The organism is Chromohalobacter beijerinckii, assembly GCF_023061185.1.
Taxonomy (GTDB): domain Bacteria; phylum Pseudomonadota; class Gammaproteobacteria; order Pseudomonadales; family Halomonadaceae; genus Chromohalobacter; species Chromohalobacter beijerinckii.
Map to the genome: position 1 here is coordinate 115344 of NZ_JAKGAK010000001.1, position 57671 is coordinate 173014.

Annotated in this window: 47 protein-coding genes, 6 tRNA genes and 1 riboswitch (2 of these 54 cut by a window edge); of the genes, 27 read left to right on the forward strand and 26 right to left on the reverse strand. The window is 61.3% G+C overall.

All coding sequences use genetic code 11. The annotated features are described in order from the left end of the window. The 9 genes from L1075_RS00500 to L1075_RS00540 form a co-directional block, all read right to left on the reverse strand. Positions 1–129, reverse strand: the 5' end (the start) of a protein-coding gene (locus L1075_RS00500; RefSeq protein ID WP_040243742.1) for a D-alanyl-D-alanine carboxypeptidase family protein. It extends 1074 nt beyond the left edge of the window; 129 of the gene's 1203 nt are visible here — the first part of the coding sequence; it begins with the start codon at positions 127–129; its stop codon lies off the left edge, out of view. Positions 130–153: 24 nt separating this feature from the next. Next, the gene (locus L1075_RS00505; protein ID WP_040243743.1) at positions 154–1071 is read right to left on the reverse strand and encodes a septal ring lytic transglycosylase RlpA family protein; all 918 of its coding nucleotides are present in this window, start codon (positions 1069–1071) and stop codon (positions 154–156) included. Further along, positions 1068–2099, reverse strand: a complete 1032-nt coding sequence (gene mltB / locus L1075_RS00510; RefSeq protein WP_246939109.1) for a lytic murein transglycosylase B — start codon at positions 2097–2099, stop codon at positions 1068–1070. The genes L1075_RS00505 and mltB overlap by 4 nt, the downstream gene beginning before the upstream one ends. A gap of 58 nt (positions 2100–2157) precedes the next feature. After that, positions 2158–3255, reverse strand: coding sequence for a rod shape-determining protein RodA (gene rodA / locus L1075_RS00515; RefSeq protein WP_246939493.1), 1098 nt, complete (start codon positions 3253–3255; stop codon positions 2158–2160). Between the two features lie 34 nt (positions 3256–3289). After that, entirely contained in the window at positions 3290–5191 is a 1902-nt protein-coding gene (gene mrdA / locus L1075_RS00520) for a penicillin-binding protein 2 (protein ID WP_246939112.1), read from the reverse strand. A 63-nt stretch (positions 5192–5254) separates the two neighbouring features. Continuing rightward, a complete protein-coding gene (gene rlmH, locus L1075_RS00525) occupies positions 5255–5722 on the reverse strand; it encodes a 23S rRNA (pseudouridine(1915)-N(3))-methyltransferase RlmH (RefSeq protein WP_246939114.1) in 468 nt (155 codons plus the stop codon). Next, positions 5719–6090 (reverse strand): ribosome silencing factor, encoded by a 372-nt coding sequence (gene rsfS / locus L1075_RS00530; RefSeq protein ID WP_246939117.1) that lies wholly within the window; start codon positions 6088–6090, stop codon positions 5719–5721. Before rsfS ends, rlmH begins: the two co-directional genes overlap by 4 nt. A 141-nt stretch (positions 6091–6231) precedes the next feature. Continuing rightward, positions 6232–6888, reverse strand: coding sequence for a nicotinate-nucleotide adenylyltransferase (gene nadD, locus L1075_RS00535; protein ID WP_246939120.1), 657 nt, complete (start codon positions 6886–6888; stop codon positions 6232–6234). Continuing rightward, positions 6875–8161 (reverse strand): glutamate-5-semialdehyde dehydrogenase, encoded by a 1287-nt coding sequence (locus tag L1075_RS00540; protein ID WP_246939123.1) that lies wholly within the window; start codon positions 8159–8161, stop codon positions 6875–6877. Before L1075_RS00540 ends, nadD begins: the two co-directional genes overlap by 14 nt. Before the next feature lie 126 nt (positions 8162–8287). On the opposite strand from L1075_RS00540, the gene L1075_RS00545 reads away from it, so the two are divergent. Genes L1075_RS00545 through L1075_RS00555 form a run of 3 tightly spaced genes read left to right on the forward strand, consistent with a single transcriptional unit; the run spans position 8288 to position 11491 of the window. After that, positions 8288–9157 (forward strand): hypothetical protein, encoded by an 870-nt coding sequence (locus L1075_RS00545; RefSeq protein WP_246939126.1) that lies wholly within the window; start codon positions 8288–8290, stop codon positions 9155–9157. Continuing rightward, positions 9150–10085: a GGDEF domain-containing protein gene (locus L1075_RS00550; protein ID WP_246939128.1), complete on the forward strand. Its 936-nt coding sequence runs from the start codon at positions 9150–9152 to the stop codon at positions 10083–10085. Before L1075_RS00545 ends, L1075_RS00550 begins: the two co-directional genes overlap by 8 nt. A gap of 2 nt (positions 10086–10087) precedes the next feature. Next, positions 10088–11491 carry a bifunctional DedA family/phosphatase PAP2 family protein gene (locus tag L1075_RS00555; RefSeq protein WP_343310787.1) on the forward strand — a complete coding sequence of 468 codons (1404 nt, stop codon included), beginning with the start codon at positions 10088–10090 and terminating at the stop codon, positions 11489–11491. A gap of 25 nt (positions 11492–11516) precedes the next feature. Here L1075_RS00555 and L1075_RS00560 read toward each other — a convergent pair whose 3' ends face one another. The 3 genes from L1075_RS00560 to mpl are packed head-to-tail and all read right to left on the reverse strand — an operon-like array spanning position 11517 to position 14123. Further along, positions 11517–12140 (reverse strand): LysE family translocator, encoded by a 624-nt coding sequence (locus tag L1075_RS00560; RefSeq protein WP_179861100.1) that lies wholly within the window; start codon positions 12138–12140, stop codon positions 11517–11519. Next, complete coding sequence (locus L1075_RS00565; RefSeq protein WP_040243751.1) at positions 12137–12763, reverse strand: flavin prenyltransferase UbiX; 627 nt, start codon at positions 12761–12763, stop codon at positions 12137–12139. The genes L1075_RS00560 and L1075_RS00565 overlap by 4 nt, the downstream gene beginning before the upstream one ends. Beyond that, positions 12753–14123, reverse strand: coding sequence for a UDP-N-acetylmuramate:L-alanyl-gamma-D-glutamyl-meso-diaminopimelate ligase (mpl, locus tag L1075_RS00570; RefSeq protein ID WP_246939134.1), 1371 nt, complete (start codon positions 14121–14123; stop codon positions 12753–12755). Before mpl ends, L1075_RS00565 begins: the two co-directional genes overlap by 11 nt. 142 nt (positions 14124–14265) lie before the next feature. On the opposite strand from mpl, the gene L1075_RS00575 reads away from it, so the two are divergent. Then, entirely contained in the window at positions 14266–15525 is a 1260-nt protein-coding gene (locus L1075_RS00575) for a 6-phosphofructokinase (protein ID WP_075368631.1), read from the forward strand. 134 nt (positions 15526–15659) lie between these two features. Here L1075_RS00575 and L1075_RS00580 read toward each other — a convergent pair whose 3' ends face one another. The 5 genes from L1075_RS00580 to hemA all read right to left on the reverse strand — a co-directional run bounded on the left by L1075_RS00580 (position 15660) and on the right by hemA (position 20338). Beyond that, positions 15660–16415: a HesA/MoeB/ThiF family protein gene (locus L1075_RS00580; RefSeq protein ID WP_246894862.1), complete on the reverse strand. Its 756-nt coding sequence runs from the start codon at positions 16413–16415 to the stop codon at positions 15660–15662. 56 nt (positions 16416–16471) lie between these two features. Further along, positions 16472–16969 (reverse strand): Lrp/AsnC ligand binding domain-containing protein, encoded by a 498-nt coding sequence (locus L1075_RS00585; protein ID WP_040243754.1) that lies wholly within the window; start codon positions 16967–16969, stop codon positions 16472–16474. A gap of 155 nt (positions 16970–17124) precedes the next feature. Next, a complete protein-coding gene (gene prmC / locus L1075_RS00590) occupies positions 17125–17982 on the reverse strand; it encodes a peptide chain release factor N(5)-glutamine methyltransferase (protein ID WP_246939136.1) in 858 nt (285 codons plus the stop codon). Beyond that, positions 17982–19067: a peptide chain release factor 1 gene (gene prfA / locus L1075_RS00595; protein ID WP_246894848.1), complete on the reverse strand. Its 1086-nt coding sequence runs from the start codon at positions 19065–19067 to the stop codon at positions 17982–17984. The genes prmC and prfA overlap by 1 nt, the downstream gene beginning before the upstream one ends. Next, a complete protein-coding gene (hemA, locus tag L1075_RS00600) occupies positions 19064–20338 on the reverse strand; it encodes a glutamyl-tRNA reductase (RefSeq protein ID WP_246894847.1) in 1275 nt (424 codons plus the stop codon). Before hemA ends, prfA begins: the two co-directional genes overlap by 4 nt. Before the next feature lie 257 nt (positions 20339–20595). Between hemA and L1075_RS00605 the strand changes: the two genes are divergently transcribed. The 9 genes from L1075_RS00605 to L1075_RS00645 all read left to right on the forward strand — a co-directional run bounded on the left by L1075_RS00605 (position 20596) and on the right by L1075_RS00645 (position 27814). Beyond that, positions 20596–22374 carry a tetratricopeptide repeat protein gene (locus tag L1075_RS00605; protein WP_082021358.1) on the forward strand — a complete coding sequence of 593 codons (1779 nt, stop codon included), beginning with the start codon at positions 20596–20598 and terminating at the stop codon, positions 22372–22374. Continuing rightward, positions 22371–23015 (forward strand): lipoprotein insertase outer membrane protein LolB, encoded by a 645-nt coding sequence (gene lolB / locus L1075_RS00610; RefSeq protein WP_040243760.1) that lies wholly within the window; start codon positions 22371–22373, stop codon positions 23013–23015. The genes L1075_RS00605 and lolB overlap by 4 nt, the downstream gene beginning before the upstream one ends. Continuing rightward, positions 23012–23896, forward strand: a complete 885-nt coding sequence (ispE, locus tag L1075_RS00615; protein ID WP_040243762.1) for a 4-(cytidine 5'-diphospho)-2-C-methyl-D-erythritol kinase — start codon at positions 23012–23014, stop codon at positions 23894–23896. Before lolB ends, ispE begins: the two co-directional genes overlap by 4 nt. Before the next feature lie 75 nt (positions 23897–23971). Next, positions 23972–24046 (forward strand) — tRNA-Gln (locus L1075_RS00620). A gap of 63 nt (positions 24047–24109) precedes the next feature. Continuing rightward, positions 24110–25051: a ribose-phosphate pyrophosphokinase gene (locus L1075_RS00625; protein ID WP_175575845.1), complete on the forward strand. Its 942-nt coding sequence runs from the start codon at positions 24110–24112 to the stop codon at positions 25049–25051. 117 nt (positions 25052–25168) lie between these two features. Beyond that, complete coding sequence (locus L1075_RS00630; protein ID WP_040243765.1) at positions 25169–25825, forward strand: 50S ribosomal protein L25/general stress protein Ctc; 657 nt, start codon at positions 25169–25171, stop codon at positions 25823–25825. A gap of 20 nt (positions 25826–25845) precedes the next feature. Further along, a complete protein-coding gene (gene pth / locus L1075_RS00635; RefSeq protein WP_040243766.1) occupies positions 25846–26430 on the forward strand; it encodes an aminoacyl-tRNA hydrolase in 585 nt (194 codons plus the stop codon). 130 nt (positions 26431–26560) lie between these two features. Then, positions 26561–27652 (forward strand): redox-regulated ATPase YchF, encoded by a 1092-nt coding sequence (ychF, locus tag L1075_RS00640; RefSeq protein WP_040243768.1) that lies wholly within the window; start codon positions 26561–26563, stop codon positions 27650–27652. An 85-nt stretch (positions 27653–27737) separates the two neighbouring features. Further along, positions 27738–27814 (forward strand) — tRNA-Met (locus L1075_RS00645). Positions 27815–27875: 61 nt separating this feature from the next. Here L1075_RS00645 and L1075_RS00650 read toward each other — a convergent pair. Then, positions 27876–29174, reverse strand: coding sequence for a M18 family aminopeptidase (locus L1075_RS00650; protein WP_246894843.1), 1299 nt, complete (start codon positions 29172–29174; stop codon positions 27876–27878). 131 nt (positions 29175–29305) lie between these two features. Between L1075_RS00650 and L1075_RS00655 the strand changes: the two genes are divergently transcribed. Together L1075_RS00655 and ligB are read left to right on the forward strand one after the other, a co-directional pair. After that, positions 29306–31372 carry a carboxy terminal-processing peptidase gene (locus tag L1075_RS00655; protein ID WP_246939138.1) on the forward strand — a complete coding sequence of 689 codons (2067 nt, stop codon included), beginning with the start codon at positions 29306–29308 and terminating at the stop codon, positions 31370–31372. 222 nt (positions 31373–31594) lie between these two features. After that, positions 31595–33292: an NAD-dependent DNA ligase LigB gene (gene ligB / locus L1075_RS00660; RefSeq protein ID WP_246939140.1), complete on the forward strand. Its 1698-nt coding sequence runs from the start codon at positions 31595–31597 to the stop codon at positions 33290–33292. Between the two features lie 19 nt (positions 33293–33311). On the opposite strand, the gene L1075_RS00665 is transcribed toward ligB, so the two are convergent. The 5 genes from L1075_RS00665 to L1075_RS00685 form a co-directional block, all read right to left on the reverse strand. Then, a tRNA-Asn gene (locus L1075_RS00665) sits at positions 33312–33387 on the reverse strand. Between the two features lie 28 nt (positions 33388–33415). Then, a tRNA-Asn gene (locus tag L1075_RS00670) sits at positions 33416–33491 on the reverse strand. Between the two features lie 21 nt (positions 33492–33512). Next, positions 33513–33588: transfer RNA gene (locus tag L1075_RS00675), tRNA-Asn, on the reverse strand. 344 nt (positions 33589–33932) lie between these two features. Next, positions 33933–34009, reverse strand: a tRNA-Met gene (locus tag L1075_RS00680). A 93-nt stretch (positions 34010–34102) separates the two neighbouring features. Next, entirely contained in the window at positions 34103–35053 is a 951-nt protein-coding gene (locus L1075_RS00685; protein WP_040243772.1) for a choline ABC transporter substrate-binding protein, read from the reverse strand. A 229-nt stretch (positions 35054–35282) separates the two neighbouring features. Between L1075_RS00685 and betI the strand changes: the two genes are divergently transcribed. The 7 genes from betI to L1075_RS00720 all read left to right on the forward strand — a co-directional run bounded on the left by betI (position 35283) and on the right by L1075_RS00720 (position 49497). Further along, a complete protein-coding gene (gene betI / locus L1075_RS00690; RefSeq protein ID WP_246894840.1) occupies positions 35283–35894 on the forward strand; it encodes a transcriptional regulator BetI in 612 nt (203 codons plus the stop codon). Between the two features lie 54 nt (positions 35895–35948). Then, positions 35949–37418, forward strand: coding sequence for a betaine-aldehyde dehydrogenase (gene betB / locus L1075_RS00695; protein WP_246939142.1), 1470 nt, complete (start codon positions 35949–35951; stop codon positions 37416–37418). Positions 37419–37502: 84 nt separating this feature from the next. Continuing rightward, positions 37503–39185 (forward strand): choline dehydrogenase, encoded by a 1683-nt coding sequence (betA, locus tag L1075_RS00700; protein ID WP_246939144.1) that lies wholly within the window; start codon positions 37503–37505, stop codon positions 39183–39185. A gap of 258 nt (positions 39186–39443) precedes the next feature. Then, entirely contained in the window at positions 39444–40652 is a 1209-nt protein-coding gene (locus L1075_RS00705) for an efflux RND transporter periplasmic adaptor subunit (protein WP_246939145.1), read from the forward strand. Then, positions 40649–43771 carry an efflux RND transporter permease subunit gene (locus L1075_RS00710; RefSeq protein WP_246939148.1) on the forward strand — a complete coding sequence of 1041 codons (3123 nt, stop codon included), beginning with the start codon at positions 40649–40651 and terminating at the stop codon, positions 43769–43771. Before L1075_RS00705 ends, L1075_RS00710 begins: the two co-directional genes overlap by 4 nt. After that, on the forward strand, positions 43768–46872 hold the full coding sequence (locus L1075_RS00715; RefSeq protein WP_246939151.1) for an efflux RND transporter permease subunit: 3105 nt from the start codon (positions 43768–43770) through the stop codon (positions 46870–46872). The genes L1075_RS00710 and L1075_RS00715 overlap by 4 nt, the downstream gene beginning before the upstream one ends. Before the next feature lie 174 nt (positions 46873–47046). Next, positions 47047–49497 carry an acyl-CoA dehydrogenase gene (locus tag L1075_RS00720; protein ID WP_246939154.1) on the forward strand — a complete coding sequence of 817 codons (2451 nt, stop codon included), beginning with the start codon at positions 47047–47049 and terminating at the stop codon, positions 49495–49497. Positions 49498–49540: 43 nt separating this feature from the next. On the opposite strand, the gene L1075_RS00725 is transcribed toward L1075_RS00720, so the two are convergent. The 3 genes from L1075_RS00725 to L1075_RS00735 all read right to left on the reverse strand — a co-directional run bounded on the left by L1075_RS00725 (position 49541) and on the right by L1075_RS00735 (position 51626). Next, positions 49541–49933: a septal ring lytic transglycosylase RlpA family protein gene (locus tag L1075_RS00725; protein WP_052445086.1), complete on the reverse strand. Its 393-nt coding sequence runs from the start codon at positions 49931–49933 to the stop codon at positions 49541–49543. After that, a complete protein-coding gene (locus L1075_RS00730; protein ID WP_040243783.1) occupies positions 49933–50910 on the reverse strand; it encodes an NADPH:quinone reductase in 978 nt (325 codons plus the stop codon). The genes L1075_RS00725 and L1075_RS00730 overlap by 1 nt, the downstream gene beginning before the upstream one ends. Positions 50911–51053: 143 nt before the next feature. Continuing rightward, the gene (locus tag L1075_RS00735; RefSeq protein WP_040243784.1) at positions 51054–51626 is read right to left on the reverse strand and encodes a hypothetical protein; all 573 of its coding nucleotides are present in this window, start codon (positions 51624–51626) and stop codon (positions 51054–51056) included. 313 nt (positions 51627–51939) lie between these two features. Between L1075_RS00735 and L1075_RS00740 the strand changes: the two genes are divergently transcribed. The 5 genes from L1075_RS00740 to L1075_RS00760 form a co-directional block, all read left to right on the forward strand. Continuing rightward, a complete protein-coding gene (locus tag L1075_RS00740) occupies positions 51940–52692 on the forward strand; it encodes a glycerophosphodiester phosphodiesterase family protein (RefSeq protein WP_246939496.1) in 753 nt (250 codons plus the stop codon). A gap of 142 nt (positions 52693–52834) precedes the next feature. Further along, positions 52835–53653: a motility protein A gene (locus L1075_RS00745; protein WP_040243786.1), complete on the forward strand. Its 819-nt coding sequence runs from the start codon at positions 52835–52837 to the stop codon at positions 53651–53653. Then, positions 53650–54492 (forward strand): OmpA/MotB family protein, encoded by an 843-nt coding sequence (locus L1075_RS00750; protein WP_040243788.1) that lies wholly within the window; start codon positions 53650–53652, stop codon positions 54490–54492. The genes L1075_RS00745 and L1075_RS00750 overlap by 4 nt, the downstream gene beginning before the upstream one ends. A 207-nt stretch (positions 54493–54699) precedes the next feature. After that, the gene (locus tag L1075_RS00755) at positions 54700–55944 is read left to right on the forward strand and encodes a NupC/NupG family nucleoside CNT transporter (protein WP_246894835.1); all 1245 of its coding nucleotides are present in this window, start codon (positions 54700–54702) and stop codon (positions 55942–55944) included. A 77-nt stretch (positions 55945–56021) separates the two neighbouring features. Continuing rightward, positions 56022–56239: riboswitch (cobalamin riboswitch) on the forward strand. Positions 56240–56360: 121 nt separating this feature from the next. Further along, a protein-coding gene (locus L1075_RS00760) for a TonB-dependent receptor domain-containing protein (protein ID WP_246894834.1) crosses the window boundary here: on the forward strand, positions 56361–57671 show its 5' portion. 534 nt of this gene lie beyond the right edge of the window; the window shows 1311 of its 1845 coding nt (coding positions 1–1311); its start codon is at positions 56361–56363; the stop codon falls past the right edge of the window.

A 57671-nucleotide genomic window follows, 5' to 3' on the forward strand; every position in this document is an offset into this window, starting at 1 on the left:
TACCATCGACGACGGCACTGGCGAGGGCTTGGGGGGATCCTCGGCTTGCGCCACAGGGGTGAGACCACCGACACCTAGCGTGACCAATAAAACAATGCGTAACAATGACGATCGGGCGAACACTCTCATGACAACTTTTCTCGCTAAGCGGGGTTACTCGGTAGCGGAAACGACAAACGACTGGTCAAAACCCGCCGCTTGTAATTCCGCTTTGATGGAATCGAGATGCGACGCATCATGCACAGGCCCTACCTGAACACGATACACGGACGCCTCTTCCCTTACGCGTACCGGACGCGATACTTGTCCTTGCAAGCGCTTTTCCAGCGCCTTGGCTCTGGCCGCAGAACTCAGTGCCGCGACCTGAACATATTGCCCCGTGCCACTCTGACGCTCGGTGGCACGATCTTGCTGGGGCGACTCGGCGGTCGATGCTGCATCCACTGCCCCCTGCACTGATTCTCGAGCCGGTACGCCCGAGGACGCCTTGGCTACCTTCCCTTGGGATGCTGACTCGGTGGAACGCTTATGCTGCTCGGCCCATTGCTCGGGGTCAATGGCTTCCACGCGCACATGCCCTGTACCGTGCCCTAAGATGTCCAAGCGTGCCGCAGCAGCATACGACAGATCGATCAGCCGATCGCCATGAAACGGGCCACGATCGTTGACGCGCACGATGACACTGCGCCGATTGTCGAGATTGGTCACACGGACATAGGTCGGCAGCGGCAGCGTGCGATGCGCCGCCGACATCTTGTACATGTCGTAGGGCTCACCACTGGCAGTGTCATAGCCCTGGAACTTGGTGCCATACCAGGACGCATCGCCTTCTTCCACATAGCCGCTGGGGTCGGACAGTACATGATAGGTCTCGCCCCACACCTCATACGTGGAGCGATTGCCGCTCTTGGAAAGCGGCTCGTTTTTTGGCACCGCGTCGGGGACATCCGACACATCGGGCGGTGCGTCCGGATAAGCATCGTTTTTTTGCGTGTAACGACCGCCGCCATCACTGGCACACCCTGCCACCAACAGCATTAATACACACACAAGTACGCCGCCGACTCTCATGCATCATCCTTGTCGAGCGATGCCTGGATACCTGCTGCGAGCTCGGTGACGGCCATCGCATATAGGTAACTGTGGTTATAACGCGTGATCACATAAAAATTCTCATGCCCCAGCGCATAGCGGTAATCTCCCGACTCGAGTGCCAGAGACAACGGGATGACACGCGAGGCGTCGAGCTCACCGCGCGGCTGTATACCGGCATCGGCAAGAGTTGCCAATCTCACGTAAGGCTTGCGCGTGCGGTTGAAGTCGATCGCTTGCGGCGGCGTCTCGGGACCATCGGCAGGCGTCACGACCGGCGCCCCACGACGCCACCCATGTTCGGCGAAGTAATTGCCCACGCTACCGATCGCATCCACGGGGTCATCCCACAGGTCGCGCCGCCCATCGTCATTGAAATCGACGGCATAGGCGCGGTAACTGGTCGGGATGAATTGCGGGTAGCCCATGGCGCCAGCATAGGAGCCTTTGGGTGCCTCCGGCGAAATTCCTTGATCCAGCGTGATCTCGAGAAACGCAGCCAGCTCGCCACGGAAGAACTCGCCCCGAGAGGGGTGACGAAAGGCCAGCGTGGCAAGCGAGTCGAGTACGCGATGCTGCCCCTTGTGCTGACCGTAACGTGTCTCCACACCGATGATCGCAGCAATATAGGCAGGCGGCACACCATATTCGCGTTCGGCACGCGCGAGAGCATCACGGTGCTCGCGAATGAACGCTACGCCTTCTTGAATACGCTTGGGCTGCACGAAGATGTCGCGGTATTCGTGCCAACTCAAGCGACGCTCGGCCGCCCCCTGCATGGCGTCCAGCACTCCCTGGCGAAACTGGGCATGGCGCAATGCCTGGGTCACGTCATCGCGAGAAAGGCCGTTCCCCGATACGTCATCGACCCACGCGCGGATATCAGCATGCGAGGCAGGGTCGAACTCCTCGGCTGCATGCGCCGAGGAAAACAGGGCCAACCCGCACAGTAACAATGCCGTCTTGGAGAATCCTTGCCAATGGGACCGCGCACTATTCCACTTCATCAGGCTCTGACTCCTTGGCCCTCGGTTGTCGTCACTTCCATTTTGCGTCGCGCTCTGCCTAACGCGGCAACAACCGTCGGTGGGTATGAACGGACATGAGGATACCGAAACCGATCAGCAAGGTCACGCTGGACGTGCCGCCATAACTGACCAGAGGCAGCGGCACACCGACGACGGGCAAAATGCCGCTGACCATGCCGATATTGACGAACACATAGATGAAGAATGTCAGCACGATGCTGCCCCCGACCAGACGCCCATAGGTGTCCTGGGCGGTATTGGCGAGAAACAACCCGCGCCCCACGATGAGCACGTAGAGGGCCAGGAATACCAGCATCCCGATCAGTCCCCATTCCTCTCCCAGTACGGCGCCGATGAAGTCGGTATGGCGCTCAGGGAGAAATTCCAGCTGAGATTGAGTTCCTAAGCCCCATCCCTTGCCGGAGATGCCACCGCTGCCGATGGCCGTTTTTGACTGGATAATGTTCCAGCCCGCCCCCAACGGGTCGCTTTCGGGGTTGAGAAAGGTCAATACGCGTTGGCGTTGGTACTCATGCATATTGAACCAGAGCAAGGGCAAGGCGGATGCAAGGAGCACCGCCAGCAAGCCGATTACCCGCCATGACAAGCCCGCGAGGAAGATGACGAACACTGCCGCGCAAGCTACCAGCAATGACGTCCCCAGATCGGGCTGGCGCATGATTATCATCACTGGCACGCCGATGATCAAGGCACAAACCAGCAGGTCGCGCATGCTCGGTGGCAGCGGTCTCTTGTAGAGATACGCCGCTACCATCATGGGCACCGCCAACTTCATCAACTCCGAGGGCTGAAAGCGAACCACTCCGGGGATCTCGAGCCAGCGCTGTGCCCCCATGCCGATATCGCCCAGAATCTCCACGGCGAGAAGCATCGCTACGCCCAGGAAGTAAGCCAGCGGCGTCCAGCGATACAAGGTACCCGGAGAAAACTGGGCGATCACGAACATGGCCAGCAAGGCCACACCAAAACGCGACGCCTGCCCCAACGTGACGGCGAGACTCATGCCACTGGCGCTGTACAAAACGACCAGCCCCGCCCCCATCAGGCTCAGCAGTAGCAAAAGCAGCCAAGGGTCGAGATGAAGGCGTGACCAGAGGGAGCGCTTGCGCCCCATGCCATCTGCCGGTGCCCGACTGAAGCGACGCCATTCAAGTCCCTTCAACTTCGACGTCCTCCTTGATGAGTTCTTCGGCTTGATGGGTGTTCTCGTCATCGGGCAGGAGCCATTCGTCTGCCAGGGCGCGCGCCAGACCCGCAGCATGCGAACTGCCGCCCCCGGCGTTTTCGACGATCACGGCGATGGCTATCTGCGGGTCGTCCACTGGCGCGAACGCCGTGAACAACGCGTGATCACGCAAACGCTCCTTGAGCTCGTCGGCATCGTATTTCTGATTTTGCCCCAGGGAAAACACCTGTGCCGTGCCCGACTTGCCCGCCATTTCATACTTCAGTCCCTTACCGATATGACGCGCCGTCCCTTCGCGGCCGCTGACGACTTTCTGCATACCGTTGAAGACATCGTCCCACCAGACATCCTTGTCGAGCTTCACATCGCTCTTGGTATTCTTGAAAGGCGGTTCGATCGGCGTCTCACCGACGCGCTTGGCCAAATGTGGACGCACCCAGTCTCCTCGGTTGGCCAGCGTTGCCTCGGCCGTTGCGAGTTGCAACGGCGTGACCATCCAGTAGCCTTGCCCGATACCCGCCGAGAGCGTTTCCCCGGGATACCACGCCTGTCCATATTTCTCGCGTTTCCACTCACGGGAAGGCACGGTCCCCGATGAAGCACCTTGCACATCCAGCGAGGTGACCTCCCCAAATCCGAACTTGTACATGAAGTTGGATAAGGCATCGATGCCAAGACGATGCGCCATGGTGTAGAAGTAGGTATTGTTGGAAACGGCAAGGGCGCGTTCCAGATCGACACGCCCGTGCCCCCAGCGCAGCCAGTTACGGTAGTGGCGCGAATCGTTGGGCAGCTTGTAATACCCCGGGTCATAGATGACTTCTTGCGGCGTCACGACATCATTTTGAAGCGCGGCCAAGGCTTCGAAAGGCTTGATGGTCGAACCAATCGGATAATGACCACGCACGGCCCGGTTGAAAAGCGGCAGGTCCAGATCCTCCTGCAGCGACTGATAATCCTTGTAGGAAATCCCGGTCACGAACTCGTTGGAATCGAATCCTGGGGCGGAGACCATCGCTAGAATGTCACCGGTCTGGGGTTGGATCGCGACGATGGAGCCGCGCCGCCCATCCAGCAAATCGTAAGCCATCTGCTGAAGCCGCGTGTCGATGGTCAGCGTCAAGTCCTTGCCCGGTTCGGGTGGTATACGCTCGAGCTCGCGTAGCACACGACCTCGGGCGTTGGTTTCCACCTTACGTAGACCAGCCTCCCCGTGCAGCGCTTCTTCGTACTGCTTCTCGATGCCGGTCTTGCCGATATAATGCGTGCCCGCATAGTTGCCGCTATCAAGCGAGGCCAGTTCTTGCTCGTTGATTCGCCCGACATAGCCCAGCACATGCGCCATGATCCTGGGAGAGGGATAGTGACGCAGCCACTGTGCTTCGACTTCGACCCCTGGAAGCCGGTAACGATTGACGGCTAACCGCGCGATTTGCCGTTCGTTGAGATCGCTCATCAACAACGCCGGCTGATAGGGTCTTTGACGTTGCCGCGACCGTTTTCGAAATGCTTCGACCTGCGTCTCGTCCAGCCCCAGGATATCGACCAACCGGTCGAGAGTGGCATCAATATCCTGAACCCGCTCGCGTACGATGGTCAGGTTATAGGTTGGGCGGTTTTCAGCGACCAATTGACCTTGTCGGTCGTAGATGAGCCCACGCGTCGGCGGCAACGGTTCGACGCGCACACGGTTCTTCTCGGAACGCGTGGTGAAGACATCATGCTCAACGACCTGAATATAGAAAAGACGAGCGCCCAACCCCCCGGCCATCAATAATACGAGTAATGCCGCCAGTAGCGAGCGAGCCCGAAACACACGGACTTCTCGAGCGGTATCCTTGATTGGGTCGCGTCGTTTACGCATGGGTCCCCGTTAACAGGCGGGAAGGTGGAAGGTAGCCGCTGAGCAGGCATCGAGCCCCGTCGCTCATCGGTGATAGGGATGACCAGCCAACAAGGTCCAGGCGCGATACAACTGCTCGGCCAACAGAATACGCACCAGTGGATGAGGCAACGTCAATGCCGAGAGCGACCAACGTTGCTCGGCCCGCGCCAACAGACGTGAGTCGAGCCCGTCCGGCCCGCCCACTAGGCACGCCACGTCGCGACCGTCCTGGCGCCATTGCTCGGCGTTGGCAGCCAATCGTTCGGTACTCCAACTTCGACCCTCGACATCCAATGCGATGACACGCTCCTGATCGCGAAGCTTCGCCAGCATGGCATCGCCTTCGCCCTGAATTGCTCGGGCCACATCGGCGTTCTTGCCCCGCTTGCCGGGTGCAATCTCGACGATGTCCACGCTGAAATCACGCGGCAATCGCTTGAGGTATTCATCAACGCCCTGCGTGACCCAGCCGGGCATACGAGTCCCCACGGCGAGAACGCGCAGCTTCATCCACGCACCTCGCCAAGCGCCCCCTCAACGGATACCCCATCGCTGGGCAGATCCGACCACAAGCGCTCAAGGTCATATAGCTGACGGGTCTCGGGCAGCATGACGTGGACCACGAGATCGCCCAAGTCGACCAGGACCCAATCGTTCCCCTGCTGCCCTTCGATACCCAAGGGGCGGCATCCCGCTTCCTTGACTTTCTCCACCACGCTCTCGGCCAGGGCGCCGATGTGTCGACTCGATGTCCCGCTAGCGACGATCATGGTGTCGGTGACGCTGGTCAGCGAGGCGACGTCGAGTTCGGCAACATCACGTGCCTTGAGTTCCTCGAGCGTGCCCATTACCAGCGTTTTGAGTGCTTCAGTCTGCATAGCTCCTCGTTCATATGTCATACCCCTTCGGGCAAGGCCCGCATTCTACCGCGCTGACACCAAACCGCCAGGGGCAAGGTTAAAAAGGCCTTGGGGTAGCACCGCCACTCACCAGGCCCCTTTCATTGATTGATGACGACATCATCGATAAAGACGACGCGCCAGGAGATAGCGTTCCACGGCATCGGGCAACAAATAACGCACGCTTTCACCGCGCTGCAATCGCTCTCGAATTACCGTGGCCGAAATCGCCATGCGCGTGGGCAGGCTCAAGTGCAGCAAGCCCCCCGCAGGCGACTGCATCAGCGTATCGGCACTCTCCACTTCACGGCCTTCGATCAACGCCTCGAGCGCCGCCGGAAGCGGCTGTTGGTGATCAGGACGATCGATGACGACGATATGCGCGAGCTCGAACAGACGCGCCGGCTCATGCCATTCGGCCAAGTGCAGATAGGCGTCATACCCCAGCGCCATGACCAGGCGCGCCTGCGGGCCCAGCTCTTCTCGCAAGGACGCCAGGGTCGCGGTGGAATAGGAAGGCCCCTCGCGGCGGATCTCGCGATCATCCACGTAAAGCCCCGGTGTGTCAGCGATGCCCAGCGCCAACATGGTCGCGCGCTGTTCAGCATCGACGCCTGGGGTAGCTCGATGCGGTGGCACCCGCGCCGGGACCATGTGGACACGGTCGAGCGCCAGCGCCTCGCGCAACTCGAGCGCGCTACGCAGATGCCCTACGTGCACGGGATCGAAAGTACCGCCCAGCATCGCGACGCGCGGCGGGATCTCAGCTGCGCACATGGCCGTCGCCATACACGATGTACTTCTCGCTGGTGAGACCTTCCAGACCGACGGGGCCGCGCGCATGCAGCTTATCGGTGGAAATGCCGATCTCCGCCCCTAACCCATATTCAAAGCCATCGGCGAAACGCGTCGAGGCATTGACCATGACCGAGCTGGAGTCGACTTCAGTCAGAAAGCGCCGCGCGTCGGTGAGGTTCTCGGTGACGATGGCATCGGTATGGTGCGAGCCATAGGTATTGATGTGCGTGATCGCATCTTCCAGTGTATCGACCACGCGAATGGCCACGATCGGCGCCAGGTATTCGCTATGCCAATCTTCTTCAGTTACGGCGACGGCATCCGCCACCCAGGCCCGCGTCCGTTCACACCCACGCATCTCAACCCCCTTGCGGCGATAGATATCGGCCAACTCGGGAAGTACCCGGGGCGCCGCCTCGGCGTGTACCAGTAGCGTTTCCATGGCATTGCAGGGCGAATAACGCTGGGTCTTGGCGTTGTCGGCAATGGCCACCGCCTTGGTCGGGTCGGCAGCCTGGTCGACATACACATGGCAGATGCCATCGAGATGCTTGATCACCGGCACACGCGCATCTCTCGAGATGCGCTCGATCAGTCCCTTGCCGCCGCGCGGCACGATGACATCGACGAACTCCGGCATGGCGATCAATGCGCCGACCGCCGCACGGTCGGTCGTCGCCACGACTTGCACGCAGGCCTCATCGAGCTCAGCGGCCCTGAGCCCCTGGCGGATACAGTCCGCAATGGCCTGGTTGGAATGGATCGCCTCGGAGCCGCCGCGCAAGATAGTGGCATTGCCTGACTTCAAGCACAGGCTGGCGGCGTCCACGGTCACGTTGGGGCGCGATTCGTAGACGATGCCCACCACGCCCAGTGCGACACGCATCTTGCCCACCTGAAGCCCTGAAGGCAGATAGCGCATGTCACGAATCTCGCCGACCGGGTCGGACAAGGAGGCCACTTGACGCAAGCCTTCGATCATCATGTCGATACGCGCTGGCGTCAGCGCCAGGCGATCCAGCAGCGCCTCGGCAAGGCCATTGTCGCGTCCCGCCTCGAGATCGAGGCGATTGGCGGCTTCCAATGCATCGCGCGCCTCATCCAGGGCACTTGCCATGGCGAGTAGCGCACGGTTCTTTTGCGCGGTGGTGGCACGCGCCAGAACACGTGACGCACCACGTGCCCGTTCACCCATCGCATGCATGTAAGCATCGACGTCGGCGATCTCGGACTCGGAAATTTCAAGGGTCATGCGGGCAATTTTCTCCTGGGTATCCGCCGGGAAGCATATGATAAACGGTGCTTTCCGAAGCATGACGGTAGAGACACAACGGCTATACTGCCGGCACCGTTGGGAAAGGAATCACTATACGGCACCATGCAGAGCAAATACAAAACACCTCTAACCGGACTTTTCCTGCTGGGCGCGGGACTGGTGACCATCACCGCCTGGCAGGAAGACGACCCGATCACGCAAGGCTTGCTCATCGCCGCCATTATCGTGTTGACGACGCTTGCGTGGCGTCACTTATCGCGCCGCGCCTGGACATTGGCGATCCCATTGTGTGCCTTGCTTTTGCTGGTGCTACTTTGGCATGCGCCCATGACGTACGCCATCAGCGTATGGCTGTGGCCGATCATGCTGCTCGCACCGCAACCCCGGCCCATGCGCTACGCCCTCCTGGTGGCCGCCGCACTCGGCTGGTGGCACGTGCAAGTGCCCCTCGGCATGGCGCAAGCCGCCTTGAGCGGCGCGTTATTGGCCGCACTCATGGCATTGGGATTTGCCAAAGCCACCGAGCACAGCCGGCTACGTCAAGAGCTGGAACGTCGCCATCGCCTCACGCCGGAAGACTCGATCTGGTCACTCAATCGCCTACGTGAGGATCTGAGCGTTGAATGGTCGCGACGCCAGCGCGAAAACGTCTACGCCGAGCTGATAGTGGTGCGCCCGTATCAACGCGGCCACAATGCTCGATGGCGTCTCAGGGAGCGCCTGGCCGCCCTTATCCACGCCTTCGAGGGATGTTATCGCGTGGATGCACAGACCTTTGCGGTACTGCTGATTTCAAAGGACGAGCAACACGCCTCCTTACGTCGTGACGCGATCTCGACCGAGCTTCAGGAGCACTGCCGTATACGCATCGCGCCCGTTGCCCCCGATCTCGACCCCATTACGCTGGGCCATGAACTCTCGGTGCAAAACAGCGGCCTGCATTGCCGACAGGAGACAACCGACCATGCCTGAGCGTTTTTCGTTGTCACGCCTGCACGCAATGGCATATGCCTGCGGGGCGCTCGTGCTCGCCAGCCTCGCGGCCTGGCACTATCTGATGGGCCATTACCCGCGCATCCTGCCGATCACCTTCCTGACCATCATGGTGGCTGCCGCCGCCCTGATGGCAAAAAACGCTTACGCTCGTCGACTACCCGCCTACCTGGTGTTGATCAGCGGCTACCTGGCGATTGCCGTGGAAGCGCCTTACCTCGAGGCGTCCGGCGCACTTTGGATGGGGGTCCCCCCGATACTCGCAACGTTGCTATTACCGCCTGGTGCCGCACTCCTCCTCAACGTGTTGCTCGCGCCCATGTGGTTGCTCCTGATCAACTCTGTGCTTTCGACTCCCGCGGGCGGTCTGCAGTACTTCACACTCGTCATCATCTCGATACTGCCTCTCGGGTGGTACATGCAACAGTCCCGCCTGCTCAAGACCACCGACCAGCTCGATACGCAAAGCGGCATGCTATCGCACGACGCCCTCAGCGAACGACTTATCGCCGAGGTCGCTCGCGCCCGCGTATTGAACCAATCGCTGAGTGCGCTAGTCATTCATTTACCTCAACTCGACATGGCCAATGAGCAGTTCGGCCAAGCGGCACAAGACACGCTATTGACGACCTTCTGTCAGGTGGTACAACGCAACTCTCGACGTGGCGATGCACTGGGCCGGCATCGCCATAGCGTCTTTTGGCTGCTGCTTGCGGACGCGGGGGGAGCCGGCGCTCTCATCGTCCGTGAGCGCTTGACGCATGCGCTCAGAGAAACCCCGCTCCCCGAAACCGGTGCCATCGAGGCCCAGGCTCGTATTTGTCACCTGGCAGGTGACGAGTGCGCCGAACGTTTCGAGCAACGGCTGATCAAGCGTGGATTCAACTTGCTGGAGCCCGATACTTGAACGTGACCGAGTGGCTGTACCAATTCTCTCCCTCGCCGACATTACTGGTCTTGATCGTGCTGTTGGTGGCACTGCTCGAGTCGCTCGCCGTGGTTGGCCTGCTGGTGCCCGGCATCGTGATACTGACCGCCGCCGCGTCACTGGCCGGGCATCAGCACCTCCCTTTACCGCTTTTGTTGGCGGCGGCCTTTGCGGGAGCGACACTCGGTGATGGCCTAAGCTTCTGGCTGGGCTATTCTCAGCGCGAACGCGTGCATCGAATGTGGCCATTCACCCGCCACCCCGAATGGCTAGCGCGCGGCGTCAATTTCTTCAAGCGCTATGGCGATTTTTCCATCCTCATCGGTCGCTTCGTGGGGCCGGTACGTCCCATCGTGCCGATGGTCGCTGGCATGCTGCACATGCCGACATGGCGCTTTGCCGCCGTCAATATCGCTTCCGCCTTGCTTTGGGCCCCCGCCTACCTATTGCCCGGTTATCTACTCGGCCATTCATGGGACAAACTCCTCGCCTTGCCTGCAAGCAGCGAACGATGGCTCGTTACCCTGGGGCTCGTGCTGATAACGCTGGGATTAGGGTTTTCCTGGTTTCGTCACCATCTCGGGCGCGGCGGCTGGGTTTACATGCGCCTGGCCCGCTTTTCCCGCGCGACGCCGCGCCGGCGACGCCTATGGCTCGCCCTGGGCGCCGCTCACCCACGCAACGAAATACCGCTAGCGTCGCTCGCCCTTCTCGTGGTCAGCCTAGTCGCTTTGTGCGGTTGGACGCTTTGGGTGCTCGATCATCCCGCACCTTCGTTGCCAATGGACCGGCAGATCCAAGCATTGTTGGCACCTCTTGCGGGCAGTTGGCTAGGCGAGTTCAGCACCTTCATGGCCCTGAGCGGTGATATCCTGGGCATCATTGCACTGACCCTGCCATGGCTGGTGTGGCTACTGTTTTCGCGACGTATCGCAGCCTTTCTGCATATCAGCAGTGCGTTGGTGGGTGTCGGGTTCGCCAACTTGGTTTTCAAGCATCTCGCCGGGCGCGCTCGTCCCGATACGCCGGACTACCTCATGGGCTCGTTTTCCTATCCCAGCGCCCACACCTCGACGAGTATCGTGCTGATTGGCTTGGCGGCAGCGTTCACGGCCGAGGCACTGCCCGCGAAACGCCGGATGTGGGTATATTGGGGGGCAACACTAGTGTGTCTGCCAATGGCCCTGTCACGCCTTGTCCTTGGTGTGCATTGGGCCAGCGACCTGATCGGCGGCGCACTCCTCGGCCTAGTGGTGTGCGCCATTACACGCCTCAGCTATCAGCGCTTCGTACACGTGCCACTCACACCATGCCCATGGCCACCGTTGGTCGTCGCTTCCTTGCTGCTGCTAGCGGCACGCATTGCCTGGCTACCCTACGTCTAGGTCGAGCATCCGCGACAGGCAACGTTCAGCCCAACGCCAACCAGACGCCTACGCCCACCATCAAGCTGCCCGCCACCCGATTCAGCAAGCGCACATTGCCGTCGCGACGCAGGAAGCGACTGGCGGTGCGGCCACCGCCGGCATAAATCAGCAAGCAAGTCAGCTCCAAAGTGAGGATCACCCCCACCAAGACCGCCAACTGCGGCGCCATCGGCCGGCTAGCGTCCAGGAAGGGCGGTAGCAGTGCGATAAAGAACGCCCAGCCCTTGGGGTTGGCGACGGCCGTGACAAAGCCCTGAATCACCAACTGCAACGATGAGACGCTAGGTGCCGCATCGTTGGCGTCAGGGATCGCCATGCGACCCTTGGAACGCCACATCATCACGCCGAGATAGATCAGGTAGGCGCCCCCGAGCCACTTGAAGGCCGCGAATACCTCGGGATAACGCAGCATCAGCGTCGCCACGCCGATCACCGCCGAAACCGCCACTAGACCGACACCCACCAACTCGCCGAGCATCATCCACATGGCGCGGCGCACGCCTATTGTCATGCCCAGCGTCATGGAAAGCGTCATACACATGCCCGGCGTCAACGAGACCATGAAAAATGTCGGTACGAAGACCGACAGCACCGATAGGTTGATCATGTCGACTCCCCCCAGCGCGGCATCAGCGTGTGGGCGATGTTCAACTGGTTGAGGATCCGGGCCACGATGAAGTCGATCATGTCATCGAGTGTCTGCGGGCGGTGATAGAATCCCGGCGCTGCGGGAAGTATCACCGCGCCCATGCGCGTAAGCGCCAGCATGTGCTCGAGATGAATGGCCGAAAACGGCGTCTCGCGGGGCACGAGGATGAGCTGGCGACGCTCCTTGAGCGCCACATCGGCGGCACGCTCGATCAGGTTGTTGCTCGCGCCGGTGGCGACCGCCGATAGCGTTCCCGTCGAACAGGGACAGATCACCATGGCACTGGGCGCACCCGACCCAGAGGCCACGGGCGCCATCCAGTCCTCGCGGCCGAAGCAGCGAATCTGCCCCGGCGCGGCACCACTTCGCTCTCTCAACGCTTCACTCAGACGCTCGGGATTCGACGGCAAACTCACGTCGGTCTCGGTGGCGATCACCATCTGCGCAGCCTTGGAGATCAGCACCAGCACCTGATGGCGCGCCGCCACCAGGCAATCGATGAGACGTAGCCCGTACTGCGCCCCGGATGCCCCCGTCAACGCCACGGTGACAGGCGCTTCGAACATTGCTTCATCCGCCATGCCGCACCTCCAGAGCCGCGAGCAATTTCTCGTGGATGCCCTCGAAGGCACCGTTCGACATCACCACGATACGGTCACCCGAACGCGCCTCGGCCACGATGGCCTCGATCAGGGCCGACATATCGTCGCTTACCGTCGCCGGCACCGGACAGGCCGCTGCCAATGCGTCCAGCGACCATGTCACCTCCAGCGGCTGGTACCACCACACGCGGTCCGCCGCCGCTACGCTTTCCGGCAAGCGCTCGCGCATACTGCCCAGGCGCATCGTATTGGAGCGCGGTTCGATCACCGCCAGCAGCCGCCCCGCGTCGGTCGCCGCCCCCAGCCCCTCGAGCGTGGCGGCGATGGCCGTGGGATGGTGGGCGAAATCGTCGATGACCTGAATACCATCGACCTCACCGCGCACTTCCTGACGCCGCCGAGGCGATTCGAAACGCGATAACGCTGCTGCGCCCTCTTCCAGCGCTACTCCGCAGACCGACGCCGCGGCCAGGGCCGCCACCGCGTTGGCGACGTTGTGCTCCCCGCTCAGCGCCCAGTCGACGTGCGCGACACGCTCGCCATGGCTCACCGCAAAGCGACGGCCATCGGCGCTTTCCAGCCGCCACTGCCATTGCGCATCGTCGGTGGCGCCGAAACGCACGACGGGGCTCCAGCAACCTTGCGCCAGCACCCGCTCGAGCGCTGGCTCTCCAGCCGCCACGACCAACTGTCCATTGCCGGGGACGGTGCGCACCAGATGATGAAACTGACGTTCGATGGCGGCCAGATCGGGGAAGATATCCGCGTGATCGAACTCGAGATTACCCAGCACCGCGACATCGGGGCGGTAGTGGACGAACTTGGAACGCTTGTCGAAGAAAGCCGTGTCGTATTCATCCGCCTCGACCACGAACGGCGCGCCGGCCTCTCCTAGACGCGAGGACACGCCCAGGTTGCGGGGCACGCCGCCGATCAAGAACCCAGGGGCGTGGCCGCTCGCTTCCAGGATCCACGTCAATAAACTGGCAGTCGTAGTCTTGCCATGAGTCCCCGCCACCGCCACCACTTGTCGCCCCGGCAGGACATGCTCAGCGAGCCATTGCGGTCCCGAGACGTAGGGCAATTTGGCATTGAGCACGGCCTCCACCTCAGGATTGCCGCGCGACAACGCGTTGCCAATGATCACGAGGTCGGGGCGCGGCATCAGATTGTCGGCGTCATACCCTTCGCAAAGGGCGATGCCAGCCTCTTCGAGCTGAGTGCTCATCGGCGGATAGACATTGGCATCCGAGCCGCTAACATGATGTCCGAGCGCCTTGGCCAACCGCGCCAGACTCCCCATGAACGTACCGCAAACCCCTAAAATATGGACGTGCATCTGAGCCTCCTGCCGTGATGCGGCGAGCCTAGCATGGCGCCGCGCGGCCCACCAGCCGAGCGCCGCGGCATAGGCATCGACCGTCGATGTCGGCTATCATTCGCTCATTCATGCGCCCAGACCCAGGAGCACCATAAGTCCCATGGCCCAGCACAATGCCTTTTACGCCCAGTCCGGTGGCGTCACCGCCGTCATCAACGCCAGCGCCTGCGGCGTCATCGAGACCTGTCGTCGCCATTCGGACAAGATCGGCAAGGTCTACGCCGGCCACAACGGCATCATCGGCGCCTTGACCGAGGACCTGATCGACGTTTCCCAGGAAAGCGACGAGGCGATTGCCGCACTGCGCCACACCCCAGGCGGCGCGTTTGGTTCCTGCCGCTACAAGCTCAAGGACATCGAGACGCATCGTGCGCAATACGAGCGCCTCATCGAGGTGTTCAAGGCGCATGACATCCGCTATTTCTTCTATAACGGCGGCGGCGACAGCGCCGACACTTGCCTAAAGGTGTCGCAGCTCTCGGAAAAGATGGGCTACCCGCTGACCGCGATTCACGTTCCCAAGACCGTCGACAACGACCTGCCGATCACCGACAACTCGCCCGGCTTCGGTAGCGTGGCCAAGTACATCGCCACCTCGACCCGCGAAGCGGCGCTGGATATCGCCTCCATGTGCGCCACTTCCACCAAGGTATTCGTGCTCGAAGTGATGGGCCGTCATGCGGGCTGGATCGCCGCCGCCGGCGCCTTGGCGGGCAACGGCGAAGGCGAGCCTCCTCACTTGGTCATCTTCCCCGAACTTCCCTTCCAGCGCGCCCAGGTCATGCAGCGCGTCGACGAGGCCGTCAAGAAGTACGGCTATTGCGTCATCGTGGTCTCCGAGGGCGCCCGTTACGAAGATGGCACCTTCCTCGCCGACGCCGGCAATACCGACGCCTTCGGCCACCGCCAGCTGGGCGGCGTGGCGCCGACGCTTGCCGGTATGATCAAGCAGGATCTGGGCTACAAGTACCACTGGGCGGTCGCCGACTACCTGCAACGCGCAGCGCGCCACCTGGCCTCCAAGACCGATGTCGAACAAGCCTATGCCGTGGGCCAGAAGGCCGTCGAGCTAGCCTTGGAAGGCAAGAACGCCATGATGCCGACCATCAAACGCGTCAGCGAAACGCCTTACGAATGGCGTATCGAGGCAGCGCCGCTGGCGGAAGTGGCCAACAAGGAAAAATTCATGCCCCGCGAGTACATTCGCGAGGACGGCTTCGGCATCACGGAGGCGGGGCGTCGTTATCTCTCGCCGCTGATCCAGGGCGAAGACTTCCCACCATTCGAAAACGGACTGCCCAAGGTAGCCAAGCTCGATAAAATCAAAGTCGCCCGCAAACTGCCCACCTTCGAGCTCTGACGCGTTTTATCGATCGACGACACACCACGCCCCAGCTTAATGAGCTGGGGCGTTTGTATGAGCTCGGTAATTCACACTCGCTCAAGACACAGCCTATTCGGCAAACAATCACCATAGTGGCGTGCCCCCCAACATCAGGCGGGATTAGACGCGCTGCAGACAGGGCACGCCGGATCGCGACCGACATTGAAGCGCCGCCACTCGCCACTCAGCGCATCGAAAGTCGCCAGCCCACGATGAGGATGCCCGATACCGGCGAGCAACTTGAGTGCCTCGAGCGCCTGAAAAGTACCGATGACCCCTACCAGTGGCGCGATCACCCCGTTTTCAGCACAGCGCAGCGCATCGTCGTCGCTGTCCTCGCCATACACGCAGGCGTAACAGGGTGAGTTGGCATCACGCGTATCAAAGACAGCCAATTGCCCCGAGAAGCGAATGGCCGCCCCCGAGACCAGCGGTGTCTGCGCCGCAACGCAAGCACGATTGATGGCATAGCGGCTGGAAAAACGATCCGTACAGTCGAGCACGACATCCGCCGCCGCTACCGCACTCTCGAGCCCTTCTCCCCCGAGACGCGAGGCGATGACCTCTACCTCGCAGCCGGTATTAAGGCGCCGCGCCGCCGCCGCCGCCGATTCCGCTTTAGCGTGTCCTACGTCACTCTCGCCATGCGCGATCTGGCGCTGCAGGTTGGAAAGCTCGACCACATCGTCATCCGCGATCGACAACCGCCCCACCCCCGCAGCGGCCAGATACAGCGCCGCCGGCGAGCCCAATCCACCGGCACCAATGATCAGCGCATGGCCTTCGAGCAAACGCTGCTGTCCGTCCACATCGAGCTGTTCGAGCATGATCTGGCGGCTATAGCGCAGTAACGCGGTATCGTCCATTTCCTTCATGTGAGTCCATCGCCTCCAAGTGGAGAGCGCCTCCCGGCATGCGCCCGTCAGGTATCGAGCTGCTCGGTGTCAGGCACATGCAACGAGACATCCTCTTTGACCTCTTCCATGACCACGTAACTCTTGGACTCCTTGACCCCGGGCAGCGTCAATACGACATCGCCGAGCAACTGACGATAAGCGGACATCTCCGGAATCCGGCACTTGAGGATGTAATCGAACTGCCCTGATACCAGATGACATTCCTGAATCTGCGGTAGCTTGGCCACGGCCCGGCGAAATTCGTCGAACACCGCCGGCGACTGTGTCTCCAGGCTGATCTCGACGAACACTAGCAAGTTGGCCTTGAGCGCCTTGGGGTCGAGCAACGCCTTGTAACCGCGGATGATACCGGCCTTCTCAAGGCGTTTGACGCGCTCCAGGCACGGCGTGGTAGATAAGCCAACCTGGGACGCCAGGTCGACATAGGAAATACGCGCGTTGTCCTGCAGGCAACGCAAGATATTGAGATCGATACGATCCAACGAACGGGTCTTGGCTTTCATTATATTGTTGTTCCGAGACAATGAATGACAGGAGGCATTGCCACCCGAGCCCTATGACAGGTGATGTTTCCCTAGAGAGCTCATCGATGCGAGACGTATTACTACCACAATCATCGCCCGCGCCTCCAGGCAACCGACGTTGCTATTTACCGCGGTCAATGTTGACCATCCTCCATCGCAGGCGCACGCCCCAGCGTGAGGCGTTCACGCGCGCCGAGATCCACGATGCTGACGACATCGGTGTACCCAGCTTGCGTGAGTGCCTCACGAACCTGCGCTGCCTGCTCCCAGCCATGCTCCAGCCCTAACCAGCCATCTGCCACGAGGTGTGCACGCGCAGTCCTCGCGAGATGGTACAAATCGGCCAGCCCGGCATCGCCCGCCACCAGCGCCGAACGCGGTTCGAAGCGCACATCGCCCTGCGCGAGATGTGGGTCATCCTCGGCGATATAAGGCGGATTGGCCGCGATCACGTCGAACGTCTCATTGCCGAGAGCAGAGAACCAGTCGCTGACCCAAAAGGTGACGTTGCTCAGCGCTAGGCGCGTCGCATTAGCCGTCGCCAAGTGCACGGCGCTGGGCACCTTGTCGACCCCGATGACATGCCACTCCGGCCGCTCCGAGGCCAGCGCAAGGGCAATGGCGCCCGTCCCCGTGCCCAGGTCGAGCGCTTTTCCTGGTCCATGCGGCATCTTCGCCAACAGTGCCTCGACCAGGCACTCGGTATCGGGCCGTGGGATCAGGGTCGCCTCATCGACACGCAGTGGTAGCCCCCAGAACTCGCGTTCGCCGATGAGATACGCCACGGGATGGCCCAGCGCCCGTGCCGCCACCAGCGCCTCGAAACGCGCCCGGGGCACACCTGCGAGTTCGCGATCACCCCAAGCATATAGCCAGGCGCGTGTCACCGAGGCCGCGTGCATCATCAGCACTTCGGCATCCAGGCGCGGTGAGGCACTGCCCGCCTGCTGCAACCGCCGTGATGCACGCGCCAGCAAGGTATCGTAGGTCATCAAGCCGTCTGCAGCGCCGAGAGCTGCTCGGCCTGGTATTCATGAATCAAGGGATTGATCACTTCATCAAGCTCGCCCGCCATCACGTCGCCCAGCTTATAGAGGGTCAAATTGATACGATGATCGGTGATCCGTCCCTGGGGGAAATTGTAGGTTCGGATACGCTCGCTACGATCGCCCGAGCCGACCAGCGAACGACGCGTATCGGCCTGCTCCTGGCGCTGCGCATCCACGGCGGACTGCTTGAGACGCGCGGCCAGAAACGCCATTGCCTTGGCGCGATTCTTGTGCTGACTACGCTCTTCCTGGCACTCCACCACCACGCCGGTCGGCAAGTGCGTGATGCGAATCGCCGAATCCGTGGTATTGACGTGCTGCCCGCCGGCGCCACTGGAGCGGAACGTATCCACACGCAGATCGTTGCTGTTGATCTCTACATCGCCAACGGCGGACGCCTCGGGCATCACCGCCACGGTACACGCCGAGGTATGGATACGCCCCTGGGATTCCGTTGCAGGCACCCGCTGCACGCGATGCGCACCGGACTCGAACTTAAGCCGCGCGTAGACGTTGTCGCCACGTATCCGAGCGATCATTTCCTTGTAGCCGCCTTTCTCGCCATGGCTGACATTGATCACCTCGATTCGCCAGCCCTGGCGTTCTGCATAACGCGAATACATGCGGAACAAGTCGCCAGCGAATAGCGCCGCCTCGTCGCCGCCGGTACCGGCACGAACCTCGAGAAACACGTTGCTGCCATCATCGGGATCCTTGGGCACCAGGAGCTGCTTGACCTCTGCATCCAATTCTTCGAGCCGCGCCTGCGACAGGCGCGACTCTTCCTCCGCCAGCTCGCGCATCTCGGGGTCGCTGTCCTCGCGCATCTGCTCGGCCGCCTCGATATCGCCCTCGGTCCGCCGATAAACCCGCCAGGTTTCGATCAACGGCTCAAGCTCGGCATATTCGCGTGAGTAATCGCGAAAGCGGGCCTGATCGGCAATCACGTCGGGCTCGGCCAGCAAGGCGGCGAGTTCTTCGAAGCGTTCCTGAAAGGCATCGAGACGTGTGCGCAGAGTCGCTTTCATGCAGGGTCCTGTGTCGATGCGGCCGGGTCGATCAGCAATGTATCGGCCGCCTGGAGGATATCGTGCCGCTCCTCGCCCGATGCTTCGCGTAAGCGTAGCGTCGGGCCGTGCAGCAATTTATTAGTCAGTTGACGCGACAGCCGCTGCAGGACTTTTTCGGGGTCCTCGCCGCGGGCGAGTTGCGCCAGCGCTTGGCGCTCGGCTTCTTCACGCAGCGCCTCGCCCTGCTCACGGTAGCGGCGAATCAAGTCGCCGGCGCCACGCACGCGGCGTTCATGCTGCCAATGCTGGATGCCATGCTCGATCAGAGACTCGGCCTGGGCCGCGGCGACGGCACGCTGCTTGCGGTTTTCCTCGATCACTTCCTGCAGGTCATCGACGCTGTACAAGAAGACATCGTCCAGCTCGCCAACCTGGGACTCGATATCGCGAGGCACGGCGATATCGACCATGAACATGGGCCGATAGCGGCGCTTCTTCAGTGCGCTTTCGACCATGCCCTTGCCGAGAATAGGTAACGGACTCGCCGTGGAAGAGATGACGATATCGGCCTGCGCTAATGCCTGGGGAATTTCCCCTAGTGAAATCGCTTCGGCATCGAAGGCATTGGCCAAGGTCTCAGCGCGTTCGCGGGTACGGTTGGCGACGGTCAACCCACGAATGCCTGCTTCACGCAGATGTCGTGCGACCAGTTCGACGGTTTCGCCCGCCCCGATCAACAGCGCACGAGCACGCCCGAAATCGTCGAAGATATGACTCGCCAGACTGACGGCAGCATAGGCCACCGAAACCGGATTCTCGCCGATACCGGTTTCGCTGCGCACCTGCTTGGTGACGGAGAAGGTATGTTGGAAAAGCCGTTCAAGCTCCCCTCCCAAGCCAGCGTTATCCCGAGCAAGCTGATAGGCCTCCTTGAGCTGGCCCAGAATTTGCGGCTCGCCCAGAACCATGGAGTCAAGCCCCGCCGCCACGCGCATCAAATGACGAGCGGCCTCGCCATCCAGGTAGTGGTAGGCGCTTTGCATCAGGGTTTCGGGCGGCAGTCCGTGGAAGCGCCCCAGCCAGTCGAGCACCGAGCGCTCTCCCTGAGCATCGGTCACACAGTAAAGCTCGGTACGATTACAGGTCGACAGCACCGCCGCTTCGTTGACGCCGGGCAGCGACTTGAGTTCGGCCAACGCGCCCGCCAGCTCGGCCGGCGTAAAAGCGACCTGCTCGCGAACCTCGATGGTCGCTGTCTTGTGGTTGATCCCCAGGGCGAGAAGCGTCATGAAATCACGGTCATCACATCGGTCTATCGGCAGCGTCCGGCCTTTGCATTCGGGCGCGGCGGACAATGTGGGGGTGACGAAGCCGAAATACTAGCCCCGCCTAATGCGCTGCAGGATCGATATCCTAGCATAGGACTGAGACATTTGGGCATGGGGCGGCAAGTTGCCGCGCAGCGCGATGTTTCCCGCGCCTGACGCTTTGCCCGGCCTGATCGAGCCGGTATGCTGATGCTTTCAAACGCACATTCGAGGATGGCATGCGCATACGCTTGACCCTGGCCTCCGTCCTAGCGTTGCTGGTGGCGGGCTGCCAAAACGCTCCGACAACGCCCAACGCCATCCCGCTTGATGACCCCATGGAAAACGCGCCACCGGTGACCAGCGGCTTCGATGCCGATGGCCTTTCATCGTTGCTGCTTGCCGAATTCGCGGGACAGCGCGGCGATTACCGGCGCGCCGCCGAGGGCTATCTTGATGTCAACGAACGCTATGCATCACCCGCCCTCGCAGAGCGCGCCACCCTCGCGGCGCGCTACGCTGACGACAGCGCCCTGCTCGAACGCGCTGCACTGCGCTGGCAACAGCTCGATAACGACGCCACCACGCCGCGCCACGTTCTCGCCAGCCTCGCGGTACAGCGTGGTGATTGGGAAACCGCCCTGGCCCAGCGCTTGCGCATTGCCGACCAGGAGCCCGAGGCGGATCTAGCCGCGCTAGCCGAGCTCGCCATCGAGCAGGATGCCGACATCACGCCGCTACTGGCACCTCTGCATGATTTCGTCGAGCGTCACCCCGATCACCTTGATGCCCAGCTAGCGACCGCACAGCTCGAGGCAGCGAACGGTGATACCGAAGCCGCCGATGCTCGACTCGCACACCTGACCGATACAGCAGAGGCACCCGTCGAAGTATGGCTGACGCGCAGCATGATCGCGCTGCACAATGGCAACCTGGACGATGCTCGGCGCTATGCCCGCCAAGGGCTCGAACGCTTTCCCGGCGACAGCCGCCTGCTCCTGACTCAGGCGCAGGCTCGCCTCGCCGATGGCGATATCGAAGCCGCCGACGAGGATGTCGAGCGCTTGTTGGCTCGCCATGATGACACGGCGTCGCTTCGTTTGGCGCTTGCCCAACTGTATCTCGACGCCGCGCATCCCGATGGCGCCAGGCGCATTCTCCTTCCTCTGCTCGACCGCGACGATACGCCTACGGCCGCCTATCTGATGCTGGGCAGCATCGCCGAGCAAGCCGGCGAAATCGACAACGCCCTGCTTTATTATCGTCAGGTACCCAGCGGCGAGGGTTTCATCGAGGCACGCGCGCAGGCCGCCAAAATGCTGGTCGGCGCGGATCGAGCACAAGACGCCAGCGCGTTTTTACGCATCGAACGTCTTCGCCATCCCGATCAACGCGTCGCCCTACTACGTCTCGAGCTCGACGTGCTCGATGCCCAAGGCCAGCGCGCACGCGCCGACGAACTGCTTGACGACGCCATCGCCAAGACGCCCGAGGTTACCGAGCTACGCTTCCAGCATGCCATGCGCGCTTATCACCAAGGCAATCTTGACACCATGGAAGCCGAGCTGCGTACGATCATCGAACGCGAACCCGATAACGCCGAAGCACTCAATGCCCTCGGCTATACGCTGAGCAACGACATGGGCCGCCATCAGGAGGCCTTGCCGCTGATCGAAAAGGCTCACCGCCTCGAGCCCGATAGTCCCGCCATCCTCGATAGTCTCGGCTGGGTCTATTTTCATCTCGACCGCGCGCAAGAAGCGCTGCCTTATTTACGTGAGGCCTATCGCGGCCAGCCTGATCAGGAAGTGGCCGCCCACCTCGCCGAGGTACTCGCCGCCACCGGACGCGATGACCAGGCGCGCGCCCTGGTAGAGGAGGCGTTACAGCGCTTTTCTCCGCATCCGCTCATCGATGACTTACTGCGCCGACACCCCGAACTCGCCCCGGCCAACGAGAATGATGCAAGCAGCAACGTCGACCCGGAATCTACTCGCGACACGGAAGCCAGCTCATGATCCGCTCTCTCTCATTACGCCTTCGCCATGGCTACGCCGCACCTCGCGCCTGGCTCAGCCTGCTACTCATCGCCATGTTGGCGGGTTGTGCCAGTCAAACTCCGGGGCCCGACCAAGCCCGTGAGCGTGGCGATTGGGACGCTCAAGCCGAGCGCCTGCAAGCACTGGAAGCCTGGAGTCTCGCTGGCAAGGTCGGGTTACGCACCAATGAAGGCTCCGAAAGCGCCAATATCGACTGGCAGCAGCGCCCCGACACCTATCGCATCCTGATCAGCGGCCCTTTCGGGGCTGGCCGCACCCTACTGAAAGGAGCACCCGGGAAAGTTACATTGACCAACGGTGAAGGGCGCTTCGATGCCGAGACACCGGAAGCCTTGATGGAACAACAACTAGGCTGGTCGTTGCCCATTTCCGCACTCGATTTCTGGGTTCGCGGCCTGCCTACCCCCGACGCCAGCGAGCGCCTAGAGCATGACGACCTGGGCTTTCCCCAGCGCCTGCAACAACTTGGCTGGACAATCGAGTACCGTGACTGGACGCGTGCCGACGACCTTTGGCTGCCACGCCGACTGGTCATGACCTACGGCGACCTGCGTGCCACGCTCGTCGTCAATCAATGGGATGCCGTGTCCGACTCATGAATGCACGACTCAGCTTGCCTGCCCCCGCCAAGCTCAACCGCATGCTGCATATCGTCGGCCGCCGTGCCGACGGTTATCACGAACTGCAGACGCTGTTCCAAATCCTCGACCGCGGCGATACGTTGCACTTCGTGCCACGCGAAGATGGCGCCATCCAGCTGCGATCCGCAATGGCTGGCGTCGATCACGAGGCCAACCTCATCGTGCGCGCCGCACGCCTGCTGCAGCATGCAAGCGGCACATCGCTAGGCGCGGACATCCACCTGGAAAAACGTCTCCCTTTGGGTGGCGGCTTGGGCGGCGGGAGCTCGGATGCGGCCACCACCCTGCTCGCGCTCGATCGCCTCTGGTCACTCTCGCTGGGTCTTCCCCGCCTGGCCGAACTGGGTCTTTCGCTGGGTGCCGATGTACCAGTCTTCGTATACGGCCGGAGTGCCTGGGCCGAAGGCATTGGCGAACGCCTGACGCCAGTGACGCTCGAAACCCCGTGGTTCGTGGTTCTTCACCCCGGGGAAGAAATATCAACGCCTGCCGTGTTCGGCCACCCCGAATTGACACGCAACACCCCGCCCATTAGTATGGCGCGCGCACTGCGAGGGGAAGCCGAACAGGGGCGCGCCTGGCGCAATGACTGCGAAGCTGCGGTAAAACGCTTGTCGCCGAAGGTCGCGCAAGCGCTCGACTGGTTATCGGCTTTCGGCCCAGCCATGCTGACGGGGACAGGAAGCTGTCTATTCTGTCCCTTGACGAGTGAGCAACAAGCCGATAGGATTTTGCGCCGTGTTGATAGCCATTGGCATGCATTCAAGGCACGCGGCTGCAACACCTCCCCCCTCCACGACGCTCTCGACATTCACGATAAAATGTCGCTCATGAGCTAATACGGGGACGCCTGATATCGGCATCGTGTTCTATGTGGGCAATACGACACACTAAACAGCGAGTCGATGTGTTGCTGGGGTATAGCCAAGTGGTAAGGCACCGGTTTCTGGTACCGACATTCCCAGGTTCGAATCCTGGTACCCCAGCCAATTTCTCAGGGCGCCCGACGAATCCCACTCCGAGATCCCTCAAGACTCCAAAGGTGGCTGCGCGTGTCTAAATTGATGGTGTTCGCGGGAAATGCCAATCCCGAACTCGCCCGCAAGGTGGCCGAAAGCCTCGACAACCGGCTGGGCCATGCAACCGTCGGTCAATTCAGCGATGGTGAAATCGCGGTCGAGATCAATGAAAACGTTCGCGGCAAGGACGTCTTCGTATTGCAGTCCACCTGCGCACCGACCAACGACAACCTGATGGAGTTGATTCTCATGGTGGATGCACTGCGCCGTGCTTCCGCTACGCGAATCACCGCCGTCGTACCATATTTCGGGTATGCCCGCCAGGATCGCCGAGTGCGCTCCGCACGCGTACCGATCTCGGCCAAGCTGGTCGCCGACATGATGGTCAAGGCCGGTGTCGATCGTGTCATGACCATGGATCTGCATGCCGATCAAATTCAGGGCTTTTTCGACGTCCCCGTCGACAACGTCTACGGCTCGCCTATCCTGCTCGATGATATCGAACGCCAGAACTACGACGATCTCGTCGTGGTCTCCCCCGATGTTGGCGGCGTCGTCCGCGCACGCGCCATCGCCAAACAGCTCAACGCCGATCTGGCGATCATCGACAAACGTCGTCCGCAGGCTAACCAAGCCCAGGTCATGCATATCATCGGTGAAATTCAGGATCGCACCTGTGTGGTAGTCGATGACATGGTCGATACCGCCGGCACCTTGTGCAAGGCGGCCGAAGCACTCAAAGGACACGGCGCTCGGCGTGTCGTCGCCTATGCGACGCACCCTATCCTGTCCGGACCGGCCGTCGACAATATCGTCGGCTCGGTACTTGACGAACTCGTCGTGGCCGATACCATTCCGCTTTCCGAGACAGCGTCCCGCAGCGGTCGCATTCGCCAGCTCTCGGTCGCGGGGCTGATCGCGGAAGCCATTCGCCGCGTCAGTAACGAAGAATCCGTCAGTGCCATGTTCCACTGAGGCAATAAGCCTCAGAGAGCGTGCACGGATACGCGGGCCGCGAGGCCCTCACGGAATCGGCATCGCCTGGTCGCGGGCGGTGCCGCTTTCCTTACATAACCTATGAGGTGACAATCAATGTCCCAATTCACTCTATCCGCCAAGGTTCGTCACGACCTGGGGAAAGGTGCGAGCCGCCGCCTGCGTCGTGAGAACCAGAAAGTCGCCGCTATCATCTACGGTGGCGACAAGACGCCGCAGCCGATCACCCTCGATAAGCCCGCCTTTTACAAGGCCATCGAGGATGAAGCCTTTTTCTCGTCTGTGATCAACATCGATCTCGAAGGCAAGTCGGAGCAGGTCATCATCCGTGATATCCAGCGCCATCCGTACAAGGCGTTGGTGACCCATGCCGACTTCATGCGTGTCGACGCTACACACGAAATCACCATGAACGTGCCGCTGCACGTCAACGGTGAAGACGCGTGCAAGGGCGTCAAGGAAGAAGGCGGCGTGCTACACGTGCTGGCCAACGACGTCGAGATCAGCTGCCTGCCCAGCAAGCTTCCCGAGTACCTGGAAGTCGATGTGGCATCCCTCGGACTCGGCGAGACCTTGCACCTGTCCGATCTGCCGCTGCCGGAAGGCGTATCTCTGGTCGCCCTGAGCCATGGCGAAGAGCACGACTTCGGCGTGGTTAGCGTCACGCGTGCCGATACCGGCACCGAAGGTGACGAAGAAGACGAAGAAGGCGGTGACGACGCCGCCGCAGAAGACGGCGAAAAAACCGAGTAATCGGTTTTCTAGGGGCCCGCATGAGTCACGTCAAAGCGTTGATCGGCCTGGGCAATCCAGGCTCCGAATATGATGCCACGCGACACAATGCGGGCGCCTGGGCCGTTGAGTCCCTGGCGCGCGACAGCCTGACCCCGCTACGGGCCGAGCGTAAATTCCTTGGGCATTATGCCAAGGTCCATTACGCTGGCCATGATCTTCATTTGTTGGTGCCCAGTACCTACATGAATCGAAGCGGCAAGGCTGTCGCCGCGCTTTGCCAGTTCTTCAAGATATCCCCTGACGAACTTCTCGTCGCCCACGACGAACTCGATATCGCTCCGGGTACGGCACGCTACAAACACGGAGGTGGCCATGGCGGCCACAATGGTTTACGCGACATCGTCAGTGCCTTGGGCAACGACAAATCCTTCCATCGCTTGCGCGTTGGCATCGGCCATCCGGGCTCGGCCAAGCAAGTGACGAACTATGTCCTCGGACGCCCCGGCAAGGCGGAACGCACTGCTATCGATGCCGCCATCGAGGAATGCCTGCGCACGCTCCCCGATGTTGTCGCTGGTGACTGGGCAAGCGCCATGAATCGCTTGCATAGCTTCAACGGCTAAACACGGTTTCAACGGCTAAGCACGGCTTCTTTTCAGCAGTCGTCTCGCGCCCATAGCCCCACACCCGCCACATCGGTAGAATGCGGGCCACGTTCATCACGCCCTTTCGCATACGATTCAGGAAGATCCCATGGGTTTCAATTGCGGTATCGTCGGCCTTCCCAATGTCGGCAAATCCACGCTGTTCAATGCCTTGACCAAGTCGGGAATCGACGCCGAAAACTTTCCTTTCTGCACCATCGAACCCAACGTCGGCATCGTCCCCATGCCGGACCCGCGTCTGGATAAGCTTGCGGCCATCGTCAAACCGCAGAAGGTCATTCCGACGACCATGGAGTTCGTGGACATCGCTGGCCTTGTCGCAGGCGCCTCGAAAGGCGAAGGATTGGGCAACCAGTTCCTGGCCAATATCCGCGAGACCCAGGCGATTGCGCATGTGGTGCGTTGCTTCGATAACGACAATGTCATCCACGTCGCCAATGAGGTCGACCCCCGCGCCGACATCGAGACCATCAATCTCGAACTCGCGCTTGCCGATCTAGATACCGTAGAGCGCGCCATCCAACGCCTCGCACGTGTGGTCAAGGGCGGCGACAAGGAGGCCATGGCCACCAAAGCCATCCTCGACCGCATCCAGCCCCATCTGGCCGAGGGCCAGCCGCTACGTAGTTTCGGCCTCGATGACGACGAGCAGCGCCAGCTCAAGAGCTTCGGTTTCTTGACCCTGAAACCCACCATGTATATCGCCAACGTCAACGAAGACGGCTTCGAGAACAATCCCTATCTCGACACCGTTCATGCGATCGCAGCCGAGGAAGGCGCCGTGGTGGTACCAGTATGTAACCAGATCGAAGCCGAGATCGCCGAGCTCGATGAAGAGGAGCGAAGCGCCTTCCTCGAGGAAATGGGCATGGAAGAACCTGGCCTCGACCGGGTCATTCGCGCCGGTTACGCCCTGCTCGGCCTACAGACGTATTTCACCGCGGGAGTCAAAGAAGTCCGCGCCTGGACCACGCCTATCGGGGCCACCGCCCCGGAAGCCGCTGGCGCGATCCATACCGACTTCCAGAAGGGTTTCATCCGCGCCGAAGTGGTCGGCTATGACGACTTCGTGACACTGGGCGGCGAGCAAGGCGCCAAGGATGCGGGAAAATGGCGTCTGGAAGGCAAGGAGTACATCGTCGTCGATGGGGATGTCGTGCATTTCCGTTTCAACGTCTAGTGCACCCAAGAGTCGCCGGGCGGCTTGATGGCAATGAATAGTTGACACATCAGGGAGTTACACGTAGTATTCGCCCGCATTGAACGGCTACGTAGCTCAGTTGGTTAGAGCACATCACTCATAATGATGGGGTCCCCTGTTCGAGTCAGGGCGTAGCCACCAAGATATACAAAAGCCCGCCAACATCCTTGTTGGCGGGCTTTTTCGTACGCCGGTACCCGGGCTAGCTCAACTCGGCGCGATTGACGTAAGCCGTCAACGCACGAATCAGATAGTCGGCGTCACGGCTGCCGGCGGTTTCGCGAATCGAGTGCATCCCCCATTGCGGCACTCCAACATCCAGCGTCGGCACCCCGAGTTCGGTGGAGGTAATCGGCCCGATGGTGCTGCCACATCCCATGTCGGCACGCGTGACGAACGTCTGGACTGGCGCTCCCGCCTCGCGGCAGATATCTCGAAACATCGCCGCCGTGGCACTATTGGTGGCATAGCGCTGATTGGCGTTGACCTTGATCACCGGGCCGCCGTTGATCGTCGGACCATGATTGGCATCATGCTTTTCGGGGAAGTTAGGGTGCAGGGCGTGGGCATTGTCACAAGAAATCATGCGTGAGCCCTGAATCAGACGCACCCAACCTTCTTCACCTCCCTCGCCCAACTGGGCATGCACGCGGCGCAGCACGTCCCCCAGAAACGGACCCTGGGCACCGCTGGCGCTGGCACTCCCCACTTCTTCATGGTCGTTGGCGACGAATACCGCGCCTTGCTGGCCATCGCTGGCCAACAGCGCTTCGATACCCATAAAGCACGACAGTAGATTATCGAGGCGCGCGCTGGCGATCAGCTCGCCCTCGACGCCCACACGCGACGGCCGCTGCATGTCGTAGAGGGCGAGTTCATAATCCATCAGTTGGATGTTTTCCAAGCCGTGCTGCTCATACAACCAGCGCTTGAGCCATTTCTCCAGGTCGGGCTCGCTACCGCCCTGCAGCATGACCGGCAGCATCTGTGTCTGAGCGTTCAGCGCACGTCCATTATTCGCCTCGCGGTCGAGATGAATCGCCAAGCTGGGGATGATCGCAACGGGACGATCAACGTGCAATAATACGCCCTGCAGTCGCCCATCCTCGCGTCGTACATGGACACGCCCGGCCAGGCCCAAATCTCGGTCGAACCAAGGTGCCAACAACGCCCCACCGTAGACTTCGACACTCAATTGAAGCCAGTCATTGCCGGTGACCACTGGCTGGGGCTTGAGCCGCAGCCCCGGGCTATCGGTATGCGCCCCGATCATGCGCAACCCGCCTAGGCCCTCCTCCGGCACCTGCATGGCGATCAACGACGAATCATTACGGGTAACGTAAAAACGTTCGCCGGGCGCCAACTGCCACGTCTCGGTTTCCTCGAGGCGACGGTAGCCCGCTTGCTCGAGTCGTCGGGCCATATTGTCGACGGCATGCCAAGGCGTGGGGGAACGTTCGAGAAAATGTAACAAGCGATCAAGGGTGGGGGCGTGAGCCATGGCGTCCTCGGAGAAGTGTCTGTGACGGATGATACAGACTGCTACAATGCCAGTCCGGTCTGAGAAAACTCAACTCAAGGAACCGGCAATCTGGGAACGAGAGTGTACATGAAACCGGGAGTGCTTGATTAATGAGCCTGTTTGCAGCCGCTCGGCGCGCGGCGATCTTGTCACTGTGGCTGGTGGTTTGTGCCCCGGCATTGGCCGATGCCCCGGCACCCACCGACGAACAGCGGCAAGCAGCGACGGAAGTCGCTGAATCGCTGCGATATGGACATTACGCCGATATCAATCTGGACGATGAGTGGTCTTCGAGAGCGTTTCAGCGCTACCTCGATGTACTGGACCCCCAACGCGCCTACTTACTATCGCGTGACGTAAAGGACTTCCACGATCTCGCTTCTTCTTTCGACGAGGCGCTCGACGAGGGAAAGCTTGAACGCGTCTACGAACTCTACGCACGCTACCAGGAACGTCTCGAGGCACGTCTGAAATGGATGATCGAGCGTCTCGATGATGGCAGCGATTTCAATTATCAGGGCAACGAGCGCCTGGCGCTGGACCGTGAAGACGAATCCTGGGCCCAGGGGCAGGACGCGCTCGACCGACTTTGGGAAAAGCGCCTCAAGAATGCCGCACTGACCCAATCTCTCAGTGCCCCGGAGGAAGATAACGCCGAGGACATCGTCAAGACGCTGCGCGATCGTTACGAAAACCAGCTCTCGCGCGTCGAACAGACCAACGCCGAAGACGTCCTGGTGATGTTCCTTAGTGCCGTCACCGGCACCGTCGATCCGCATACCGAATATCTTTCGCCCAGTCAGAGCGAATCCTTCGATATCCAGATGAAGCTATCGCTCGAAGGCATCGGCGCGCTGCTGCAAAGCGAAGGCGAATACGTCAAGGTATCCAGCCTGGTGCCCGGCGGTCCCGCCGACAAGGGTGACGCCTTGGAGCCCGCCGATCGTATCGTTGCGGTAGGACAAGGCGAGGATGGCGAGATGGTCAATGTCGTGGGCATGCGCCTCGACGAGGTCGTCGACCTGATTCGTGGCCCCAAAGGCTCGACCGTGCGGCTCGACGTCATTCCCGCCAAAGCCGTCGACGTGACGCGCACGCACACGGTGCGCATCACCCGCGACACCGTCAAGCTCGAGGATCAGGCAGCCCAGAGCGAGGTCGTGACCGTGACCCGCGATGGCAAGGATCACAAGGTCGGCGTGATCGACGTGCCCACCTTCTATGTCGATTTCGATGCCTGGCAGGCCGGTGACAGCGACTACCGCAGCAGCACGCGTGACGTCGCCAAGGAAATCGACAAACTCAAGCAGGAAAACGTCGAAGGCATCGTCCTGGACCTGCGCAATAACGGCGGTGGCGCCCTACAGGAAGCCAACTCGCTGATCGGGCTCTTCATCGATCGGGGCCCTACCGTGCAGGTACGCGATGCCCGCGGCCGCATCAACCTCTACGGCGACTCCGACCGTGGCGCCCACTACGACGGGCCGCTGACCGTACTGGTCAACCGTCTTTCGGCGTCTGCCTCAGAGATCTTCGCGGGCGCGATTCAGGATTACGGCCGCGGCCTAGTCGTCGGCAACCAGACTTTCGGCAAGGGGACCGTGCAGACGCTCAATGACCTCAGCCATGGTCAGATCAAGCTGACCCGCGCCAAGTTCTACCGCATCACGGGCGAGAGCACCCAATTGCGCGGCGTCGAACCAGACATCACCTTCCCCAGCCTCATCGGCATGGACGAAATCGGAGAAAGCGCACTCGATAACGCCCTGCCCTGGGACAAGGTACGTCCCGTGCAATACCGGCGATACGGCGAGCCACAACGCTATCTGGATACGCTGCAAGCGGAGCATGACGAACGCGCCAAGCAGGACCCCAACTTCGTCTATCTCGAACGCGAGGCCACGCTGGTCAAGCAACTCAAGGAACAACGGACCAGCATCAGCTTGAACCGCGAGCAGCGCCAACGGGAAATGGAGGCCCAGGAGGCCGAGCAACTCTCGCTGGAGAATCAACGCCGCAAGGCGCTGGGCCTCGATCAGCTCGAGGAATGGACCGATGCCCGTGAGAGTGACGATCCAGAAGACAAGGAAGAGGACGACAAGCCTGTCGATCGCGCACAAGTCATTGAAGCTGCGAAAATCCTGCTCGACTATGCGCACTTGAAAGAAACGCGGTAAACATCATGCCGCCGGCATTTGCCGGCGGCAATACTCGTCGCAAGGGTTGGCCTTTTTCATCGTTTCCAGTTAAATGAGCTTTATCTAAACATTGGAAACGATGAATACTTCATGCTCGCCTTTTGCCGCTTTTCCCGCCGCGCCTTATCTCTTTTACTCTGTAGCATTCCTCACTTCTCGAGACGCTGGCTCCTGCAGGGTCTCGTTGCCTATGTTCTCGCCATGGGCACCCCCGCATCGGCGTCGACGTGCCCTCAACAGCCACCCGAAACACTGCAAGAAGATTACCAGGCGCTGAATGCCCAACTCGCGCGTTGGGACCAAGCCTACTATCACCAAGGACAGCGCCTGGTCGACGATGGCACCTACGACTCCGCCAAGCGCCAACTCGCCCGCTGGGCGCGCTGCTTTCCTTCCTTGACCGTCTCGCACATCACCTTGCATGAACCGAGCGGCTCGCAACGCCAACCGATCCCGCAGACCGGTGTGAACAAGCTTTCCGACCGAGCTGCTGTGGCACACTGGATCACCCAGCAGACAAACCATCCACTGTGGATACAGCCCAAAGTCGACGGCGTCGCCGTCACTCTCATGTACCGGAAATCGCACCTGGTGGCGGCCATCAGCCGTGGCGATGGCCTCGAAGGACAAGACTGGCTTGCCAAGGCGTCGCACATCGCGGCAATCCCATTGCAGCTTCCCGACACGGCCCCCTCACGTGTCATTTTGCAGGGCGAGCTCTATGCACGCCGCGACGCCCACACACAATCCCGTGATGGCCTCGACGGCGCACGCGCCCGTGTTGCCGGGCTGATGGCTCGCGATTCACTGACGGATCGCCAGGGTGAGGAGATTGGCTTGTACGTCTGGGCCTGGCCCAACGGGCCAGCCACCATGCCCGCGCGTCTTGCCATGCTGGTTGACTGGGGATTCGACGAGGTCGCCGATACCACGCACGCCGTCACTACGCCGGAAGACGTCGCCCGGTGGCGCGACTACTGGTATGACCATGCCTTGCCCTTCGCCACCGACGGTATCGTCGTCAAGCGTGGCGACCGGCCCGACGGAAACGAATGGGAAGCCTCGCCACCCGACTGGGCCATGGCCTGGAAATACCCCGCCCAGCAAGCGATCGCACACATCGACGCCCTCGACTTCACGGTGGGTCGCACCGGACGCATCACCGCCGTTGCCACCTTGACGCCGGTCATGCTTGGCGACAAGCGCATCACCCACGTGAGCCTTGGCTCACTGCCGCATTGGCGCAAAATCGACGTGCGCCCCGGCGATCAAGTCAGGCTGCGCCTGGCCGGTCTGACCATCCCCCAACTCCAAGACGTGGTCATACGCACGCGACCGCGCCCTTCGGTCGAGGCGCCGGATGCCGACCGTTACGACCGCCTGTCATGTCTACGCCTGGCACTGGAATGCCGCGAGCAATTCCTCGCTCGGCTCGAATGGCTGGGAAGCGACAACGGCCTGGACTTCGAAGGCATCGGCCCCGCTACATGGCGCCAACTCGTCGACGCCGGGCTCATAGAGGGACTACTTGACTGGCGCACGCTAGATTCTCGACCCCTGGAGAGACTACCCGGCATCGGCACCAAGACCGCCCGTGACTGGCAAACTCACTTCGCGGCGGCCGATACGCGTCCCCCTCGCCGCTGGCTGCGCGCACTAGGGCTCCCCGCCATCCCGCAGGACGCCCTTGAGGCGATACTCGCAGAACACGACATACGTGAGCTCACACGATGGGCACCATCCGACTGGCAGCGTTATTCAGGTATTGGAGAAACGCGCGCGAAACAACTGGAGGAGTTTTTCCACCATCCAGAAATACGACGCTTATTGAGATCACTGCACAAAGATAGGATATCGCGCGAGGAAGGGACGACCGAGACGGTCAACGATGCGCGTTAGTGAAGTACAACATATCGCCTGGCTCCCCGAACAGGACTCGAACCTGTGACCCAATGATTAACAGTCATTTGCTCTACCAACTGAGCTATCGGGGAATATCAGCGATGTCACTCGGCGGGAAGTTGGCTCCCCGAACAGGACTCGAACCTGTGACCCAATGATTAACAGTCATTTGCTCTACCAACTGAGCTATCGGGGATCGCCGAGCGCGATCCGGTATTGGCTCCCCGAGCAGGACTCGAACCTGCGACCCAATGATTAACAGTCATTTGCTCTACCAACTGAGCTATCGGGGAACGATGCCGGAGCACGCGGCGTAGTATACGGATTAGTTCGAGGGCGTCAAGGCTGGAAGTGAATTCGTTTGCCAGATCGCCGCCTTAGCCCGCGCTCATTCTTCTATTGAAACAGGCACCTAGCGACGCAGGACAAGACGACGATGCGCCGCAAGGGCGATTATCCCTCCCCCGGCGAATTCACGGCGGCGATGGGACTCACCCATCAAGCGCGCCATGCGACGGATATACAGACGCAACACGCTCCGCGGAACGCAAAGCACAGCAAAACACCACCGAGATTCATCAACACAGAGGGTCTGCTTAAGCAAGCAGAAAATTTAGCGGGACTTGCGGAATGGGAGTGGTGGCTACGCCCTGACTCGAACAGGGGACCCCATCATTATGAGTGATGTGCTCTAACCAACTGAGCTACGTAGCCACACATCGCATAGCAGGAAGCTTGGCGACGGGGGCGAATTATGCACATGGGCTTGCCGCTTGGCAAGCCCATGGCAGTGACAAGGTGCGACGCTTAGGCGTCGATGTCGAGCTCGCGCTTCACGGCATCCAGGCCAGACTCGCCCTCGACGGTGGTCACGCCATCGAGCCACTCGTCGAGCACGCCCGGATTGTCCTGGAGCCAAGCACGGGCAGCATCGCGCGGATCTTCGCCGTCATCCATGATCGCACCCATGATTTTGTTCTCCATGGACAAAGTAAAGCTCAAGTTATTGAGCAACTCGCCCACGTTGCCGCATGCCTCGGCGTAATCGGCACGTGTATTGGTATACACAGTGGCACCGCCTAGATTAGGGCCGAAGTAGTCATCGGCATCTTTCAGATAGGCTATGTCGTAGTTGGTGTTCATCGGGTGCGGTTCCCAACCGAGGAACACCATCCATTCATCGCTCTGGGTCCGGGAGTTAAGTTCGGCGAGCATGCCCGATTCGGACGAGTCGATCAGGTCCCAGTCGCCCAAGCCGAAGGCATCGTCATCGATCATCTGCTGAATGATCTGGTTGCCGTCGTTGCCCGCTTCGATGCCATACAGACGGCTACCGAACTGGTCCGCATGATCATCCAGATCTTCGACCGAGGTGACACCGGCATCATAGACGTATTGCGGTACCGCCAAGGTGTACTTGGCGCCCTCGAGGTTCGCGCCCAGTCGATCGACCTGGCCTTTATCGATGTACTCGTCGCTGATCGACGCCATCGACGGCATCCAGTTGCCCAGGAATACGTCAAAGTCGCCATTCTTCATGCCGGCGTAGGCTACGGGTACGGAAACGGTATCGGAGGTCGTTTCGTACCCCAACCCTTCGAGCACCTCACGCGTCAATGCGGTAGTGGCGGTAATATCCGTCCAGCCGACTTCGGCGAAACGCACGGGCTGGCATTCCTCCGGCGTGTCGGCCATGGCCAGCGGCGAAAGCAACGTGGCACTGCCCAGCAGCGCGATCAATGGGGTCTTGTTGGACATGGAATTCTCCCTTGCGTTGATGTTGGAATTGAATGACGATTCAATAACGTTTTCTTATGCTAAATGAATTCTGCGATTCTTTTCCACTATGGATTTCATTTACCATGGAAAGATAGCAGATTTTTTATTGATTGAACGTTCAATAAAAACATTCCATAATGATTCGACTCTGGGTGGCTCATGAGGTGCACAAACGAGCTACCCGAACGTCAGCAAAGGAGAATGCTCGGTGCCCAAGCTCGGTATGCAACCCATTCGCCGCCGCCAGCTGATCCAAGCGACACTGGAAGCCATCGACGACGTCGGCCTAGCGGATGCCACCATCGCGCGGATCGCCAAACGTGCCGGCGTATCGGCGGGCATCATCAGCCACTATTTCGGCGGCAAGGACGGGCTGCTCGAATCGACCATGCGTCAGATTCTTTGGGATCTCGGTAACGCCGTCGCACAGCGTCGTACCCGAGACAATGTCGAGTCCCCACGCGAACACCTGCATGCCATCATCGACGGCAACTTCGACCGCAGCCAGGTCAACAAGATCGTCATGAAGACTTGGCTGGCTTTCTGGTCGGTCAGCATGCACCGTGCCGATCTTCAGCGCTTGCAACGCGTCAATGATCGGCGGCTGTATTCGAACATCTGTCACCACTTTCAACGCTGCCTGCCAAGGTCCGACGCACAGCAGGCAGCACGCGGCCTGGCCGCTATGATCGATGGGCTCTGGTTACGCGGCGCGCTCGCGCCACAAGGCATCGATGTCGACCGAGCGCGACAACTGGCCTATGACTATGTGGAAGAGCAACTTGCTCATGCCACGTCGCGAGCACCGATTCACGCCTGACGCCAAGCCTCGACACTTTTCATTCACGACACATTCACAATGCGGGAGGACCTCATGGCCACTTTCGAGACTCAAAAGCTCTACATCGGCGGTCGATTCGTCGACGCCACATCCGGCGAGACATTCGACACCATCAATCCGGTCGATGGCAGCGTGCTGGCCAGCATCCAACAAGCCTCTCAGGACGATGTCGACCGTGCCGTCGCCTCGGCCCGCGAAGGCCAGCGCACATGGGCTGCAATGAACGGCATGGAACGCAGCCGTATCCTGCATCGTGCCGTCGCGCTGCTGCGCGAACGTAACGACGAACTGGCCCACCTGGAAACACTGGACACCGGCAAGCCAATCAGTGAAACGCAAGCCGTGGACATCGTCACCGGCACCGACTCGCTGGAATACTATGCCAACCTGGCGCCTTCCATCGAAGGCACTCAGGTGCCGCTGCGTGAGGATTCGTTCTTCTACACGCGTCGCGAACCGCTGGGCGTCATCGGTGCCATCGGCGCCTGGAACTACCCCATTCAGATCGCCTGCTGGAAATCCGCACCGGCACTGGCGGCGGGTAACGCCGTGGTCTTCAAACCCAGCGAGGTCACGCCGCTGACCACCCTGAAACTGGCAGAAATTCTTACCGAAGCCGGCCTACCGGACGGCGTTTTCAACGTGGTTCAGGGTGACGGACGCGTCGGGCAGATGCTCACCAACCACGCCGACATCGACAAGATCACCTTCACCGGTGAAGCCGGCACCGGCAAGAAGGTCATGTCCGCCGCCGCGGGTTCTACACTCAAGGAAGTCACCATGGAGCTGGGCGGCAAGTCGCCGTTGATCGTCTTCGATGACGCCGACCTGGAACGCGCCGCCGACGCGGCGATGATGGCCAACTTCTACTCCAGCGGCCAAGTTTGCACCAACGGCACACGCGTCTTCGTGCAGCGCTCGGTGCAGGCGGACTTCGAAGCCAAGATCAAAGAACGCGTGGAGCGCATCAAGGCCGGCGACCCGCTCGATCCGGCGGTCAACTTCGGTCCTCTGGTCAGCTTCGAGCACCAGGAAAAAGTGCAGAGCTATATCGATCTCGGCGCTCAGGAAGGCGCGCGCCTGCTGGTCGGCGGTGGCCGCTGGGACCAGGGAGACTGGGCTCAGGGCGCGTGGGCCGCGCCGACGGTCTTCACCGATTGCCGCGACGACATGCGCATCGTGCGCGAGGAAATCTTCGGCCCGGTGATGTCGATCCTGGTCTTCGACGATGAGGAAGAAGTGATCCGGCGCTCCAACGATACCGCTTACGGTCTCGCCGCCGGCCTGTTCAGCGAAAGCCTGAACCGCGCGCACCGCGTCATCCATCGCCTGCAAGCCGGTATCTGCTGGATCAATACCTGGGGCGATTCCCCGGCGGAAATGCCGGTGGGCGGTTACAAGGAATCTGGCATCGGCCGTGAAAACGGGCTGTCCTCGCTTGATCAGTACACGCAGATCAAGTCGGTCCAGATCGAAATGGGACCCTTCCCCGCCGTGTTCTGATCCAGCGTCGGTGGCCGGCTCCCGGGCCGGCCACACCGCTTGATCCTGTCATTCGTTCGACCACGTTCAAGGAGGGCCCCGCTCATGACGCAGGCTCGTGAATTCGACTACATCATCATCGGTGCTGGCTCTGCCGGTAACGTACTCGCCACGCGACTCACCGAAGACCCCGACGTACAAGTACTTCTGCTCGAGGCCGGCGGTCCCGACTATCGCTTCGACTTTCGCACGCAGATGCCGGCGGCGCTGGCGTATCCGCTGCAGGGCAAGCGCTACAACTGGGCCTTCGAAACCGATCCCGAACCCCACATGAACAATCGCCGCATGGAATGCGGTCGCGGCAAGGGACTCGGCGGGTCGTCGTTGATCAACGGCATGTGCTATCTGCGCGGTAATGCGCTGGATTACGATAACTGGGCCAAGACGCCGGGCCTGGAGGACTGGAACTACCTGCAGTGCCTGCCCTACTTCAAGCGTGCCGAGACACGCGACATCGGGCCCAATGATTACCACGGCGGCGATGGCCCGGTGTCGGTGGCCACCCCCAAGGAAGGCAACAACGAGCTCTACAGCGCCTTCATTCGTGCGGGCATCGAGGCCGGCTACCCGGCCACCGAGGACGTCAATGGCTACCAGCAGGAAGGCTTCGGTCCCATGGACCGCACGACGACGCCGAACGGTCGCCGTGCCTCCACGGCGCGTGGCTATCTGGATATCGCCAAGCAACGCCCCAACCTGACGATCGAGACGCACGCCACGACTGATGTCATCGAATTCGAGGGCAAGCGCGCCGTCGGCGTGAGCTACGAGCGCAAGGGCCAGGCCCAGCGTGTTCGCGCACGTCGCGAGGTGTTGCTGTGCGCGGGTGCCATCGCCTCACCGCAGATCCTGCAGCGCTCCGGCGTGGGCAATCCCGAGCACCTCAAGGAATTCGACATTCCCGTGGTACACGCGCTGCCAGGCGTCGGCGAAAACCTCCAGGATCACCTGGAAATGTACATCCAGTACGAATGCAAGAAGCCCATTTCGCTGTATCCGGCGCTCAAGTGGTACAACCAGCCCAAGATCGGTGCCGAATGGCTTTTCTTCGGCAAGGGTGTCGGCGCCAGCAACCAGTTCGAGGCAGCCGGCTTCATTCGGACCAACGACGAGGAAGAATGGCCCAACCTGCAGTACCACTTCTTGCCGATCGCTATCAGCTACAACGGCAAGAGCGCGGTGCAGGCTCACGGCTTTCAGGCCCACGTCGGCTCCATGCGCTCCATGAGCCGTGGTCGCATCCGTTTGACATCGCGCGATCCCAAGGCCGCACCCAGCATCCTGTTCAACTACATGTCCGAGGAAAAAGACTGGCAGGAGTTTCGCGACGCGATTCGAATCACGCGCGAGATCATCGAGCAGCCGACGATGGACGCATATCGCGGGCGCGAGATATCACCGGGGCCGGATATCCAAAGCGACGAGGAACTCGACGCATTCGTGCGTGAGCATGCCGAAACCGCCTACCATCCCGCCGGCACCTGCAAGATGGGGAGCGAGAATGACGAACAAGCGGTCGTCGACGGCGCGGGACAGGTACATGGCCTCGAAGGGCTGCGCGTCATCGATGCCTCGATCATGCCAGTGATCGCCACCGGCAACCTCAACGCACCAACGATCATGATCGCCGAGAAAATGGCCGACAAGGTGCGCGGGCGCGATCCGCTACCGCCCGCCGATGTCGATTACTATGTCGCCCATGACGCACCGGCACGTCGCAAGGCATGACGATGCTTGCGTCGATATGACATCCGCCTCGAACACCCGATGCACTCGCATCGGGTGTTTTTGCATTATCCTTCCTTAATTCTTGCCCATCGCCCCCGTAGAATATTCACGATCGCCTTACCGATTCGTCGCTAGGGAACGCTGAATAAAAAGGGAACCTCTCGTTACAATACGCCTCATAACCCGGTGACTCGTGTCCGCCCCAGCGCAAACACGACCACACAGCGGAATGTCTCTGACAAGGATCAATGCCACGTCATGCCCCACTCTCGTCGTCTCTGGATCGCACTACTCATCGTCGTCTTGATCGCCCTTGCAGTGTGGTGGATCCCCAACTGGCAAGCCGACGACCCATCAAGCGATGCGCCAGCCAATGCCAGTGGCGACAGAAGCACGGCCGTGGCCGCCATCGAGGCCCAGCGCGGCGATCTAGAGATTACTGTCGGCGCGCTGGGTACCGTGCGCTCGCTATCGAGCATTGACGTGTATTCGCGTGTCGAGGGCGAACTGCTCACGGTGGATTTCGAGGAGGGTGAGCAGGTCGAGAAAGGGCAACTTCTGGCCACCATCGACCCTCGTGACTATCAGGCGCAACTCGCCGCCGCCCAGGGGCAACTGGTTCAGGATCAGGCACAACTGGAGTCAGCACGCGAGGACCTCGAGCGCTACGAGTCACTGGCTCAGAGCCAATCGATCTCCCGTCAGGAACTCGAACAGCAGCGCCAGCTAGTCCGCCAGTACGAAGGTGCAGTATCCAGCGACCGAGCCGATATCGATAGCGCCCAGGTTCAGTTGGACTATACCGACATCACTGCGCCCAACGCCGGCATCATCGGCATCCGCAACGTCGATCCCGGCAACCTGGTCAGCAGTGGCGACGACGATCCCATTGCCACGCTCACCCAGCTCGACCCGATCTCGGTGGTCTTCTCATTGCCCAGCCAATACGTATCGACATTGCGCGAGCAACTTGCGTCAGGAGACGCGCCCAGCGTTTCGGCGACCACGGTGGGCGACGAACGCCTCGAAGGGCGCCTCACCAGCATCGACAGCCAGATCGACACCGCCACCGGTACCGTGCGACTCCGCGCGCGCTTCGATAACCCGACGGACCGCCTCTACCCCAGCGCCTTCGTCGACGTACGCCTGACGGTCAACACGCTGCATGATCGCGTCATCGTCCCCGCGCCCGCCGTTCAGACCGGCCAGGACGGCCTTTTCGTGTATGTCGTCGGCGACGACGATACGGTGACTCGACACGATGTCGACGTCAGCGCCAGCGAAGATCATCGTAGCGCCCTAGCCAGCGGCGTCTCGGCGGGCGAACGCGTGGTCGTGGATGGCGTCGATAGTCTGCGTGACGGTGCCAAGGTACGTGTCGTCAGCAACGCCCTACCGGGAGAAGCCAGCGCCTCTTCGACGGCTGACGATGACGCCGACACACAGACGTCGCGAGACGCTTCATGAATCCATCGCGGCTGTTCATCCTACGTCCGGTCGCCACCTCTCTGGTGATGCTGGCCATCCTTATCACGGGCGCGTTTACCTACCGGCTGCTCAGCATTTCATCATTGCCCGAGGTCGACTTCCCCACCATTCAGGTCACCACGCTGTACCCCGGCGCGGGGCCGGATGTCATGCTTTCCCACGTCACCGCCCCGCTGGAAGACGAACTGGGAGAAATCGCCGGCCTCGAGGACATGAGCTCGACCAGTACCGGGGGCGCATCGCTAATCACGCTGCGTTTCGGCCTCGATGGCGACCTGGGCGTCGCCGAACAGGAAGTGCAGGCCGCTCTCAACCAGGCAGAGACCCTGCTGCCCAACGACCTACCTCGTCCGCCGAGCTACAGCAAGGTCAACCCCGCCGATACGCCAGTACTGACCCTGGCCGTGACCTCCGACAACTTGCCGTTGACCGAGGTTCATGATCTGGTCGATACCCGCCTAGCGCAAAAACTTGCCCAGATCAGCGGTGTCGGCGAAGTGCGTCTGTCCGGCGGCAATCGCCCTGCGGTGCGAATCGATGTCGACTCGCGCCAGCTCGCCGCACACGGGCTCGATCTTTCCAGCGTGCGCAGCGCCGTGGAAAGCGCCAACGTCAATCAGGCCAAGGGCACCATTTATGGTCCCTACCGCGCCTATAGCATCGAGGCCAACGACCAGTTGACCTCCGCTGCGGGCTATCGCGACCTCATCCTCAAGTACGAGAATGGCGCACCCTTGCGGTTGAGCGATGTGGCCAGCATCGACGACGGCGCGGAAAACGCGCAACTGGGGGCCTGGGCCAATGGCGAAGGGACAATCCTGGTGGATGTCCTGCGCCAGCCCGGCGCCAACGTGGTCGGCGTGGTCGACGATATCGAGCGTCGCTTGCCGGCGTTATCGGAGAGCCTTCCAGGTAGCGTCGACGTGGACATCTTGAGTGATCGCACCACCACGATCCGCGCCGCCGTCGAGGATGTGCAATTCGAGCTGGTCCTCGCCATCGCACTGGTGATCATGGTCACCTTCCTGTTCCTGCGTAACCTGCCGGCAACGCTGATCCCTAGTCTCGCCGTGCCGCTGTCACTGGTCGGCACCTTCGGCGCCATGTACCTGGCCGGTTTCAGCCTCAACAACCTCACCTTGATGGCACTGACTATCGCCACCGGTTTCGTCATCGACGACGCCATCGTGGTGCTCGAGAACATCACGCGTTACCTGGAGCGCGGCGAAACGCCCCTGCAGGCAGCGCTCAAGGGATCGCGCCAGATCGCGTTCACCATCCTCTCGCTGACGGTTTCATTACTGGCGGTACTGATCCCGTTGCTCTTCATGGGCGGGGTGGTCGGTGTGCTGTTTCGTGAGTTCGCCATGACACTGGCGATTTCTATCGTCATCTCGGCGTTCGTCTCCCTGACCCTGACACCGATGCTTTGCGCGCGCTGGCTGCGACGTCGCACCGACGAAACCGATGGCGAAACTCACACCCTCGACGACGAAGCCATGGTACGCGGCCGCCAGGGTCTCTTCGGGCGCCTCACACGCGGCTACGAACGCGCCCTGGATACGGTACTCAAGTATCAGACGACGACACTATGGATAGCGCTGGGCACCTTCGTGCTGACCGCCATACTGTTCTGGATGACGCCCAAGCAGTTGTTCCCGATTCAGGATACCGGCACCTTGCGCGGCATCACCACGGCCACGCAGACGACATCCTATCGTGCCATGTCGGCGCGTCAGCAGGATCTTGCCGAACGTTTGATGAGCGATCCCGCCGTGGCCAATATCGCCTCAAGCATCGGTATCGACGGCACCAACACCACACTCAATAGCGGCCGACTGCAAATCGACCTGGCCGATCTGGACGCGCGCGACGCCGATCTGGACGCCATCGTCTCGCGGCTGCTCGATGCCGCCGCCGATATCCCCGGCATCGACCTGGCACTGACGCCGGTGCAGGATCTGACACTAGAAGACACCGTCAGCCAGTATCCCTACCAGTTCGCCTTGACTCAGGGCGATCGCGACCAATTGGCACAAGATGTCTCGGCGATGACCGAGCGTCTCGAGGATGCACCGGCCATCGCGCATATCGCCACCGACCTTCAGAACGCGGGACGCAAGCTCGAGGTCAGTATCGATCGCGATCGCGTCAGTCGACTCGGCATCTCGGTCGCCGACATCGACGACGCCCTCTACGATGCCTATGGCCAACGCCTGATCTCGACGATTTTTACCCAATCCAACCAGTATCGTGTGGTGCTGGGCGCGACGCATGGTGACGATGCCGGCCCCGAGGCCCTTTCCCGGTTGTATGTCAGTGGTAGCGACGACGCCATGGTGCCTCTGTCGAGCCTGGTGAGCATGGAGGAAGCTCCCACCGCATTGTCGCATCAACGCCTCAACCAGTTCCCCTCGGCGTTGATGTCGTTCGCTGCCGCGCCCGGCTATTCGCTGTCGGATGCCTTCGATGCCGTGGAAACGGCCCGCGATAACGTGCTCAGCGCCGATACGCAGCTCGATTTCCGGGGTACCGCGCTGGCGTTCACTACCTCAACGCGCGATACGCTGTGGCTGATCGCCGCCGCCGTCATCACCATGTACATCGTGCTAGGCGTGCTCTACGAGAGCTACATCCATCCGCTGACGATTCTCTCGACCCTGCCATCGGCGGCCATCGGTGCCTTGCTGGCACTGATGCTCAGTAACAACGCCCTGGGCATGGTGGCCATCATCGGCATCATCCTGCTGATCGGCATCGTCAAGAAGAATGCCATCATGATGATCGACTTCGCCCTCGAGGCGCAGCGGGAACAGGGCATGTCGGCGTATCGAGCGATTCACAGTGCCGCGCTGCTTCGCTTTCGGCCGATCATGATGACCACCTTCGCCGCCCTGCTCGGGGCGCTGCCATTGATGCTCGCCAGCGGTTATGGCGCCGAGCTGCGCCGCCCGTTGGGCATGACCATGGTCGGCGGCCTGTTGCTCAGCCAATTGCTGACGCTCTTCACCACGCCGGTGATCTATCTGTTCTTCGACCGACTGGCCGAACGCTGGCGCCGGCGTGGCAATGCGCATGACACCGAGGTGGACGCGTGAGCGTCTCCAGCCCCTTCGTGCGCCGTCCGGTAGGTACCGCGCTGTTGGCGTTGGGGGTCGTGCTGCTCGGGCTGCTGGCCTACCAGCGCCTGCCCGTGGCACCGCTGCCCAACGTGTCGTTTCCCACCATCGTGGTCAACGCCAACCTGTCCGGCGCCAACCCTGAGACCATGGCCTCCACCGTGGCCACGCCGCTGGAACGCTCGTTGGGGAGCATATCCGGTATCTCGCAGATGACCTCGAGCAGCTCGGACGGCTCGACACGCATCACCGTCCAGTTCGCTCTCGACAAGGATATCGACGACGCCGCGCGTGAGGTGCAAGCCGCGATCAACGATGCCCAACCATTGCTGCCCAGCGCCATGACCAGTCGCCCCAGCTATCGCAAGATGAACCCGGCAGCGGCGCCGATCATGATTCTCTCGGTCACCTCCGCCACGCTGCCCACCAGCGAGCTTTACCAGCTCGCCGACGAACGCATCGCACCACCGATCCTGCAAGTGCCCGGGGTCGGCGACGTCAATGTCGGCGGTAGCTCCTCCCCGGCGGTACGCGTGTCACTCGATCCGCGTCGGCTCGAGCATGCGGGCGTATCGCTGACGGCCGTGGCCAGTGCTATCCGCAGCGCCACGACCAGCACGCCCACCGGCTTCGTGGCCTCCCCCACGGCACGCTGGGAAGTCGACACCGACTCGCAGTTGATGCAAGCCGAGGCTTTCGAAGACCTCATCGTGGCGCGTGGCGAGGACGGTGCAGTGATGCACTTGAGCGATGTCGCCGATATCGAAAACGGCGTGGAAGACCGCTACAACGTGGGCTTTCAGAACGAGCAACCGGCCGTGCTGCTGGTCATTAGCGCCAGCAGCGGCGCCAATGTCATCGACACCATCGCCGGCATCCGCGAGCGTATGGCGTCCATCGAAAGCCAGTTGCCACAAAGTGCCGCGCTCAGCGTACAGCTCGACCGTGCCCCTGGCATACGCGCCTCCTTACATGAGACACAGCTCACGCTGATGCTAGCAATCGCGCTGGTGGTGCTGGTGGTATTCCTGTTTCTGCGCAACGCTCGCGCTACGCTGATTCCCAGCCTGGCGATTCCCGTATCACTGATCGGCACCTTCGCGATGATGCACGTCATGGGCTTTTCGCTCGACACGCTGTCATTGATGGCGCTGATCGTATCGATCGGCTTTCTCGTCGACGACGCCATCGTGGTGGTCGAGAACATCGCGCGGCATATCGAGCAAGGCATGCCACCCCGGCAAGCCGCTCTACAGGGCGCGCGCGAAGTGGGCTTCACGGTGACCTCGATGAGCGTATCCCTAGTGGCGGTCTTCCTGCCGCTGCTCTTCATGGGTGGTTTCATCGGACGCATGTTCTTTGAATTTGCGATGACGTTGTCACTCGCGGTGCTAGTCTCGCTGGTGGTCTCGTTGACCCTGACGCCGATGCTCTGTGCACGCTGGTTACGTCCGGGACGCAAGCGCCGCCCACCGCGCTGGGAAGCGGCTCTGCTCGCTTTCGGCCAGGGATGCCAGCGCCTGTATTCGCGCAGCCTGGATATTGCCCTGCGTCACCGGCGCTTGACGCTGCTCTCATTGGTCGGCGTGATCGTGCTCAACGGTTACCTTTACGTCGCCGTTGACAAGGGCTTCATTCCCGAGCAGGACACCGGGCGACTGATCGGTTTCGTGCGTGGGGATCAGAGCCTGTCGTTCGATGCCATGTCGACCAAGTTACGCACCATTCGCGAGCGTCTAGCTCGCGCGCCCGAAGTACATAGTGTGCTGGGTTTCATGGGCGGCCGTGGCGGGGGCGCCTCGGCGACCTTGTTCGTCACCCTCGAGGAAGACCAGCGCGAGGCGGGCACACAAGCCATTGGCAACCGCTTGGGCGCGTCGATGGGCGATATTCCCGGCGTCAACACCTCGATGATGGCGTTGCAGGACATCCGTATCGGTGGCCGAGAGAATACCGGCACGCAATACGAAATCACCCTCAAGAGCGACGATCTCGCGCTGCTCGATACCTGGTCGCAGCGCGTCAGTGACGCCATGCAGGATGTCGACGGGCTGACCGGCGTCGACAGCGATAGCCGGGGCGAGGGCCAGGCCGTGGAGCTCAACGTCGACCGCGATACCGCCAAGCGCCTCGGCGTCGGCATGCAAGACGTGGACACGCTGCTCGGTAACGCCTTCGCGCAAAGCAGCATCACCAGCCTTTACGATGCCGACAACCAACGCTACGTCATCCTCGAAGTGGACAGCGAACATCGCAGCACGCCGGAAGCCATTTCACGGCTTCACGTCGTCAACGACGAAGGCGACGCGATTCCCGTCTCGGCGTTCAGTCATCTCGAAGAAACCACCACACCGGTGAGCGTCAATCATCAGGGACAGTTCGCCTCCACCACGGTATCGTTCAATCTCGAAGACGGCGTCACGCTAGGCGATGCCACCCAGCGCATCCGTCGGACGGTGGACGACCTGCGCTTGCCCACCGCCGTGCAGGTGGATTTCGAGGGCAGCGCGGGCGCTTTCCAGAGCGGCATGCAAGCCATGCCGTGGCTGATCCTGGCCGCGCTGGTGACGGTCTATCTGGTGCTGGGGATTCTTTACGAAAGCTACATTCATCCGCTGACGATTCTGTCGACGCTCCCCTCGGCGGGGGTCGGCGCCCTGCTGGCGCTGATGCTGCTCGATACGCCGTTCACACTCATCGCCCTGATCGGCATCATCCTGCTGATCGGCGTGGTCAAGAAAAATGCCATCATGCTGGTCGACTTCGCCGTCAGTGCCGAGCGTGAACGCGGCCTGAGCGCGCTCGAGGCCATACGCGAAGCGGCAGTCGTACGCTTTCGTCCGATCATGATGACCACGCTGGCCGCCATTCTCGGCGCGATTCCGCTACTGCTGGGCACCGATGAAAACGCCGCATTGCGCGCACCGTTGGGCATCACCATCATCGGCGGCCTGATCCTGAGCCAGCTCTTGACGCTCTACACCACGCCAGTGGTCTATCTCTACCTCGATCGGCTACATCGCCGACTGCGTCCGGGCCGACTCGACAACGCGTCGCAGCGCTCGACATCAACGACCTGACCGCACTGCCCCGCGCCGCACTTGCCGCCACGTGCGGCGCGGGGGTTCTCACCAATCTTGAATGACGAGCTCCCTCCTGAATGACGGCTTCCACCATGGATGACTAGTCGTGGCGACACGAGTACGCTAGGCTGAATTCAAACAAGCGTTAGAAATCATCCAGGGAGAGTCCACATGTTGGAACTGTTGCTCATCGTCGTGGCGCTGGCAGGCCTAGTCTGGATCATGCGTCGGGAGGCAGGTGCCTTGCCGGCGTTAGGGCTCTTATTGATCCTCGGCGCCCTCGGTATCGTCTTCGGCGCAGTGACAGTGGGCGTGCTGCTGTGGCTCGGCGCCCTGGCCGTGGCGGCCTGTGGGCTACCCATATTGCGTCGGCGCTGGCTGACCCCGCGCCTGTTCACGGCCTTCAAGAAATCGGCGCCCAAGGTCTCCGAGACCGAGCGTATCGCCCTCGAAGCGGGCAGTGTGGCCTGGGATGGCGAGCTCTTCTCAGGCCGCCCCCAATGGCAGCGGCTGCTGGATTTCGGTACCACGCAACTGAGCGAGGAAGAGCAGGCTTTCGTCGACAATCAATGCTCCGTGGCTGCCGGCATGTGCAACGCCTGGGAGATCGCTCGTACGCGTGCCGACCTGCCGCCCGAACTGTGGGACTACCTCAAGCGCGAAGGTTTCTTCGGCATGATCATCCCCAAGCGCTATGGCGGGCTGGAGTTCTCTGCCAAGGCGCAATCGGCCGTGCTGCAAAAACTGGCCGTCAACGAGACGCTGATGGTCACGGTTGGCGTGCCCAATTCTCTGGGCCCCGGCGAGCTGCTGCTCAAATACGGCACCGAGGAACAGAAAGACCATTACTTGCCGCGCTTGGCCGATGGTCGCGAGATCCCCTGCTTCGGGCTCACAGGACCGCGTGCGGGCAGCGATGCCACCTCGCTCCCGGATGTCGGTGTCGTCTGCCGAGGCAAACACAACGGTGAGGACGTTCTCGGGCTCAAGCTCACCTTCGAGAAACGCTGGATCACCCTGGCGCCCATCGCCACAGTGGTCGGCTTGGCGTTTCGCATGTTTGACCCCGATGGCCTGCTCGGCGATACCGAAGACCTTGGCATCACCTGCGCGCTGATTCCTCGCAATACACAAGGCATGGAGATCGGCCGCCGCCACCACCCCATCGGCAGCCCGTTCATGAACGGCCCGATTCGCGGTCAAGACGTTTTCATCCCCCTCGACTGGATCATCGGCGGCACCGAGATGGCAGGCCAGGGCTGGCGCATGCTGGTCGAATGCCTGTCCGTGGGGCGCTGCATTACCCTGCCCTCCGGTGCTTCGGGCATCGGCCGCTACGCGCTGGGTTGGGCTGGCGGCTATACCCGCATCCGCCGTCAATTCAACCTGCCCGTCGCCGAGATGGAAGGCGTCCAGGAGCCACTGGCGCGCATCGCCGCGCATGCCTATATCGCCCAGGCAGCGGTCATGCAGACCGCCAACACCATCGACCACGGCGTCAAGCCGGCAGTGCCCTCGGCCATCCTCAAGAGCCAGTTGACCGAATTCCAACGCAATATGCTCGCCGATGCCATGGATGTGCACGGCGGCCGCACCGTCACGTTAGGGCCGCGCAACTATCTGGGCATCGCCTATGCCGCCAACCCGGTGTCGATCACCGTGGAAGGCGCCAATATCATGACGCGCAACCTGATGATCTTCGGCCAAGGCGCGATTCGCTGCCATCCCTACGTCCTCGATGAGCTGGCCGCCAAGGACAACGATGACCTCCCCGCCTTTGACAAGGCTATCTTCCGCCATGCCGGCATGGTATTCGGCAATGCCGCGCGGGCCTTTACCCTGGGCCTGGGAATCGGCAAGCCAAGCGTGCCTTTCGACGAGATCGCCGCCCCTTACGCGCAGGAAGTTGCGCGTCTGTCCGCGGCCTTTGGGCTCTGCGCCGATGCCGCCATGGCGAGTCTCGGCTCAGGCCTCAAGAAGCGTGAAATGCTCTCGGCGCGCCTCGGCGACGTACTTTCCAACCTGTATCTAACCTCGATGCTGCTCAAGCAGTGGCACGAGTCGGACAATGTCGAGCATGAGGCGACGCTTTTGCATTACAGCTGCCGCACGCTGCTCCACCGCGCCGAGCAAGCCTTCATCGAATTGTTCGACAATCTGCCCAACCGGGCCTTGGCGACGACACTATCGGGCATCGCGATGCCGCTGGGACGGCGTTGGCACAAGCCTCACGACCGCTTCACGCGCGATATTGCCCACGCCGTCTCCACCGACAGCGCCTTGCGTCACAAGCTGATTGAAAACACGTGGAATACACAGGACGCCGGGCAAAAGGACAACCCCCTGGCCCGCTACAATGCCCTGCTCGCCGACAGTGAGCGTGCCGAGCCGCTCTATCGGCGCATCGCCAAAGCGTATGGTAAGGGTGAGCTACCCGCCGAGGCACTGCATCCCGAGCAGCGCGTGGAAGCCGCCTGGGAAGCCGGCCTGATCGACGAAGACGACGCCATCTTCATGCGGCGTTTCGAGCGCGAGGTGCTGGAAATGCTAAGCGTTGACGACTTTGCCTTCGATGCCTTCGCGCTCGACAAGGAAAGTGTGGTGTGGCACGACACAGCATGAAGAGCGCGCGACCGCAGCTCGGCACGGTCGCGCGAAATGGCTCTTATGGCAACGGCGTCACGCGTACCGGCGCCGTGCCAGCCTTGATGATGCCAAGACGCCCGGCTGCACGACGCGAAAGATCGATGACTCGCCCCTCAGTAAAGGGGCCTCGGTCGTTGATGCGCACCGTCACGTGGCGCCCGTTATCCAAGTTGGTGACACGCACACGGGTATCGAACGGCAGCTTGCGATGCGCGGCGGTCAACGCCTCAGCATCATAGAGCTCGCCGCTGGCCGTACGCTGCCCCTGATAGCGATCATGATAATAGCTGGCCTGGCCATGCTCCGAGGTCGCGCCAGGCGTTTCGCCACCGTCGGTGGCGCATCCCGCCAACGCCACCACGGCAATCACCCAGCCCGCGACCGCCACCAGCCGAGATACACGACGCCACATCAGGGCAGCAGTACCGTCGAACCGGTGGTCTTGCGCGCCGCCAGGGCTTCCTGTGCCTGGGCAGCATCACTCAAGGGGTAGCGGTTGGCGACATCGATAGCGACCTTGCCGCTGGCGATCATCTCGAACAGCTCCTCGGCCATGGCCTCGAAGCGCTCACGCGTGTCGGCATAACCGTTGAGGCTGGGACGCGTCGCGAACAAAGCGCCCTTCTGATTGAGGATGCCGATGTTGACGCCTTCGACCGGGCCGGAAGCATTGCCGAAGCTCACCATCAGGCCGCGTTTTTGCAGACAATCCAGTGAGATTTCCCAAGTATCCTTGCCCACCGAGTCATACACTACCGGCACCATCTCGCCACCGGTCAGCTCGCGCACGCGCTCGACGACGTTTTCTCGAGTGTAGTCGATGGTCGCCCAGGCGCCGTTGCGCTTGGCCAACTCGGCTTTCTCGGGCGAACTGACGGTGCCGATCAATTTGACGCCCAGCGCCTTCGCCCATTGGCAGGCGATCGAGCCAACACCGCCCGCCGCGGCATGGAACAGAATCGTCTCGCCTTCTTTTATCCGGTATGTCTGACGCAGCAGATATTGCACCGTCAGTCCCTTGAGCATGGCCGCCGCTGCGGTCTCGAAGCTGATAGCCTCAGGCAACGCCACGACCTTCTCCGCCGGCAACACGTGCAGCTCAGCGTAGGCGCCTAGCGCCCCTTGGGCATAGGCGACACGATCGCCCGGGGCGAAGCCTTTCACGCCCTCGCCGACCGCGTCGATTTCTCCAGCCCCTTCGGTGCCCAAGCCGGATGGCAGGCTCGGCGCAGGATAAAGCCCGGTACGAAAATAGATGTCGATGAAGTTCAATCCCACAGCGCGATTGCGCACGCGCACCTCGCCCGGGCCGGGATCGGCGGGGGTAACGTCGACATATTCCAGGACCTCGGGTCCACCGGTACGAGCAAATTGAATACGCTTGGCCATATATCCTTCCTTATGAAGCTAACGAATCTGGGCTTTCATCCAAGCGCCGAACGCTCGCCGGGTCAAGCTGTCTCCCCTCTGGAAGGCAGCCGAAGCAGCGTATTGCCACTAAAGTCGCACGGCATCGTCACCGGCGGGCATCGTCATACTCGACCGTCGAAACGCTCCAGACCTGCGATGAAACGCGCCTTGTACGACTCGAAAGTCTCAGGCTCGCGCTTGAAGGTCTGCACAACTCCCTCGGCATTGAAACGCAGCGGTTTCGTCAAGGCATCGGGTGTCACTTTCTCATGACGCGCCCCCAGGCCCAGGCGTACGCCATCCGGCATGTCCAGCCATTGGGTAATGCCGCAGTCGCGAAAGAAGGCTTCACTGGCATCATCGGGGGCTTGCACACGCAAGGGCGCACGCGTAGCCATTTCCCTGACCAGGCGTTTGACATGCTCTTCATCGCCCCCGGTTTCCGGGGTCGAGAGTAATGTCACTTCCATACCCTGGCCTTCAATATCCGAGACCAGCAGCAACATGGCGAGAATCGTCTGTTGCTCGTCGGCCAAGACGAAAATGCGCGCCGCGTCCTGCTCGAACAACACCCCCAACGTGCCAGTGAAAGTCACCAGGGGATCGAGCCCGGCATTTTGGCCATACACATTGGCGCACAGCTGTGCGAGGCACGCCTCGCGGCTTTCCGGATTCTTAACATGAATGATTTTCATCGGTCTCTCTGCCGGTCGGGGTGCCGTCTGTCGGCCAAAGCGCCAGACGACTGATCTCGAAACAAGGCGCGCAGATTAGCATATTCCCGAACGCCGCCCCATGGCGACACGGTCATGATTCTGTCAAAAAGGTGTCTCAATCTAGGTGGCAATACCAACGTGAACGGCATGCCTCCGACCACTGAACCAATACCGGTACGACATGCCATAATGCCCATCGGCCATTCGCGAGTTCGTTTATATGCCACTTTCTTCAAGCGGTACTACCTTGCTGCCGACAACCACCACCCAGCGCGCGGCACACGCCTCGCCGATCAGCGAGACAGGCCTCGTGCTACCCCGCGTCATCGCGCATCGTGGGCTTTCCGCGCATGCCCCCGAGAATACCCTGGCCGCAGTACGCGCCGCCCACGCGGCCGGTTGCCGTTGGGTAGAGCTCGACGTTCAGCAACTCGGCGATAGCACCCCGGTGATCTGGCACGACGCCGGTGTACGACGCTGTTCCAACGGACGCGGCAAATTGCGGCATCTCGATCTCGCACAGGCGCACCAGCTGGACGTGGGCAGTTGGTTCAGCCCGTCGTTTCGCCACGAGCGCATGGCGACGCTCGACGAGATGCTGGCACTGATCGTCGAATGTGACATGGGGATCAACCTCGAACTCAAGGTCAGCTATCGGCATAGCCCCGCTGCCCTGGCCAAGGCCGTCGTTCCGCGTCTGTTGGCCGCGCTTCCGCCTTCGCGACTGCTGATATCGTCGTTCGACCGAGACGCACTGCGCACCGCACGCGACATCGAGGCTGACCCGAACCGGCTACGCCTGGGGCTGCTCTACGACAAGCTTCCCAAAGACTGGCGCGCGGATGCCGAAACTCTCCTGGCATATAGCATCCATCTCGACTGGCGCAAGCTGAAACCCGCTGGCGCCAGCGCCGTACGCGCCGCCGGTCTGCACCTGCTGTGCTATACCGCCAACGACCCAGAGGTTTTTCTGCCCCGCTGGGCATGGGGCGTCGACGCCGTGATCAGTGACGACCCAACGTGTTTCACGAACGCCTTGTCCTAACCGTCCTCTAGTCGTTGAAAAGCGCACAAAGCACGCGGCAAATACACGCTTTGCCCGTCCCAGCCGCGCGTATCATGCAGCATGGTGGTCCTTGGCCACATTCTTTATCGCTTTCATGCTGCTCCTGCATCGGACAACGCCCATGAACCCGTCGACTCTGATCGGCATCGCCGCCAGTGTGCTGCTGCTCGCCACCGTCGTGCTCTTTACCGCGCAAACGCCCAGCAGCTTTTTCAATTTCCCTGGCCTCGCCATCGTCATCACCGGCACGCTGGCCGCCACGTTCATTAGCTATCCCATGCGTGAGGTAGTGCGCGTCTCGCGCCTTGTGGGGCTCGTCTTCCGTCGTGAGAACAGCCGTATAGACGATGACATCCAGACGCTGGTATCCATGGCCCGGCACTGGTTTCGTGGCAACATTCGTGCAATCGAAGCCGAGCTCGAAGACACGCGCAATCCCTTCCTGCGCACCGGGGTATCGCTGGTTATCGCCAATACCCAGGATGACGAGATTCACGACGTTCTGCGTTGGCGCATCGCGCGCATGCGAGCGCGTGAATACGCCGAGTCACAGATCTTTCGCACCATGGCGACCTATGCCCCAGCGTTCGGCATGCTGGGCACCTTGATCGGCCTGATCAACATGCTCGAAGTGATCGACGGCGGCGACCTGACGATCATCGGCCCGCGTCTCGCTATCGCCCTGATGTCGACGTTTTACGGCATTCTGCTCGCCAACCTGCTCTTCAAACCGATTGCAGTGAAACTGGAACGTCGCACCGAGGAACGTCTGATCGAAATGCACATGGTCATGGAAGGGGTGATGCTGATTGCCAAGCGCCGCTTGCCGTCGTTCGTCGAGGACACGCTGAATTCCTTCATGGCCGAGCACCAGGACGAGATCCGCGAACCGACACCTCGTACGTCCAAGCAGTCACGTGAGGAGGAAACGGTGGCATGAGCCGTGCGACGCATCGCTACGCCATCGATGCCGGCGACACACTGATCGCCCCCGTAAATCACGCGGGCGATGAAGGCGGCGGCTGGCTGATGAGCTATCTCGACATGCTCACCCTGCTGATCACCTTGTTCGTGCTGCTATTGGCACTCACCGGAAACGACGACAGCACCGCCAGCGACAAGGCACTCGCCTTTCCGGCTCTGGGCGTACCCACGCTGCAAGCGCCCGCGTGGTCACCGAATTTCTACACCCCACCGCGTTCGAGCAAACGCTACGTTCCGCCGCGCGACACCGCTTTCTATACGCCACCACCGATGGCGCCGCGGCCTCCACGCGTGATCATGGTCAACCCGGATCCCGCCAAGGCCGTTATGACCGGTGTCGAGGCTTCACGCGATACCCGTCGTGTGCGCCAGCTGACGAGTACGCTCAAGCCCTTGATCGATGGTGTGGTAGTGACACAAAGCGCCCAAACGCTGAACTTCCGAATCGAGAATCGTTTGCTGTTTTCCAGCAGCCGCGCTGGCCTCACCGACGACGGACGCGAGGTACTGCGCCAGTTGCTGGACTCGCTACAACAATACGAGGGCGATATCACCATCGAGGGCCATACGGATAGTCGGCCCATTGCCACCGACCGCTTCCCCTCCAACTGGGAACTCTCGACGGCGCGTGCCACTGCCGTCTTGCGGTTCCTGGTCGAGGAAGGGCTCGATAGCGATGAGCTACGCGCGGTGGGATATGCCGACACACACCCGCTGAAAAGCAACGCCACGCCCGAGGGGCGTGCGGCGAATCGTCGTGTCGAGCTGGTTCTGCATGAACCCGAAAGCCAATAATCGGCTAGGCGACCGCCCCTGGCATACATTGCCCCTCACATCGGCCAGCGATCCTGATAAAGTACGCACCCTTTGAGGCGACCCGACGGTCGCCTCTCGCGTGCCACCCCACCCCAGCGCGCCTTCGACGTCCCTCGTGAAGGCGGCGTATCGGCATCATGGCCGCACTACTCGTAACCCAGACCGCATGTAATTCAGGAGTATTCGATGCAAACCCTCATGGGGCTCGTCGGCGTGGTGGTCGTCCTGCTGATCGCCCTCGCCTTGTCCGAAAACCGTCGGGCCATTCGTCTGCGCACCGTCGCCGGGGCGCTTGCCATCCAAGCCGGTCTTGGCCTGTTCGTGCTCGCCATCCCTTTCGGCCAAGACGTCCTGCTGGGGCTCACCAACGCCGTACAGTCGGTCATCGACAGTGCCCAAGCGGGTATGGACTTCGTCTTTGGCGGCCTGGTCAGCGACACCATGTTCGACGTCTTCGGTGACGGCGGTTTCGTCTTCGCCCTGCGCGTATTGCCCATCATCGTGTTCTTTTCTTCACTGGTCGCCGTGCTTTATTACCTGGGCATCATGCGCTGGGTGATCAAGCTGATGGGCGGCGCGCTGCAGAAGCTGCTGGGCACCTCGCGTACCGAATCGCTTTCCGCCGCCGCCAATATCTTCGTCGGGCAAACCGAAGCGCCGATGGCCGTGCGCCCCTTCTTGTCGCGAATGACGCGCTCCGAGCTCTTCGCGGTGATGGTCGGTGGCCTGGCCTCGGTGGCCGGAAGCGTGCTCGGCGGTTACGCCGCGATGGGCATCTCCCTGGAATATCTGCTGGCCGCCTCGTTCATGGCGGCACCGGGCGGGCTGCTGATGGCCAAACTCATCGTGCCTGAAACCGAGCCGCCGTCTCAGCCGTTGGAAGACGTCATCGACGGCGAAGACGACGAGGCCCCCGCCAACGTCATCGAGGCGGCGGCCAACGGTGCCGCCTCCGGTGTCCAGCTAGCCCTCAACGTGGGCGGCATGCTGCTGGCCTTCATCGCCCTGATCGCGCTAGGCAACCAGATTCTGGGTGGCATCGGCGGCTGGTTGGGTTACCCGGATCTGACCCTGGAACTGCTACTCGGTTATCTGTTCGCGCCCTTGGCGTTCTTGATCGGCGTCCCCTGGGAAGAGGCGATCCATGCCGGCAGCTTCCTGGGCCAGAAACTGGTGCTCAACGAATTCGTCGCCTTCGCCAACCTCGCCGCCGATCCGCAAGCACTGAGCGCGCATGCTCGGGCCATCGTCACTTTTGCGCTGTGCGGTTTTGCCAATCTCGCCTCCATTGCCATCCTGATGGGCGGTCTCGGCATGATGGCGCCCAGTCGACGCAGCGATATCGCTCGGCTGGGGCTCAAGGCTGTGGCCGCCGGCACGCTCTCCAACCTGATGAGCGCGACATTGGCCGGCGTGTTCCTCTCTCTTTGAGAGATTTCGTCTCTTTGCATGCCGGTCGCGCCCACCGCGACCGGCGTTTGACTTCCCCGGAACCGCCAAGCAGAATCCCCGCCCGTCGAGACCCAGGTGCTCGGGAAACGGGTGAAAGTCCCGTACTGCCCCCGCAACGGTAATCGCGCCACGTCGGAAATCGTCGCTGCCAGCCGCGCACGCGACCGCCACTGCTCTTTCGTCAGTTCGAGTGGGAAGGCGTTTCCGCCCGGTGTCGGATCTTTTCCGCCGCCAGCGCGTCAGTCCGGAGACCGGCCTGGTTCTCAGCACTGGCTGATGCGGAGGGCTTCGCCAGTGGCGACCGTTGCATTCACGCCGTCCAGGCGACGCGGCGGCGTCACCTCTTGTCCTCCTTATCGCGTAACTCGTTTCTTACGCTGATGAGGCGTTTTTCTATGTTGCATAAAAAGAATCTGCTGTGGCTGGCCCTCGTGATGGCGGGCAGTGCACAGGCGCAGGGCGATCAACGACTATCCGACCTTCAGGTCACCGCCAATCGGCTACCTCAATCGCAAAGCGATGTGCTGGCCAGTACCACCGTCATCGACCGCGATGACATAGAGCGCAGTCAGGCTGGTTCGATCATCGACTTGCTGCAAGGCCGTGCGGGCATCGAAATCGCCCAGAATGGACCACCGGGAACGCTCTCCAGCCTGTTCATGCGCGGCACCCAATCCGACCACAGCCTGGTGCTGGTCGACGGCGTGCGCATCAACTCAGCCACCAGTGGTGGCGCCAGCCTGGAAATGCTGCCACTCGAGGCCATCGAACGTGTCGAAATCGTCCGCGGGCCGCGGGCTGCTGCCTATGGCGCCGACGCTATCGGCGGCGTCATTCAGGTTTTTACCCGGCATGGCACGGCCTCCGGCACGCAAGGCGGACTCAAGGCAAGCACAGGCAGCGACAGCACCCAACGCCAGAGCGCCTGGGTCGCCACCGGCGACGACGATACCCGCTTGAACGCCTCGCTCTTTCACCGCGACGGCGACGGTTTCAATGCCAAGCAGGCGGATGACAGCGGCGAACGCGACGGCTTCGAGCGCGAAGGCGCGCAACTGGGGCTTTCGCATCGCGTCAACGACGACGTCGAGGTGAGCGTCAATGCCCTGCGGCAGAACTTCGAGAACGAATACGACAATTGCTCGTTCCCCGCCTCTCAGGACTGTGTTACCAAAGGCTATCTGCAGTCCTTCGGCGGCCAGCTCGATGTCCAGCTCCAGCCGGACTGGCAGATGCTGATCACCGCCGGTCATTTCGACGAGCAACGCGAAGAGCGCTACTCGGGCGAACGCCAGAGCCTGACTGAAACACACCGCGATGAGGTCGGGCTACAGCACCGTTTCACCCGTGACAATGGCGTTGACGTGCTGGGCGTCGACTATCGTCACGACAATATTGATTTCAATAATCGGGCGGGAGAATCATACCAAAAGGATAGCCGCGAAAATTACGGCATCTATGGCATGATGCAGCGCACCTACGGTGCCCACGAGCTTTCCGGTTCCTTGCGCTATGACGACGACTCCCTGTTCGGTAACAAAGCAACAGGCAACGCCGCCTATGCCTATCAGATAACTCAAAATCAGCGTTTGGGTGTTAGTTATGGCACAGCTTTCAAGGCTCCCAGCTTGAGCGATATGTATGGCACCTATAATCCCAATCCAGACTTAGACGCTGAAGAATCCAAGAGCTTAGAAGCTTTCTGG

Excerpts from the sequence above, each read along its gene's own strand:
- L1075_RS00725 (WP_052445086.1), bottom strand. The coding sequence starts at position 49,933 with ATGTGGCGTCGTGTATCTCGGCTGGTGGCGGTCGCGGGCTGGGTGATT.
- ychF (WP_040243768.1), top strand. The coding sequence starts at position 26,561 with ATGGGTTTCAATTGCGGTATCGTCGGCCTTCCCAATGTCGGCAAATCC.
- L1075_RS00735 (WP_040243784.1), bottom strand. The coding sequence starts at position 51,626 with ATGAAAATCATTCATGTTAAGAATCCGGAAAGCCGCGAGGCGTGCCTC.
- lolB (WP_040243760.1), top strand. The coding sequence starts at position 22,371 with ATGATCCGCTCTCTCTCATTACGCCTTCGCCATGGCTACGCCGCACCT.
- L1075_RS00705 (WP_246939145.1), top strand. The coding sequence starts at position 39,444 with ATGCCCCACTCTCGTCGTCTCTGGATCGCACTACTCATCGTCGTCTTG.
- L1075_RS00505 (WP_040243743.1), bottom strand. The coding sequence starts at position 1,071 with ATGAGAGTCGGCGGCGTACTTGTGTGTGTATTAATGCTGTTGGTGGCA.
- L1075_RS00605 (WP_082021358.1), top strand. The coding sequence starts at position 20,596 with ATGCGCATACGCTTGACCCTGGCCTCCGTCCTAGCGTTGCTGGTGGCG.
- hemA (WP_246894847.1), bottom strand. The coding sequence starts at position 20,338 with ATGACGCTTCTCGCCCTGGGGATCAACCACAAGACAGCGACCATCGAG.
- L1075_RS00540 (WP_246939123.1), bottom strand. The coding sequence starts at position 8,161 with ATGACCCTTGAAATTTCCGAGTCCGAGATCGCCGACGTCGATGCTTAC.
- L1075_RS00585 (WP_040243754.1), bottom strand. The coding sequence starts at position 16,969 with ATGAAAGCCAAGACCCGTTCGTTGGATCGTATCGATCTCAATATCTTG.
- mrdA (WP_246939112.1), bottom strand. The coding sequence starts at position 5,191 with ATGCGTAAACGACGCGACCCAATCAAGGATACCGCTCGAGAAGTCCGT.
- ligB (WP_246939140.1), top strand. The coding sequence starts at position 31,595 with ATGGGCACCCCCGCATCGGCGTCGACGTGCCCTCAACAGCCACCCGAA.
- mpl (WP_246939134.1), bottom strand. The coding sequence starts at position 14,123 with ATGCACGTCCATATTTTAGGGGTTTGCGGTACGTTCATGGGGAGTCTG.
- ispE (WP_040243762.1), top strand. The coding sequence starts at position 23,012 with ATGAATGCACGACTCAGCTTGCCTGCCCCCGCCAAGCTCAACCGCATG.
- L1075_RS00730 (WP_040243783.1), bottom strand. The coding sequence starts at position 50,910 with ATGGCCAAGCGTATTCAATTTGCTCGTACCGGTGGACCCGAGGTCCTG.
- L1075_RS00750 (WP_040243788.1), top strand. The coding sequence starts at position 53,650 with ATGAGCCGTGCGACGCATCGCTACGCCATCGATGCCGGCGACACACTG.
- L1075_RS00655 (WP_246939138.1), top strand. The coding sequence starts at position 29,306 with ATGAGCCTGTTTGCAGCCGCTCGGCGCGCGGCGATCTTGTCACTGTGG.
- L1075_RS00710 (WP_246939148.1), top strand. The coding sequence starts at position 40,649 with ATGAATCCATCGCGGCTGTTCATCCTACGTCCGGTCGCCACCTCTCTG.
- L1075_RS00560 (WP_179861100.1), bottom strand. The coding sequence starts at position 12,140 with ATGATCAACCTATCGGTGCTGTCGGTCTTCGTACCGACATTTTTCATG.
- L1075_RS00745 (WP_040243786.1), top strand. The coding sequence starts at position 52,835 with ATGAACCCGTCGACTCTGATCGGCATCGCCGCCAGTGTGCTGCTGCTC.
- pth (WP_040243766.1), top strand. The coding sequence starts at position 25,846 with ATGAGTCACGTCAAAGCGTTGATCGGCCTGGGCAATCCAGGCTCCGAA.
- betA (WP_246939144.1), top strand. The coding sequence starts at position 37,503 with ATGACGCAGGCTCGTGAATTCGACTACATCATCATCGGTGCTGGCTCT.
- L1075_RS00720 (WP_246939154.1), top strand. The coding sequence starts at position 47,047 with ATGTTGGAACTGTTGCTCATCGTCGTGGCGCTGGCAGGCCTAGTCTGG.
- rlmH (WP_246939114.1), bottom strand. The coding sequence starts at position 5,722 with ATGAAGCTGCGCGTTCTCGCCGTGGGGACTCGTATGCCCGGCTGGGTC.
- L1075_RS00575 (WP_075368631.1), top strand. The coding sequence starts at position 14,266 with ATGGCCCAGCACAATGCCTTTTACGCCCAGTCCGGTGGCGTCACCGCC.
- prmC (WP_246939136.1), bottom strand. The coding sequence starts at position 17,982 with ATGACCTACGATACCTTGCTGGCGCGTGCATCACGGCGGTTGCAGCAG.
- L1075_RS00550 (WP_246939128.1), top strand. The coding sequence starts at position 9,150 with ATGCCTGAGCGTTTTTCGTTGTCACGCCTGCACGCAATGGCATATGCC.
- rsfS (WP_246939117.1), bottom strand. The coding sequence starts at position 6,090 with ATGCAGACTGAAGCACTCAAAACGCTGGTAATGGGCACGCTCGAGGAA.
- L1075_RS00685 (WP_040243772.1), bottom strand. The coding sequence starts at position 35,053 with ATGTCCAACAAGACCCCATTGATCGCGCTGCTGGGCAGTGCCACGTTG.
- L1075_RS00565 (WP_040243751.1), bottom strand. The coding sequence starts at position 12,763 with ATGGCGGATGAAGCAATGTTCGAAGCGCCTGTCACCGTGGCGTTGACG.
- L1075_RS00755 (WP_246894835.1), top strand. The coding sequence starts at position 54,700 with ATGCAAACCCTCATGGGGCTCGTCGGCGTGGTGGTCGTCCTGCTGATC.
- L1075_RS00630 (WP_040243765.1), top strand. The coding sequence starts at position 25,169 with ATGTCCCAATTCACTCTATCCGCCAAGGTTCGTCACGACCTGGGGAAA.
- mltB (WP_246939109.1), bottom strand. The coding sequence starts at position 2,099 with ATGAAGTGGAATAGTGCGCGGTCCCATTGGCAAGGATTCTCCAAGACG.
- L1075_RS00650 (WP_246894843.1), bottom strand. The coding sequence starts at position 29,174 with ATGGCTCACGCCCCCACCCTTGATCGCTTGTTACATTTTCTCGAACGT.
- prfA (WP_246894848.1), bottom strand. The coding sequence starts at position 19,067 with ATGAAAGCGACTCTGCGCACACGTCTCGATGCCTTTCAGGAACGCTTC.
- L1075_RS00545 (WP_246939126.1), top strand. The coding sequence starts at position 8,288 with ATGCAGAGCAAATACAAAACACCTCTAACCGGACTTTTCCTGCTGGGC.
- betB (WP_246939142.1), top strand. The coding sequence starts at position 35,949 with ATGGCCACTTTCGAGACTCAAAAGCTCTACATCGGCGGTCGATTCGTC.
- rodA (WP_246939493.1), bottom strand. The coding sequence starts at position 3,255 with ATGGGGCGCAAGCGCTCCCTCTGGTCACGCCTTCATCTCGACCCTTGG.
- nadD (WP_246939120.1), bottom strand. The coding sequence starts at position 6,888 with ATGTGCGCAGCTGAGATCCCGCCGCGCGTCGCGATGCTGGGCGGTACT.
- L1075_RS00580 (WP_246894862.1), bottom strand. The coding sequence starts at position 16,415 with ATGGACGATACCGCGTTACTGCGCTATAGCCGCCAGATCATGCTCGAA.